The 56,703-nt window shown below is 74.0% G+C and carries 52 protein-coding genes (2 of these 52 only partly in view); 19 read left to right on the top strand and 33 right to left on the bottom strand.

From position 1 onward, the window contains the following. From tmk to HOQ23_RS16025, 6 genes are all read right to left on the bottom strand, one after another. On the bottom strand, positions 1-7 hold the start of the coding sequence (tmk, locus tag HOQ23_RS16050; RefSeq protein WP_367650535.1) for a dTMP kinase. Its footprint begins 644 nt before the window's first position; 7 of the gene's 651 nt are visible here — the first part of the coding sequence; it begins with the start codon at positions 5-7; its stop codon lies off the left edge, out of view. Between the two features lie 76 nt (positions 8-83). Next, on the bottom strand, positions 84-971 hold the full coding sequence (locus HOQ23_RS16045) for a hypothetical protein (protein ID WP_172215588.1): 888 nt from the start codon (positions 969-971) through the stop codon (positions 84-86). Between the two features lie 219 nt (positions 972-1,190). Continuing rightward, the gene (gene topA / locus HOQ23_RS16040; RefSeq protein WP_172215587.1) at positions 1,191-3,935 is read right to left on the bottom strand and encodes a type I DNA topoisomerase; all 2,745 of its coding nucleotides are present in this window, start codon (positions 3,933-3,935) and stop codon (positions 1,191-1,193) included. 120 nt (positions 3,936-4,055) lie between these two features. Further along, a complete protein-coding gene (locus tag HOQ23_RS16035) occupies positions 4,056-5,543 on the bottom strand; it encodes a methyltransferase (RefSeq protein WP_367650534.1) in 1,488 nt (495 codons plus the stop codon). Between the two features lie 55 nt (positions 5,544-5,598). Continuing rightward, entirely contained in the window at positions 5,599-7,941 is a 2,343-nt protein-coding gene (locus tag HOQ23_RS16030; RefSeq protein ID WP_172215585.1) for a sodium-translocating pyrophosphatase, read from the bottom strand. Between the two features lie 164 nt (positions 7,942-8,105). Then, positions 8,106-8,444, bottom strand: coding sequence for an anti-sigma factor antagonist (locus HOQ23_RS16025; protein ID WP_166135748.1), 339 nt, complete (start codon positions 8,442-8,444; stop codon positions 8,106-8,108). A 186-nt stretch (positions 8,445-8,630) separates the two neighbouring features. Here HOQ23_RS16025 and HOQ23_RS16020 point away from each other — a divergent pair, with 186 nt between their 5' ends. After that, positions 8,631-10,991 carry a DEAD/DEAH box helicase gene (locus HOQ23_RS16020; RefSeq protein WP_172215584.1) on the top strand — a complete coding sequence of 787 codons (2,361 nt, stop codon included), beginning with the start codon at positions 8,631-8,633 and terminating at the stop codon, positions 10,989-10,991. 16 nt (positions 10,992-11,007) lie between these two features. Here the strand turns inward: HOQ23_RS16020 and HOQ23_RS16015 are convergent, their stop codons facing one another. The 8 genes from HOQ23_RS16015 to ssd form a co-directional block, all read right to left on the bottom strand. Continuing rightward, on the bottom strand, positions 11,008-12,216 hold the full coding sequence (locus tag HOQ23_RS16015; protein ID WP_172215583.1) for a cysteine desulfurase-like protein: 1,209 nt from the start codon (positions 12,214-12,216) through the stop codon (positions 11,008-11,010). Positions 12,217-12,248: 32 nt separating this feature from the next. After that, positions 12,249-12,590 (bottom strand): Rv3654c family TadE-like protein, encoded by a 342-nt coding sequence (locus tag HOQ23_RS16010; RefSeq protein WP_172215582.1) that lies wholly within the window; start codon positions 12,588-12,590, stop codon positions 12,249-12,251. After that, positions 12,587-12,979, bottom strand: a complete 393-nt coding sequence (locus tag HOQ23_RS16005) for a TadE family protein (protein WP_172215580.1) — start codon at positions 12,977-12,979, stop codon at positions 12,587-12,589. The genes HOQ23_RS16010 and HOQ23_RS16005 overlap by 4 nt, the downstream gene beginning before the upstream one ends. Then, a complete protein-coding gene (locus HOQ23_RS16000) occupies positions 12,976-13,167 on the bottom strand; it encodes a DUF4244 domain-containing protein (protein ID WP_172215578.1) in 192 nt (63 codons plus the stop codon). The genes HOQ23_RS16005 and HOQ23_RS16000 overlap by 4 nt, the downstream gene beginning before the upstream one ends. Before the next feature lie 153 nt (positions 13,168-13,320). Next, a complete protein-coding gene (locus tag HOQ23_RS15995; RefSeq protein WP_172215576.1) occupies positions 13,321-14,073 on the bottom strand; it encodes a type II secretion system F family protein in 753 nt (250 codons plus the stop codon). Between the two features lie 2 nt (positions 14,074-14,075). Further along, the gene (locus tag HOQ23_RS15990) at positions 14,076-14,858 is read right to left on the bottom strand and encodes a type II secretion system F family protein (protein ID WP_172215574.1); all 783 of its coding nucleotides are present in this window, start codon (positions 14,856-14,858) and stop codon (positions 14,076-14,078) included. Further along, positions 14,855-16,033, bottom strand: a complete 1,179-nt coding sequence (locus HOQ23_RS15985; protein ID WP_367650533.1) for a TadA family conjugal transfer-associated ATPase — start codon at positions 16,031-16,033, stop codon at positions 14,855-14,857. Before HOQ23_RS15985 ends, HOQ23_RS15990 begins: the two co-directional genes overlap by 4 nt. Continuing rightward, positions 16,030-17,076, bottom strand: coding sequence for a septum site-determining protein Ssd (gene ssd, locus HOQ23_RS15980; RefSeq protein ID WP_172215573.1), 1,047 nt, complete (start codon positions 17,074-17,076; stop codon positions 16,030-16,032). Before ssd ends, HOQ23_RS15985 begins: the two co-directional genes overlap by 4 nt. Before the next feature lie 131 nt (positions 17,077-17,207). Here ssd and HOQ23_RS15975 point away from each other — a divergent pair, with 131 nt between their 5' ends. The 4 genes from HOQ23_RS15975 (at position 17,208) to HOQ23_RS15960 (ending at position 20,813) form a co-directional block, all read left to right on the top strand. Then, positions 17,208-18,005 carry an HAD family phosphatase gene (locus tag HOQ23_RS15975; RefSeq protein WP_172215572.1) on the top strand — a complete coding sequence of 266 codons (798 nt, stop codon included), beginning with the start codon at positions 17,208-17,210 and terminating at the stop codon, positions 18,003-18,005. Positions 18,006-18,143: 138 nt separating this feature from the next. Continuing rightward, complete coding sequence (locus tag HOQ23_RS15970; RefSeq protein WP_367650532.1) at positions 18,144-19,004, top strand: ABC transporter permease; 861 nt, start codon at positions 18,144-18,146, stop codon at positions 19,002-19,004. Further along, the gene (locus tag HOQ23_RS15965; protein ID WP_172215571.1) at positions 19,001-19,768 is read left to right on the top strand and encodes an ABC transporter ATP-binding protein; all 768 of its coding nucleotides are present in this window, start codon (positions 19,001-19,003) and stop codon (positions 19,766-19,768) included. The genes HOQ23_RS15970 and HOQ23_RS15965 overlap by 4 nt, the downstream gene beginning before the upstream one ends. Before the next feature lie 67 nt (positions 19,769-19,835). Then, the gene (locus HOQ23_RS15960) at positions 19,836-20,813 is read left to right on the top strand and encodes an ABC transporter substrate-binding protein (RefSeq protein ID WP_172215570.1); all 978 of its coding nucleotides are present in this window, start codon (positions 19,836-19,838) and stop codon (positions 20,811-20,813) included. Between the two features lie 273 nt (positions 20,814-21,086). On the opposite strand, the gene HOQ23_RS15955 is transcribed toward HOQ23_RS15960, so the two are convergent. Then, positions 21,087-21,839 (bottom strand): oxidoreductase, encoded by a 753-nt coding sequence (locus HOQ23_RS15955; RefSeq protein WP_367650531.1) that lies wholly within the window; start codon positions 21,837-21,839, stop codon positions 21,087-21,089. A gap of 47 nt (positions 21,840-21,886) precedes the next feature. Between HOQ23_RS15955 and HOQ23_RS15950 the strand changes: the two genes are divergently transcribed. The 6 genes from HOQ23_RS15950 (at position 21,887) to HOQ23_RS15925 (ending at position 27,805) form a co-directional block, all read left to right on the top strand. Further along, a complete protein-coding gene (locus HOQ23_RS15950) occupies positions 21,887-22,765 on the top strand; it encodes a class I SAM-dependent methyltransferase (protein WP_172215569.1) in 879 nt (292 codons plus the stop codon). 69 nt (positions 22,766-22,834) lie between these two features. Then, complete coding sequence (locus tag HOQ23_RS15945; protein ID WP_172215568.1) at positions 22,835-23,962, top strand: sensor histidine kinase; 1,128 nt, start codon at positions 22,835-22,837, stop codon at positions 23,960-23,962. Beyond that, complete coding sequence (locus HOQ23_RS15940; RefSeq protein WP_172215567.1) at positions 23,959-24,705, top strand: LytTR family DNA-binding domain-containing protein; 747 nt, start codon at positions 23,959-23,961, stop codon at positions 24,703-24,705. The genes HOQ23_RS15945 and HOQ23_RS15940 overlap by 4 nt, the downstream gene beginning before the upstream one ends. Next, positions 24,702-25,079: a hypothetical protein gene (locus tag HOQ23_RS15935; protein WP_172215566.1), complete on the top strand. Its 378-nt coding sequence runs from the start codon at positions 24,702-24,704 to the stop codon at positions 25,077-25,079. Before HOQ23_RS15940 ends, HOQ23_RS15935 begins: the two co-directional genes overlap by 4 nt. Beyond that, positions 25,076-26,605 carry a cation acetate symporter gene (locus HOQ23_RS15930; protein WP_172215565.1) on the top strand — a complete coding sequence of 510 codons (1,530 nt, stop codon included), beginning with the start codon at positions 25,076-25,078 and terminating at the stop codon, positions 26,603-26,605. Before HOQ23_RS15935 ends, HOQ23_RS15930 begins: the two co-directional genes overlap by 4 nt. Before the next feature lie 21 nt (positions 26,606-26,626). Then, positions 26,627-27,805: a CdaR family transcriptional regulator gene (locus tag HOQ23_RS15925; protein ID WP_172215564.1), complete on the top strand. Its 1,179-nt coding sequence runs from the start codon at positions 26,627-26,629 to the stop codon at positions 27,803-27,805. Positions 27,806-27,875: 70 nt separating this feature from the next. Here HOQ23_RS15925 and HOQ23_RS15920 read toward each other — a convergent pair whose 3' ends face one another. From HOQ23_RS15920 to HOQ23_RS15885, 8 genes are all read right to left on the bottom strand, one after another. After that, complete coding sequence (locus tag HOQ23_RS15920; RefSeq protein ID WP_172215563.1) at positions 27,876-28,607, bottom strand: sirohydrochlorin chelatase; 732 nt, start codon at positions 28,605-28,607, stop codon at positions 27,876-27,878. Beyond that, entirely contained in the window at positions 28,604-29,722 is a 1,119-nt protein-coding gene (locus HOQ23_RS15915) for a uroporphyrinogen-III synthase (protein ID WP_172215562.1), read from the bottom strand. Before HOQ23_RS15915 ends, HOQ23_RS15920 begins: the two co-directional genes overlap by 4 nt. Then, complete coding sequence (gene nirD, locus HOQ23_RS15910; protein WP_172215561.1) at positions 29,719-30,102, bottom strand: nitrite reductase small subunit NirD; 384 nt, start codon at positions 30,100-30,102, stop codon at positions 29,719-29,721. The genes HOQ23_RS15915 and nirD overlap by 4 nt, the downstream gene beginning before the upstream one ends. Beyond that, positions 30,099-32,633 (bottom strand): nitrite reductase large subunit NirB, encoded by a 2,535-nt coding sequence (gene nirB, locus HOQ23_RS15905; RefSeq protein WP_172215560.1) that lies wholly within the window; start codon positions 32,631-32,633, stop codon positions 30,099-30,101. The genes nirD and nirB overlap by 4 nt, the downstream gene beginning before the upstream one ends. Further along, on the bottom strand, positions 32,630-34,051 hold the full coding sequence (locus HOQ23_RS15900) for an FAD-dependent oxidoreductase (RefSeq protein WP_172215559.1): 1,422 nt from the start codon (positions 34,049-34,051) through the stop codon (positions 32,630-32,632). The genes nirB and HOQ23_RS15900 overlap by 4 nt, the downstream gene beginning before the upstream one ends. Beyond that, entirely contained in the window at positions 34,048-36,093 is a 2,046-nt protein-coding gene (locus HOQ23_RS15895) for a molybdopterin oxidoreductase family protein (RefSeq protein WP_172215558.1), read from the bottom strand. The genes HOQ23_RS15900 and HOQ23_RS15895 overlap by 4 nt, the downstream gene beginning before the upstream one ends. Before the next feature lie 5 nt (positions 36,094-36,098). Further along, a complete protein-coding gene (locus HOQ23_RS15890) occupies positions 36,099-37,619 on the bottom strand; it encodes an MFS transporter (RefSeq protein ID WP_172215557.1) in 1,521 nt (506 codons plus the stop codon). 356 nt (positions 37,620-37,975) lie between these two features. Continuing rightward, a complete protein-coding gene (locus tag HOQ23_RS15885; RefSeq protein WP_172215556.1) occupies positions 37,976-39,286 on the bottom strand; it encodes an HNH endonuclease signature motif containing protein in 1,311 nt (436 codons plus the stop codon). A gap of 511 nt (positions 39,287-39,797) precedes the next feature. Here HOQ23_RS15885 and HOQ23_RS15880 point away from each other — a divergent pair. The 4 genes from HOQ23_RS15880 to HOQ23_RS15865 all read left to right on the top strand — a co-directional run bounded on the left by HOQ23_RS15880 (position 39,798) and on the right by HOQ23_RS15865 (position 45,057). Then, positions 39,798-40,163, top strand: a complete 366-nt coding sequence (locus HOQ23_RS15880; protein WP_172215555.1) for a DUF485 domain-containing protein — start codon at positions 39,798-39,800, stop codon at positions 40,161-40,163. A gap of 1 nt (position 40,164) precedes the next feature. Then, on the top strand, positions 40,165-41,778 hold the full coding sequence (locus HOQ23_RS15875; protein WP_172215554.1) for a cation acetate symporter: 1,614 nt from the start codon (positions 40,165-40,167) through the stop codon (positions 41,776-41,778). 149 nt (positions 41,779-41,927) lie between these two features. Beyond that, positions 41,928-43,934, top strand: coding sequence for an acetate--CoA ligase (gene acs / locus HOQ23_RS15870; protein ID WP_172215553.1), 2,007 nt, complete (start codon positions 41,928-41,930; stop codon positions 43,932-43,934). Positions 43,935-44,427: 493 nt separating this feature from the next. Continuing rightward, positions 44,428-45,057: a hypothetical protein gene (locus HOQ23_RS15865; RefSeq protein ID WP_172215552.1), complete on the top strand. Its 630-nt coding sequence runs from the start codon at positions 44,428-44,430 to the stop codon at positions 45,055-45,057. A 302-nt stretch (positions 45,058-45,359) separates the two neighbouring features. Here the strand turns inward: HOQ23_RS15865 and nhaA are convergent, their stop codons facing one another. Next, the gene (nhaA, locus tag HOQ23_RS15860) at positions 45,360-46,721 is read right to left on the bottom strand and encodes a Na+/H+ antiporter NhaA (RefSeq protein WP_172215551.1); all 1,362 of its coding nucleotides are present in this window, start codon (positions 46,719-46,721) and stop codon (positions 45,360-45,362) included. Positions 46,722-46,897: 176 nt separating this feature from the next. Between nhaA and HOQ23_RS15855 the strand changes: the two genes are divergently transcribed. Beyond that, positions 46,898-47,302 carry a phage holin family protein gene (locus HOQ23_RS15855; RefSeq protein ID WP_172215550.1) on the top strand — a complete coding sequence of 135 codons (405 nt, stop codon included), beginning with the start codon at positions 46,898-46,900 and terminating at the stop codon, positions 47,300-47,302. 113 nt (positions 47,303-47,415) lie between these two features. Here HOQ23_RS15855 and HOQ23_RS15850 read toward each other — a convergent pair whose 3' ends face one another. The 4 genes from HOQ23_RS15850 to nth are packed head-to-tail and all read right to left on the bottom strand — an operon-like array spanning position 47,416 to position 50,649. Then, positions 47,416-48,591: a MarP family serine protease gene (locus HOQ23_RS15850; protein WP_172215549.1), complete on the bottom strand. Its 1,176-nt coding sequence runs from the start codon at positions 48,589-48,591 to the stop codon at positions 47,416-47,418. After that, positions 48,588-49,316, bottom strand: a complete 729-nt coding sequence (locus tag HOQ23_RS15845; protein ID WP_172215548.1) for a CoA pyrophosphatase — start codon at positions 49,314-49,316, stop codon at positions 48,588-48,590. Before HOQ23_RS15845 ends, HOQ23_RS15850 begins: the two co-directional genes overlap by 4 nt. After that, the gene (locus HOQ23_RS15840; RefSeq protein WP_172215547.1) at positions 49,313-49,936 is read right to left on the bottom strand and encodes a TlpA disulfide reductase family protein; all 624 of its coding nucleotides are present in this window, start codon (positions 49,934-49,936) and stop codon (positions 49,313-49,315) included. The genes HOQ23_RS15845 and HOQ23_RS15840 overlap by 4 nt, the downstream gene beginning before the upstream one ends. Further along, on the bottom strand, positions 49,933-50,649 hold the full coding sequence (gene nth / locus HOQ23_RS15835) for an endonuclease III (RefSeq protein ID WP_367650530.1): 717 nt from the start codon (positions 50,647-50,649) through the stop codon (positions 49,933-49,935). The genes HOQ23_RS15840 and nth overlap by 4 nt, the downstream gene beginning before the upstream one ends. Positions 50,650-50,826: 177 nt before the next feature. Between nth and HOQ23_RS15830 the strand changes: the two genes are divergently transcribed. Next, positions 50,827-51,504 (top strand): Crp/Fnr family transcriptional regulator, encoded by a 678-nt coding sequence (locus HOQ23_RS15830; RefSeq protein WP_172215546.1) that lies wholly within the window; start codon positions 50,827-50,829, stop codon positions 51,502-51,504. Between the two features lie 147 nt (positions 51,505-51,651). On the opposite strand, the gene HOQ23_RS15825 is transcribed toward HOQ23_RS15830, so the two are convergent. The 5 genes from HOQ23_RS15825 to HOQ23_RS15805 form a co-directional block, all read right to left on the bottom strand. Then, positions 51,652-52,569 carry a DUF559 domain-containing protein gene (locus HOQ23_RS15825; protein WP_172215545.1) on the bottom strand — a complete coding sequence of 306 codons (918 nt, stop codon included), beginning with the start codon at positions 52,567-52,569 and terminating at the stop codon, positions 51,652-51,654. Positions 52,570-52,736: 167 nt separating this feature from the next. Next, complete coding sequence (locus HOQ23_RS15820) at positions 52,737-53,546, bottom strand: MBL fold metallo-hydrolase (protein WP_367650529.1); 810 nt, start codon at positions 53,544-53,546, stop codon at positions 52,737-52,739. Next, positions 53,543-54,421, bottom strand: a complete 879-nt coding sequence (locus HOQ23_RS15815; protein ID WP_172215544.1) for an NUDIX hydrolase — start codon at positions 54,419-54,421, stop codon at positions 53,543-53,545. The genes HOQ23_RS15820 and HOQ23_RS15815 overlap by 4 nt, the downstream gene beginning before the upstream one ends. Beyond that, complete coding sequence (locus HOQ23_RS15810) at positions 54,421-54,894, bottom strand: RidA family protein (RefSeq protein ID WP_153321727.1); 474 nt, start codon at positions 54,892-54,894, stop codon at positions 54,421-54,423. The genes HOQ23_RS15815 and HOQ23_RS15810 overlap by 1 nt, the downstream gene beginning before the upstream one ends. Positions 54,895-54,896: 2 nt before the next feature. Next, the gene (locus tag HOQ23_RS15805; RefSeq protein WP_153321726.1) at positions 54,897-55,055 is read right to left on the bottom strand and encodes a DUF4177 domain-containing protein; all 159 of its coding nucleotides are present in this window, start codon (positions 55,053-55,055) and stop codon (positions 54,897-54,899) included. Between the two features lie 92 nt (positions 55,056-55,147). Between HOQ23_RS15805 and HOQ23_RS15800 the strand changes: the two genes are divergently transcribed. Both HOQ23_RS15800 and HOQ23_RS15795 read left to right on the top strand, forming a co-directional pair. Then, positions 55,148-56,329, top strand: a complete 1,182-nt coding sequence (locus HOQ23_RS15800; protein WP_172215543.1) for a histidine kinase — start codon at positions 55,148-55,150, stop codon at positions 56,327-56,329. Between the two features lie 32 nt (positions 56,330-56,361). Next, positions 56,362-56,703, top strand: the 5' portion of a protein-coding gene (locus HOQ23_RS15795) for a response regulator (RefSeq protein WP_367650528.1). 336 nt of this gene lie beyond the right edge of the window; 342 of the gene's 678 nt are visible here — the first part of the coding sequence; it begins with the start codon at positions 56,362-56,364; its stop codon lies beyond the right edge, outside the window.

Raw genomic sequence — 56,703 nt, 5'->3', positions numbered from 1 at the left:
CGCTCACGGCCTCCACCCTATGCGGCAGCGCCGACCGTGCCCGGCGTGGGCACGGTCGGCGCCGGCACGGCACACGGGCAGGATCAGGACAGCGCCCCGAAGATGTCCTCGTCGCCGATCGCCGGCAGCGTGTCGACCGAGCAGAGCATGCGCGGCTCGGCGATCACGGTGCGGATCGGGACGCCCACGTCACTTCCCTCCGCGTAACCCTGGGCCTCCACGATCATGGCGACGAAGCGGTCGGTCCCCAGGTCGACGCCCACCCGCTTCGCCGCGCCGATCCCGGTCCGCTGCACCTCCGCGCCCTCGTCGGGCAGCGCCCCCTCGAACCGCGCCGCGCTCGCCACCGCCAGCGACATCGCGGCGTCGCTCGCCAGGAGCGGGCGGTCGGCGTCACGGAACCCGAAGCGCAGCTCCAGGCGCGAGCAGGCGCCACCGGTGGCGAAGGCGTACATCCCGGACCCGGCGGCCTGGAGCGAGGACGCGTAGCGGGTCCCGGCGATGGTCGCAGAGTGGTGGTGGAAGCCGACGCCGACGGCCAGGTGCGGCGACTGGGCCAGGTCGATCCACTTCTGCACGGTGAGCGCCACCGGCTTGCTCGTCCCGGCGGCGCGCGTGGCCGACCGGGGCTTGACCACGCGCAGCGAGGTCGCCCCGGCCCGGGTGAGCGAGATCTTCGCGGTGTACGCCGCCTTGGCGTTGGTCCGCACGGTGGCGGCCTTCTTCCAGCCGCCGGCGGCGTGGCGGACCTGGACGGTGACCGGCGACTTCGCGGCGCCGGGGCCGACGACGCGGCCCTTGAGGGTGATCGTCTTGCCGACGATCGCCTGGCCGGACGCGGCGGCGCTCACCTGGAAGGCCGGGGCCTTGCGCGGGGCCGGCGTGGTGGTCGCGGCGGCGGGGGTGGCGAATGCCGGGACGGCCAGGCCGGCGGCGACGGCGAGCGCGAGGGCGGAGGGGAGGATGCGCATGGTGCTCCTGGATTCGGGGGTTCCGGACGGTCCCCGACATTAAGACACCTGTTTAGAAATGGGAGTCGCGGCGGCGATAGTGGTCCAGACCGGGTCGCCGCGGGTGGGCGCGCGCAGGGGTCGACGGAGCTACGGCGCCGGTGGTCGAGCCTGTCGAAACCGATGGGGTTTCGACAGGCTCGACCCACGGACGTGAGCTCAACCAACCGGCCCGCCGACTCACTCGGGGTCGGCGGCCGCCTTCTTGGTGGTCTTCTTGGCCGCGGTCTTGGTGGCCGTGCCCTTCTTGGCGGCCGCCTTCTTGGCCGGGGCCTTCTTGGCGGCGGCCTTCTTCGCGGGCGCCTTCTTGGCCGTCTTCTTGGCGGCCTTCTTCGCCGGGCCGCGCTCGCGGCGCTCGGCGAGGAGCTCGGCGGCGCGCTCGAGGGTGATCGCCTCGACCGTGTCGTCCTTGCGCAGCGTCGCGTTGTACTCGCCGTCGGTGACGTACTCGCCGAAGCGGCCCGACTTCACCACGACCGGCTGCCCGGAGACCGGGTCGTTGCCCAGCTCCTTGAGCGGCGGCGCCGCCGCGGCCCGGCCGCGCTGCTTGGGCTGGGCGTAGATCTTCAGCGCCTCGTCGAGGGTCACCGAGAAGATCTGGTCCTCGCTGGTCAGCGACCGCGAGTCCGTGCCCTTCTTCAGGTACGGGCCGTAGCGGCCGTTCTGGGCGGTGATCTCCTCGCCGCTCTCCGGGTCCTCGCCGACCACGCGCGGCAGCTCGAGCAGCTTGACCGCGTCGGCGAGGGTCACGGTGTCCAGCGACATCGACTTGAACAGCGAGCCGGTGCGCGGCTTCGCCGACTTCGGCGCGTCCTCGGGGAGCACCTCGGTGACGTAGGGGCCGAAGCGGCCGTTCTTCGCCACGACCTGCAGCCCGGTCTCCGGGTGCGTGCCGAGCGCGATCTCCTCGCCCGCCGGGTTGGCGAACAGCTCGGCGGCCTTCTCGAGGGTCAGCTCGTCGGGCGGCAGGTCGTCGGGCACGTTCGCCCGCTTGCCGGCCGGGGTGCCGTCGTCGCCCGGGCCCTCCAGGTAGGGGCCGTAGCGCCCCACCCGCAGGTTGATCCCGGCCTCGGGATCGCCGATCGGGAACGTCGCGAGCTCGCGCGCGTCGATGTCGCCGAGCCCGTCGACGAGCTTCTTGAGCCCGTCCACGTCGCCGGAGCCGTAGTAGAACTCGCCGAGCTCGGTGTTGCGGTCCTTGCGGCCGGCCGCGATCTCGTCGAGCACGTCCTCCATCTCGGCGGTGAACTCATAGGAGATCTGCCGGGGGAAGTGCTCCACGAGCAGGCGCACCACCGAGAAGGCCAGCCACGCCGGCACCAGCGCGGTGCCCTTCTTGTAGACGTAGCCGCGGTTCAGGATGGTGCCGATGATCGAGGCGTACGTCGAGGGGCGGCCGATCTCGCGGTCCTCGAGCTCCTTGATCAGCGTGGCCTCGGTGTAGCGGGCCGGCGGCTTGGTCTCGTGGCCGTTGGCGCTCACCGACGCGGCCGAGACCGCGTCGCCCTCGACGAGCGCGGGCAGGCGGGTCTCCGCGTCGTCCTTCGCGGCACCCTCCTCGACGCCCTCGACGTAGGCCTTGAGGAAGCCGTGGAAGGTGATCACGCGGCCGCTGGCGGCGAAGACGACGTCCTCGCCGGTGGCCGCGGTGCCGCCCAGCCGGATCGAGACCGACTGGCCGGTGGCGTCCTTCATCTGGGAGGCGACGGTGCGCATCCAGATCAGCTCGTAGAGGCGGAACTGCTCCCCGGTGAGCCCGGTCTGGGCGGGCGTCCGGAAGGACTCGCCGGCGGGCCGGATCGCCTCGTGCGCCTCCTGGGCGTTCTTGACCTTGGAGGCGTAGGTGCGGGGCTTGTCCGGGAGGTACTCCGCGCCGTACAGCTCGCGCACCTGGTTGCGCGCCGCCTCGACCGCCCCGCCCGAGAGGGTGGTGGAGTCGGTACGCATGTAGGTGATGAAGCCGTTCTCGTAGAGGCGCTGGGCGACCGACATGGTCACGCTCGCGCTCATGCCGAGCTTGCGGCTGGCCTCCTGCTGCAGCGTCGTGGTGCGGAACGGCGCGTAGGGGCTGCGGCGGTAGGGCTTGGACTCCACCGAGCGCACGTCGTACGTCGCGTCCTGCAGCGCCGCGGACAGCGCCTCGGCGCGGGTGCGGTCGAGGTGGACGATGCCGTCGGTCTTCTTCAGCAGCCCGTCGGGGCCGAAGTCGGAGCCGCGGGCGACGCGGGCGCCGTCGACGGAGTGCAGCTTGGCGGGGAACATCCGCTGGTCGTGCTTGCTGCCGGCGTCGAAGGTCCCCTCGAGGTCCCAGTACGACGCGACGTGGAAGCGCATCCGCTCACGCTCGCGGTCCACGACCAGGCGGGTCGCGACCGACTGGACCCGGCCGGCGGACAGGCCGGACATGATCTTCTTCCACAGCACCGGGGAGACCTCGTAGCCGTAGAGGCGGTCGAGGATGCGACGCGCCTCCTGGGCCTCGACGAGGTCCATGTCGAGCTCGCGGGGGTTCTCGGCGGCGGCCTGGATGGCCGGCTTGGTGATCTCGTGGAAGACCATCCGCTTGACCGGGACGCCCTTCTTGGGCTTCAGCTCGTCGAGGAGGTGCCAGGCGATCGCCTCTCCCTCGCGGTCCTCATCGGTGGCGAGGTAGAGCTCGTCGGCGTCCTTCAGCAGCGACTTGAGCTTGGCCATGTGGGCCTTCTTGTCGCGCGGGACCACGTAGTAGGGCTCGAACCCGTGCTCCACGTCGACGCCGAGGCGACCCCAGGGCTTGTCCTTGATCTTGGCCGGTGTCTCCGCTGCGCTCTGCGGGAGGTCACGGATGTGGCCGATGGAGGACTCGACGACGTACCCCTGTCCGAGGTACCCGCCGATGGTGCGGGCCTTCGCCGGGGACTCGACGATCACCAACTTGTGTGCCACGTCTGCTCTTTCTCTTCGTGCCGGTCAGCGGCTCACGGTAGCGCGTGCCCGAGGCGCTTTTGCCCACGAGCCGTCGCGGGGGTGGTTTCGGGGCCGCCCGGAGGGGCGGACCCGCAGGTGCTAGACGTCGGCCGGCTCCAAGAAGCCCTCGGCCACCAGCTCGCGCACGACCGGGAGGTAGGTCTCGCGCACCTGGGCGGGATCGCGCTCGAGCAGCTGGGCGAGCGCGTCGAGGATCTGGCCGAGGCTGAGCTCCCCGTCGCAGGCGCCGACGAGCGCGGCCTCGAGGGTGTCCGCGCGGCGGGCGCGGCGCAGGCCGCGGCGCTGGCGCAGGACGACGGCCTCGGGGTCCTCGGCGCCGGGCAGCCCGACGGTCTCCTGCTGGACGTCGTCGCGCACCACCAGGCGACTGGCGGCGTCGACTCCGTCGTCGAGCACCTCGACGGCGTCGCCCCAGGCACCGATCGCGGCGGCGACCGGCTGCTCGACGTCGTAGGGCCACTCCAGCAGCTCGCGCGCCGCGCTCCCGGGCGCGTCGGCGGTGCGCTTGCGCAGGTTGATCCAGCCGAAGCCGACCGCCTCGATGCCCTGCTCGTCGAACCACGACAGCCAGGTGTCGTAGCGGCGCACGTAGTCGGGCGCGCCGTGCTGGCCGGCGTCCTTGAGCCACAGCTCGACGTACGCCGCGGGGTCGAGGACCTCGCGCTGCACCACGAACGCGTCGCAGTCGTCGGCGAGCCACGGCAGCAGCCGCTCGTCCCAGGACCGCTCCCGGCTGATCACCCAGTTGGCGAGCACCTGGCACCAGCCGCCGGGGTTCAGGTGGGCGGGGGCGGTGCGGACGATGTCCTCCACGACGCGGTCGCCGGGCAGGCCGCTGTCGCGGTAGACCAGCCGCTCGCCGGTCGCCGGGGAGATCACGAACGGCGGGTTGGTGGCGATCAGGTCGAAGCGCTCCTCGCGCACCGGCTCGAAGAACGAGCCGTCGCGGACCTCGACGACGTCGGCCACGCCGTTCAGCGCGGCGTTGAAGCGGGTGATGCGCAGGGCGCGCTGGTTGACGTCGGTGGCGACCACGGCGTCGCTGTGGCGCGCGAGGTGCAGCGCCTGGACGCCGCAGCCGGTGCCGAGGTCCAGGGAGCGCCCGACCGGGTCGCGCAGGGTCAGCTGGGCCAGCGAGGTGGAGGCGGAGCTGATGCCGAGCACGTGGTCGGGGCCGACGCGCTGCGGGCCGCCGTCCAGGCCGGGCGTGAGGTCGCTGACCACCCACAGCGGCTCGTCGGCGTCGGTTCCGTAGGGCCGCACGTCGAGGCGGGCGGCGACCTCGCTCACGGACTGCTCGACCAGGCCCTCCACGGCGAGCCGGTCGACGAGGCCGGGCAGCGCGGCGTCGGCCGCGGCGCGGGGGACGGTCTGCTGGAGCAGGAAGAGCCGCACCAGGGTCTCCAGCGGCGACCCGCCGGCGGTACGGCGTACCCCCGGCGTCGTCTCGTTGCGGGCCAGCGCGTCGTGGGCGCGGGGGCCGAGCAGCTCGGCGACGGCGTCGTAGGTGAAGTCGGCGGCCTCGAGGGCCGATCGGAGTCGTGCGGGGAGATCGGTGTCGGGCACGGGCCCCAGCCTAGGGGTCCGTGCCCGACACCTCGGACGGTGCCGTCCGCCGCGATCAGTGGCCGGGCGCGGCCGGCGAGGGGTCGGACGACGGCGCGGGCGGAACCGACGACTGGTCGTCGCCGAGGGAGACGCCGCGGCGCTTGGAGACATAGATCGCGACGGCGATGATCGCCACGGCGACCAGCGCGATGGCGATCCGGGCGACGTCGTTCTGGTCCTCGCCGACGCTCAGCGAGACCACCGCGCCGACGATGAGCAGGGAGACGAGGTTCATCACCTTGATCAGCGGGTTGATGGCCGGGCCGGCGGTGTCCTTGAACGGGTCGCCGACGGTGTCGCCGATGATCGTGGCGGAGTGCGCGTCGGAGCCCTTGCCGCCGTGGTGGCCGTCCTCGACCAGCTTCTTGGCGTTGTCCCAGGCGCCGCCGGAGTTGGCCAGGAAGACCGCCATCAGCGTGCCGGTGCCGATGGCGCCGGCCAGGAAGCCGGCCAGGGCGGAGACGCCGAGGCCGAACCCGACGGCGATCGGCGCGAGCACGGCCAGCAGGCCGGGGGTGATCAGCTCGCGCAGCGAGTCGCGGGTGACGATGTCGACGACCTTGCCGTACTCCGGTCGTCCGGTGCCCTCCATGATCCCGGGGATCTCGCGGAACTGGCGGCGCACCTCGTAGACCACCGCGCCGGCCGCTCGGGCGACCGCGTTGATCGCCAGGCCGGAGAACATGAACACCACGGCGGCGCCGAGCAGGACCCCGACGAGCACCGCCGGGTTGAAGACGAAGAAGTCGGCGAGGTCGAAGTCGACCGCGCCCGCGTCGTCGATGGCCTCGAAGGCCGAGGTGGCGTAGGAGCCGAACAGGGCGGTCGCGGCGAGCACCGCGGTCGCGATCGCGATGCCCTTGGTGATCGCCTTGGTGGTGTTGCCGACGGCGTCGAGCTCGGTGAGGATCTGGGCGCCCTCCGGGCTGACGTCGCCCGACATCTCCGCAACGCCCTGGGCGTTGTCGGAGACGGGGCCGAAGGTGTCCATCGCGACGATGACGCCGACGGTGGTCAGCAGCCCGCAGCCGGCGAGGGCCACGGCGAACAGCGAGATGGTGAGCGAGGCGCCGCCGAGCAGGAACGCCCCGAAGACCGCGGCGCCGATGACCAGGGTGGTGTAGACCGCCGACTCGAAGCCGAGGGCCAGGCCCGAGAGGATCACCGTGGCCGGGCCGGTCAGCGAGGTCTCCCCGACCTCGCGCACCGGGGTGTGCTCGGTCCCGGTGTAGTAGCCGGTCAGCCCGAGGATGCCCGCGGCCATCACGATGCCGATCACGACCGCGACCGCCGCGATCAGCGCCGGGTTGCCCTCGCTGGTGCCGCCGAGGACCTGGTCGATCAGGTTGTCCTCGAGCCCCTCGAGCTCGCCGAAGCTGGTCGGGAGGTAGAGGAAGGACACGATCACCGAGGCCACCGCGGCGATCGCGGAGGAGAGGTAGAAGGACTTGTTGATCGTGGTCAGACCGCTCTCCCCGGACCGGGGCCGGGTCAGGTAGACGCCGGCGACCGCGGTGAGCGCGCCGATGGCGGGGATCAGGAGCGGGTAGACCAGGCCGGCGTCGCCGAAGGCCTGGGAGCCGAGGATCAGCGCCGCCACCAGGGTCACGGCGTAGGACTCGAAGAGGTCGGCGGCCATCCCGGCACAGTCGCCGACGTTGTCGCCCACGTTGTCGGCGATGGTCGCGGCGTTGCGCGGGTCGTCCTCGGGGATGTTCTGCTCGACCTTGCCGACCAGGTCGGCACCGACGTCGGCGGCCTTGGTGAAGATGCCGCCGCCGACCCGCATGAACATCGCCAGCAGCGCGGCGCCGAAGCCGAAGCCCTCGAGCACGTGCGGCGCCTGGTCCTGGAAGAAGATCACCACGACGCTGGCTCCGAGCAGGCCCAGGCCGACGGTGAGCATGCCGACCATCGCCCCGGTGCGCAGCCCGATGTGCATCGCGGTCTCGCGCCCGACGGTGTTGGCGGCGGCCGCGACCCGCAGGTTGGCCCGGACCGCCAGGGACATGCCCAGGTAGCCCACGGCGGCGGAGAACCCCGCTCCGATGAGGAAGAACACCGAGCGGAAGACCCGCACCGCCCAGTCGTCGGCCGGCAGCGCCAGGAGCAGGAAGAACGCGAGCGCCGCGAAGACCGCGAGCGTGCGGAACTGCCGCTGGAGGTAGGCGTCGGCACCCTCCTGCACCGCCTGCGCGATTGCCTTCATGTCGGGAGTGCCTTCGGGCGCGGCAAGGACCTCCTGGCGGAACATCGCCGCCATCGCCAGAGCGCCCAGCGCGATCAGGGCGACGACGATCACCAGGACGAGATTGCCCCCCGAGACCTCCACGACTGCCGGTGAGAACGCCAACATGTGTTTCCTCCTGCTGCCGGTGGGGTGGTGTCCGGCTGGATCCCGCTCGTCCAGCGTCGGAACGAGCCGGAGTCTACGCAGATGAGACCTGGGTCACACCAGGGCGCGCGGGGACGACGCCGAGCCCGGCCCCCGACGGGGACCGGGCTGAGCGGACGCGGAGGTCAGCTGCCGGCGAGTGCGGCGTCGGCGGAGTCGTGGATCACGAACACCTTCGACAGGCCGGTGATGCGGAAGATCTTGAGCAGCCGGTCCTGGGTGCAGACCAGGTGCAGCGAGCCGTCGTGGGCCCGCACCTTCTTGAGGCCGCCGACGAGCACGCCGAGGCCGGTGGAGTCCAGGAACTCCACCGCTTCCATGTCGATCACGAGGTCATAGACGCCCGCAGCGACGAGCTCGGTGATCTTGTCACGGAGCTTCGGGGCGGTGTAGACGTCGATCTCGCCACCGACGGCAACGATGGTCTTCCCATCGACGTCGCGTGTTGCAAGAGTGAGGTCCACGGTTACTCCTCGAGAGGCGGGCTGAGCGAGCCGGCCACCGAGACGTCCCCCGCCCCGACATCCGGCCTGCCATATGAAACCACGGGCCCCGCTCCTGCGCACAGACACCGCCACTCCGACGGTGGACGAGTCCCCCTCCGCACGCTCGATTCCGGGGCTGTCGGAGGCGTTTGCGACACTGCCGGTATGGCCATCTCGCTCCATCTCCCGCCTGCGGCGGGAGCCTCGGGGCCCTCGGCCGTGACCGGACTCGTCGAGCGGCTCGCCGCCGTCCCGGGTCGCGAAGACCGTCTGGTCCACCTCGAGGTCCTCCCCGCACGCGAGGGCCTCACGGCCGACTGGCCGGCGTGGGCGGACCCCGAGGTCGTCGCGGCGTACGCCGGGCGCGGGCTCGTCGCCCCGTGGCGCCACCAGGTGGTCGCGGCGGAGGCGGCCCACGAGGGACAGCACGTCGTCCTGGCCACCGGCACCGCCTCGGGCAAGTCCCTGGCCTACCAGCTCCCGGCGCTCACCGACATCCGCGCCGCGCGCAGCCCGCGGGGGCGCCGGGGCGCGACCGTGCTCTACGTCGCCCCGACCAAGGCGCTGGCCCAGGACCAGCTGCACTCGATGGGCGGGCTCGGGCTCGACGTGCGGATCACCACCCACGACGGCGACAGCGCCCGCGAGCAGCGCGACTGGGCGCGCGACCACGCCGAGTACGTCCTGACCAACCCCGACATGCTGCACCGCTCGCTGCTGCCGGGCCACGAGCGGTGGGCGGCCTTCCTGGGCTCGCTGCGCTACGTCGTGATCGACGAGTGCCACCACTACCGCGGCGTGTTCGGCGCCCATGTCTCCCACGTGCTGCGCCGGCTGCGCCGCATCTGCGCCCACTACGGCGCACACCCCACGTTCGTGCTCGCCTCGGCCACGGTCGCGGAGCCGGAGCGCGCGGCCGAGCGCCTCACCGGCCTGGAGGTCCTCGCCGTCACCGGCGACACCTCGCCACGCGGACGCCTCTCGATGGCGTTGTGGGAGCCGCCCTTCACCGCCGGCGCCGGCGAGAACGGCGCCCCGGTGCGGCGCGCCGCGTCCTCCGAGACCGCCGACCTGCTCGCCGACCTGGTGGTCGCGGGCGTGCGGACCCTGGCCTTCGTGCGCTCGCGCCGCGGCGCCGAGCAGGTCGCGATGAGCGCGGCGGGGCTGCTCGCCGAGGTCGACCCCTCGCTGGCCGGGCGGGTCGCGGCGTACCGCGGCGGCTACCTGCCCGAGGAGCGGCGCGCGATCGAGGACGCCCTGCGCCGCGGCGAGCTGCGCGGGCTGGCGGCCACCAACGCCCTCGAGCTCGGCATCGACATCAGCGGCCTGGACGCCGTGCTGGTGGCCGGGTTCCCCGGCACCCGGGCCGCGTTCTGGCAGCAGGTCGGTCGCGCCGGGCGCGGCGCGCAGGACGCGATCGGCGTGCTCGTGGCCCGCGACGACCCGCTGGACACCTACCTCGTGCACCACCCTGAGACCCTGCTGGGACGCCCGGTCGAGGCGACCGTGTTCGACCCCGGCAACCCCTACGTCCTGGGCCCGCACCTGTGCGCCGCCGCCCAGGAGCGGCCGCTCACCGAGGAGGAGCTGCCCCTCTTCGGCCCCGACGCCCGCACGGTCGTCGACTCGCTGACCGACATCGGGCTGCTGCGCCGGCGCCCCCGGGGCTGGTTCTGGACCGACCGGCGCCGTGCGGCCGACCTCGCCGACATCCGCTCGAGCGGCGGGAGCCCGGTCCAGCTCGTCGAGGAGGGCACCGGCCGGGTGGTCGGCACCGTCGACGCGGCCAGCTCCCACGCCGCCGCCCACCCGGGCGCGGTCTACGTCCACCGCGGCGAGACCTGGCTGGTGACCTCGCTGGACCTCGAGGACCACGTCGCCGAGATCGTGCGCGCCGAGCCCGACTACTCCACCTCGGCGCGCGAGGTCACCGACATCGCGATCGTCGCCGAGCGCCAGCACGAGACCTGGGGACCCTGCCGGCTCTCCTTCGGCGACGTGGAGGTGCGCCACCAGGTGGTGTCGTTCCTCAAGCGCCGTCACCCCAGCGGCGAGGTGGTCGCCGAGGAGCCCCTCGACCTGCCCGAGCGCACGCTGGCGACCTCCGCGGTGTGGTGGACGGTGCCGGCCGACGTGCTCGCCGAGAGCGGGATCCTTCCGGCCGACCTGCCCGGCGCCGCGCACGCCGCCGAGCACTGCTCGATCGGGCTGCTGCCGCTGTTCGCCACCTGCGACCGCTGGGACATCGGCGGCGTCTCGACCGCGCTGCACCCCGACACCGGGCAGCTGACGGTCTTCGTCCACGACGGGCACCCGGGCGGGGCCGGCTTCGCCGAGCGCGGCTACGCCGCCGCGCGGGACTGGCTGACCGCGACCCGCGACACGATCGCCGCGTGCGGCTGCGTGGAGGGCTGCCCCTCCTGCATCCAGTCGCCCAAGTGCGGCAACCAGAACAACCCGCTCGACAAGCCGGGCGCGGTGGCGCTGCTGGACCTGCTGCTCGAGCACGCGCCCCGCGGGGACTGAGTCCCGGCCCGCGCGGTCAGCCTGCGAGCGCGGCGACCCCGGCGAGCAGCCGGTCGACGTCCTCGTCGCTGGTGTAGGGAGCCAGGCCCGCACGCACCGCACCGTCGTCGCCCAGGCCCAGCCAGCGCGAGGCCTCGATCGCGTAGAAGTGGCTGGCCGGCGCGTTGACGCCGAGCGCGGCGAGGTGGGCCTGGACCTCGTGGCCCGGGTGCCCGGCGACCGAGAAGAACACCGTCGGGGTGCGTTGCGCCGGGTCGCCGTGCAGGGTGACCGCCTCGATCCCACGCAGCCCGGTCAGGAGCCGGTCGAGCAGTCGGGCCTCGTGCTCCTCCACCGCCCGCATCGACGCGAGCAGGCGGGCCCGCCGGTCGTCCCGGGGCGCGTCCCCGGGGGCGAGCCCGGCGAGGTGGTCGATCGCCGCGGTGGTGCCGGCGAGCAGCTCGTAGGGCAGCGTGCCGAGCTCGAAGCGCTCGGGCACCGCGTCGGAGGACGGCACCAGCTTGTCGGGGTGGAGCCCGTCCCACAGCTGCGGCGCGGCGACCACCAGGCCGTGGTGCGGCCCGAACAGCTTGTACGGCGAGCAGGCGTAGAAGTCGGCGCCCAGCGCCGCGACGTCCACCGGCGCGTGCGGCGTGAGGTGCACCCCGTCGACGTAGAGCAGGGCGCCCGCGGCGTGCACCGCCGCCGCGATCGCGGGCACGTCGGGACGGGTGCCGAGCACGTTGGACGCGCCGGTGACCGCCACCAGCCGGGTGCGCTCGGACAGCGCCGCGCGGACGTCGTCGACGCCGAGCTCGCCGGTCGAGGGGTCGAACCCGACCCAGCGCACCGTGGCTCCCACCCGCTCGGCGGCCTGCACCCAGGGCCGGATGTTGGAGTCGTGGTCGAGGCGAGTGACCACGACCTCGTCGCCCGGACCCCACTGCTTCGCGAGCGCGCGCGACACGTCGTACGTCGCCTGGGTCGCCGAGCGGGCGAAGACCACCCCGGCCGGGTCGCAGCCGAGCAGGTCGGCCACCGCCGCGCGCGCCCCGAGGGTCACCGCGTCCGCCCGCCGCTGGGCGGCCGTGACCGTGCCCCGGTTGGAGAGCCCGGCGGTCATCGTGGCGGCGACCGCCTCGGCCACCTGCCGCGGTACCTGCGTCCCGCCGGGGCCGTCGAAGAAGGCGACGCCCTGCTGGAGGGCGGGGAAGTCCGCGCGGACGCGGTCGACGTCGAGGCTCATGGCGGACATCCTCGCGCCTCGCCCCCTCCGTCTCACTCCTGCCCCGCCCGGGCCTCGGCGACCGGGTCGACGCCCCACTCGCGCCACGCGGGTCCGGCGACCTGGACCCGCACGAGGACGGTGCGCCCCTGCACCGCGCAGCCCACCAGCCGCGCCCCGTTGGCGGCGGCCACCGCCGATCCGGCCGTGCACGGGTCCCGCCCGTCGACCAGCGCGCCGGCTGCACCCAGCGCCGCGAGATCGGCGGCCGACTGGGCCTGCCGGTGGGCCACGACCACGCCCGCCACGAGCGCGAGCGCCACGCCGAGGAGCAGGAGCAGCCCGGTCAGCGCGACCGCGAGGACGGTGGCCCCTCCTCGCTCCCCGCGGCTCATGGCGGCGCCCCCTCGTCGACGGCGACCGCCTCGGCGTGCACCCGGATGCCGGGCAGTGCCCCGAACAGGCCGCCCGGGCCGTGCACGGTGCCCCGCACCACCGCGCGCACCTCGCCGCCGCCCCGGGCCAAGGTCACCTCGCTCCCCTCGAACGCCACCTCCCGTCCGCGGGCGAGCGCCTCGGCGTCGCTGTCCCCGCGGGCCGCCATCCGCGCGGTCTCGCGCGCCGCGTCCACCGCCCGCACCTGGGCCACCCCGGCCGAGAGCAGCCAGACCAGGCCGATAGTGACGGCCACCAGGATCGGCAGCACCAGCGCCAGCTCCGCGGTGGCCGCGCCGCGGTCGCCACGCCCGGGACGGCGCGGCCACCGGGAGCCGGCCGTCCTCATCCGATGCCCAGCAGCCCGAGCACGTGATCGAACAGGGTCTTCAGCAGCCGGTCGCCGAAGCCACCGGTGAGCAGCTTGTAGAGCAGGCCGGCCAGGCCGGCGCCGGCGGCCGTGCCGACGGCGTACTCGGCGGTGGTGATGCCCCGCTCGTCGCTCGGGGGTGCGGGGTGGTTGCGCAGGTGTCGCATGGGCTCCTCCTTCGGCGGCCACGGGCGTGGCCTCGTGACCCGAGCCTGCGGACGCGAGAGGCCCGACGGAGGGGACCGGGTGGGCCGCTGTGGAGTCCGGTGCGGGCGGGCCGACGGTGGACGACTGGTGGCCCGGCGCGCCGGGCGCGGGCCTCACAGGCCCAGGGTGCCGAGCAGCCCGGCGACGAGCGGCACGATGCCGACCAGCACGAAGGCCGGCAGCAGGCACAGCCCGAGCGGCAGCGCGGCGCGCACCCCGACCGCGCGGGCGCGGTCCTCCACGGCGGCCCGGGCGGAGGCCGCGAGCTCGTCGGCGAGCCGCTCGACCGAGCGCACGACCGGCGCCCCGGTCGACTGGGCCCGCGCCATCGCGCGACCCAGCGGGGCGAGCTCGGGGTCCTCGGCCAGCGACTGCCACACCGCGACCGGTTCGACGCCGAGGGCCAGCCGGGCGGAGACCGGGGCGAGCCGGTCGGCGGCCGCGCCGGGCAGCGCCGCGCAGACCGCCGCGACGGCGGCGTCCGGGGGCGTGCCCGAGCGCAGCGCCGCCCCGAGCAGGCTGACGACGTGCGGCAGGTCCGCGAGCACCGCCTCCCGTGCGCGGCGCCGCGCCGGCGGCTCCGCGCGGGCGATCCCCACCCAGGTCGCCGCGGCACCGGCGGCGCCGGCCACCGGCCCGGCGGAACCCCCGACGAAGACCGCCGCGGCGGCGCCGACCAGCAGGCACCACAGCGGGCGCCAGCGCAGCATCCAGCCGTCGGGCGGCGCCCCTGAGGACCCAGCGGTGACCGGATCCGCGGCCGGGGCGCCCGCGGCCGGGACGGGCAGCCGGACGCCACGCGAGGGCAGCGCCAGGGCGACGGCGCCGGCGGCGGCCAGGGCGGCGAGGAGGACGGCGGCGCCCATGGTCAGCGGGCCCGGTCCACGTCGCGCGCGATCGCCTCGATCCACCACAGGCCGAGGAAGCCGAACCCGAGGCCTCCCGCGAGGCACGCGATGCCGACGGGGTGCGCGAGCAGGAAGCCGACCGGGTCGCCGCCGGCACCCGAGCCCATCGCCAGCGCCAGCACCGGCAGCCCCGCGACCAGGCGGGCGGTGGCCCGCGCCGAGGCCAGCTCGCCGTCGACGACCCGGCGGGTGCCCTGGGCGGCGCGCAGCCCTGCGGCGACCCGGTCGACGGCGTCGGCGAGGCCCTGTCCGGTCCGCTGGGAGACCTGCCAGGCCGCGGCGACCAGGCGCAGCTCACCCGCCCCGGGGGCGCCGGCGGCGACCCGCAGCGCCCGCGGCACGTCGGCGCCCACCCGGAACGCCTCGGCGACCGGGGCCAGCACCGGCCACGACTCCCCCGCCCGCTCCAGGGCGCGCCCGGGCGGCTGCCCGACGCTGAGCTCGGCGGCCAGCTGCTCGCACGACTCCAGCACCCGGCGTGCGGTGCCGGCCGCCGCCAGCCGTTCCCGGCGGCGGCGCCACAGCGCCACGCCACCGCCCGCGCAGCACAGCGCGACCGCGCCGAGCGCCACCCACCGCGCGGACGCGTCGATCACCACGACGGCGGCCACGAAGGCGCCGACCGGCCCGAGCACCCGCAGTCCCCGCCGCCGTGCCGGCGCGCGTGCGCCGGGCCCCGGGCCGAGCAGCAGCGCCGCCGCCAGGGCCGCGCAGCCGCTCGCCACCAGCGCCGCCGCGCTCACGGCGCCCGCTCCAGCAGCACGCCGAGCCGGTCGGCCCCGGGCCCGGTGCGCGACCGGCCGTCGGGGTCGAAACGCACCGCGGTCTCCATCACCACCAGCCCGTCCCGCTCGCGCCGCGGGACCGCCGCCTCCCGCAGCCGGCGTACGCCGTCGCGCCCGCGCACCAGGTGGAGCACCAGGTCGATCCCGGAGGCGAGCTGGCCGTGGGCGGCGGCCCGGTCCAGCCCAGCCGCGAGGGCGAGCGCCTCCACGCGCGCCGGGACGTCGGCGGCGGAGTTGGCGTGCAGGGTGCCGCAGCCGCCCTCGTGGCCGGTGTTGAGCGCGGCGAGCAGGTCGACCACCTCGCCACCGCGCACCTCCCCGACCACCAACCGGTCCGGGCGCATCCGCAGCGCCTGGCGCACCAGCGTGCGCACCTCGATCGCGCCGGCGCCCTCGACGTTGGCCGGCCGGCCCTCGAGCCCGACCACGTGCGGGTGCGCGGGGCGCAGCTCGGAGGAGTCCTCCACCAGCACCAGCCGCTCGTCCGCGGGCACCGCGGAGAGCAGGGCCGCGAGCAGCGTGGTCTTGCCGGTGCCGGTGCCGCCGCTCACCAGGAACGCCAGGCGCGCCGCCACCACGGCCATCAGCAGCCGCCCGCCCTCCGGGCTCAGCGCGCCGCGCGCGACCAGCTCGTCGAGCGAGAAGTGCTCGCGCCGGGGCACCCGCAGCGAGATGACGGTGCCCGGGCGCGAGACGGGGGCCAGCACCGCGTGGAAGCGGGTGCCGTCGGCCAGCCGCACGTCGGCGTACGGCGTGGCGTCGTCGAGGCGGCGACCCGCGGCCGCGGCGAGGCGCTGGGCCAGGCGGCGCACCGCGGCATCGTCGGGGAAGGTGACGGCGGTGCGCTCGAGGCCGTCGCCGCGGTCCAGGTGGACCTCCTCGGGGCCGTTGACCAGCACGTCGGTGACGCCGGGCAGGCGCAGCAGCGGCTCGAGCGGCCCGGCGCCGACGACGTCGCGGCGCAGCGACTCATAGACCGCGAGGACCGTCGCGTCCCCCACCGGGCGCCCGGTCTCGCGCAGCGCCTCGGCCACCCGGTGCGGCGTGAGCTCCCCGGGCCGCGCGGCGAGCCGGTCACGCACCCGGTCGACGTCGGCGTCGCTTCCTCCCGGCCCGGCCGGCAGCGCGCTCACGCGGCCGCCGTGGTGAGCGAGAGCCGGGCCAGCACGTCGGCGGCGGCGCGGCCCAGCGGGCCGCGCCGCGAGCGCACCGGCCCCAGGCCGAGGTCGATGGCCTCGGCGAGGCCGCGCTGCTCCGCCATCGTGGTGAGCACCGGGACCCCCGTCACCCGGGTCACCTGGTGCGGGTCCATGCCGCCGCCGCGCACCACCAGGCGCAGCGCGGAGCGCTCCGGGAACCGCCCGCACAGCCGCGCAGCGGAGGCCAGCCCGACCACGGTCGGCGTGACCACGACGAGCACCAGGTCGCAGCGGGCGCAGACCTCCTCGACCAGCGCGTCGAGCGTCCGCGGCAGATCGACGACGACCGTGGCGTGGCCGCGCTGGGCGGCGGAGACCGCCTCACGTACGGCGAAGGCGGGCAGCGGGCCCTGCGTCCCGGCGTGCCAGGTGAGCACGCCCAGCCCCTCGCGCCGGGGCAGCGCCTCGCGCAGCGACCGGGCGCTGAGCCGCCCGGTGGTCTGGCACAGGGCGTCCCAGCGGATGCCGTCGCGGTCCTCCAGGCCGAGCACCCGGTCCGCTCCGGGACCGAGCGGGTCGGCGTCGACGACCACCACCGGGCCGCGCCGGGCGGCGACCTGGGCCAGGGCGCACGCGAACGTCGTCGCCCCCGCACCCCCGGAGCCGCCGATCACCCCGACCATCGTGCCGCGCGGCCGGCCGGTCTCCCCGAGGTCGGTCAGCGCCTCGGTGACCCAGGTGTCGGACCGCGGCAGCTCGGCGACGTTCTCCGCGCCCACGGCCAGCGCGGTGCGGAACAGCTCGTCGGGCGGTCGCCCCCAGGTCACGACGTGGACGCCGCCGCGCCGCGCCGGCCCGAGGCGGGCCAGCTCCTCGGCGAGGTCGGCGCCCAGGAGCACCAGCGGGGCGGTGGACCAGCGACGCAGCGCGGACGCCGCGTCGCCGGCGTGGTCGGGGCTGATCCCGGCCGCGGCCGCGAGCCGGAACAGCTCCTCGCGCAGCTGCGGGTCGGCGGTGACGAAGAGGGGGACGCTCATGGCTGCGAGGCTCCCCCGGCCGGTCCCCGCGCCCGGCCGGGCGGACGCCGGGCTGTGGACGGGCGGCCCCCGGATCCCGCCTGTGCGCACGACTCGGCCCGTCTCCTCGGCGCAGTCCCTACGATGGGGACATGGCGACCAGCCGGGCCGCGGCCTTCTTCGACCTCGACAAGACGATCATCGCCAAGTCGAGCACGCTCGCGTTCAGCAAGCCGTTCCAGGCGGGTGGGCTGATCTCCCGCGGCGCGGTGCTGCGCTCGGCGTACGCCCAGTTCGTCTACCTCGTGGGCGGCGCCGACCACGACCAGATGGAGAAGATGCGGCAGTTCCTCTCCCAGCTGAGCGCCGGGTGGGACGTCGCGACGGTCAAGGAGATCGTCGCCGAGACGCTGCACACGATCGTGGACCCGCTGGTCTACGACGAGGCGGTCTCGCTGATCGAGGAGCACCACGCCGCCGGGCGCGACGTGGTCATCGTCTCCGCCTCCGGCGCTGAGGTGGTCGAGCCGATCGGCCAGCTGCTGGGCGCCGACACCGTCGTCGCGACCCGCCTGGAGGTCGAGGACGGCAAGTACACCGGCGAGATCGCCTTCTACGCCTACGCCGAGGAGAAGGCGCGGGCGATCCGCGACCTGGCCGCGGAGCACGGCTACGACCTGGCCGAGTGCTTCGCCTACAGCGACTCGGTGACCGACGTCCCGATGCTGGAGGCGGTCGGGCACGCGTACGCCGTGAACCCCGACCGCGAGCTGCGCCGGATCGCCACCGAGCGCGGCTGGCCGGTCCTCACCTTCAACCGGCCGGTGACCCTGCGCAGCCGGGTGCTGCCCCCGGTCAAGCCGGCCCTCGCCGCGCTCGCGGTCAGCGGCGTGGTCGCGGTCGGCGGCGCCCTGTGGGCCAACGCCCGCCGGCGCCGCATCGGCGCCTGACCCGCCGCCGCTCCCTCTCCCGGCGCCGGCCCGACGCCCCGGCCCGACGCCCCCGGCGCCGCCGGCGGTCCCGACACGCCCTGACCAGTCCTCGATACGTACACAGTATCTGTATCAGATTGGTTATATTCATGGCTTGTGACTGCTTTGACTCTCGGACCCGCCCCCGGCGTCGCCGCCACGGGGCCCGGCCAGCCCACGGGGGGCCCGCCGACCGCGAACCGCCGCCGGATCGAGGGCGTCGGCCGCGCCGCCCTGCGCTGGGTCAGCCCGGTGCTGCTGGTGGCGCTGTGGCAGGTGGCCTCCTCCACCGGCCTGTTGGACCCCGACGTGCTGCCCTCCCCGCGGGAGCTGGCCTCCACCACCGCTGAGCTCTACCGCGACGGCGCGCTGATGGAGGCGCTCGGGGTCTCCACGCGCCGGGCCGCGCTCGGCTTCCTGCTCGGGGCGATCGCCGCCGTCGTCCTCGGCCTCGCCGTGGGCCTCTCGCGCCTCGGGGACGCGCTGATCGACCCGCTGATGCAGATGGTGCGGATGCTGCCGCTCTTCGGCCTGATCCCGCTGTTCATCGTCTGGTTCGGGATCAAGGAGGAGCCGAAGATCTACCTCGTCGCCCTCGGCGTGGTGGTCCCGCTCTACCTCAACCTGGTCGCCGCGCTGCGCAACGTGGACCCGGACCTCAAGGAGGCGGCGATCTCGCTGCGCCTGACCCGCTGGGAGCAGGCCCGCCACCTGGTCCTGCCCGCGGTGCTGCCCGGTGCGCTCGTCGGCCTGCGCCAGTCCCTCGGCGTCGCCTGGCTCGCGCTGATCGTCGCCGAGCAGATCAACGCCGGCGCCGGCCTGGGCTACCTGATCAACAACGCCCGCGACTTCCTGCGCACCGACGTGATCGTCGTGGGCCTGCTCTGCTACGCCGTCCTGGGCCTGCTGACCGACCTGGTCGTCAGGGTCCTCGAACGCCGCGCGCTGCGCTGGCGCGACGAAGGGGTCCGCGCATGACCGCCACCAGTCTCACCTCCACCACCACCGGGCCCGCTGCGGCCTCCGCCGGCGCCGACCCGGTCGTCCGGGTCCGCGGCGTACGCCGGTCCTTCGGCGACACCGAGGTCCTCTCCGGCATCGACCTCGACATCGCCCCGGGCGAGTTCGTGGCCCTGCTGGGCCACTCCGGCTCCGGCAAGTCCACGCTGCTGCGGATCCTCGCCGGCCTCGACGACGGGGCCACCGGGGACATCCGCACCGGCTCCGCACCCGCGGTCGTCTTCCAGGACCCGCGCCTGTTCCCGTGGCGCCGGGCGCTGGAGAACGTCGTCCTGGGCCACCGCGGCAAGGACCCCGAGGCCCACGGCCGCGAGATGCTCGCCGAGGTCGGCCTCGCCGGCCGCGAGAACGCCTGGCCCCGCGAGCTCTCCGGTGGCCAGCGCCAGCGCGTCGCCCTGGCCCGCGCGCTGGTCCGCGAGCCCGACCTGCTGCTGCTCGACGAGCCGTTCAGCGCGCTCGACGCGCTGACCCGGATCTCGGCCCAGCAGCTCGTCCAGGCGCTGTGCCAGCGCCACCAGCCGGCCGTCCTGCTGGTCACCCACGACGTCGAGGAGGCGCTGCTGCTCGCCGACCGGGTGCTCGTCCTGGAGCACGGCGACGTGGTCCACGACGCCCGCCTCGACCTGCCGATGCCGCGCCGCCGCGACCACCCCGAGATCGTCGCGCGCCGCGTCGAGCTCCTCTCGCTGCTCGGCGTACGCGACGAGTCCGTCCCGGGCTGACTCCCGCCCGGCAGCACCAGACCGCACCACCGTCGTACGACGACGCCCACCCCACAGGAGAAGACCCATGTCCCGATTCACCCGAGCCCGCCGCACCGCGGTCCTCGCCGCCGCCCTCGGCCTGAGCCTCTCCACGCTCGCCGCATGCGGCGGGGACGCCGAGAGCAGCAGCGGCGACGGCCCGGTGCTGCGGGTCGGCGTGCAGAAGGACGGAATCCGCGCCGTCCTGGAGACGTCCGGTCTGCTCGACGACCTCGACTACGAGATCGAGTGGGCGGAGTTCACCTCCGGCCCGCCGCTCGTCGAGGCCGCGTCCGCCGACCAGATCGACGTCGCCTGGGTCGGCAGCGCCCCGCCGATCATCGGCGCCGCCTCCGGCGCCAACTTCAAGGTGGTCGCGGCCGTGCAGGAGCGCGACTTCCAGGAGAACTCGATCCTGGTGCCCCAGGGCTCCGACATCACCGAGGTCGAGGACCTCGAGGGCAAGCGGGTCGCGGTCGGCCGGGGCACGTCGGCGCACGGCCTGCTGGCCAACGCGCTCGACCGCGTCGGCCTGACCTTCGAGGACATCGACGCCAACTACCTCGCCCCCGCCGACGGCTTCGCCGCCTTCACCTCCGGCGCGGTCGACGCCTGGGTGGTCTGGGACCCGTTCGTGACCCAGGCGATCCAGGAGGAGGACGCGGTCGCGATCACCGGCGGGCGCCCCGACGAGTTCGGCACCCAGTTCGAGATCGCCTCGACCAAGGCGCTCGAGGACCCCGAGACCCGGGAGCTGGTGGCCGACTTCGTGAACCGCCTCGGTCAGGGCTTCGAGTGGGCGGTGGAGAACTCCGACGCGTGGGGCGAGGCGTGGGCCGCCGAGTCCGGCCTGCCGGCCAGCACCACGACGGTGGCCGCCGCGCAGAAGGCCTCCGACCTGATCCCCGTCAGCGACGCGATCATCGCCCGCTCCCAGGCCCTCGCCGACCTGTTCCTCGAGCTCGGCGAGCTGCCCGAGGAGATCGACTTCGCCTCGATCGTGGAGCCCGGTCTGGTCGAGTGACGTCGCCGGCCCGCCGGGTGCACACCCACCGGCGGGCCGCGAAGTCAACCCTTGAACCCGCGCGCGAAGCGGCGTAGACAGGGATTCACAAGTTCACACACGTACACGTGACCCGCGGAACCCACGCGGCGACCTACCCTTCCTCATGGGCGCTGACCGATCCGGGACCCGGACGCAGCAGTTGGAGCGCGCACGCCTGTTAACCGGCGGACTCACGTGTCAGCGGTGGCGCTCGGATCCTTCACGGACCGGGCGCCACCAGCATGTCCGGGCCTACTCCGCGGCGCGGCGCAGCGGGCTGGCCTCGGCCCCCGCGGCGTACGCCTCCGCGGCGTACAGCACCCAGGAGTGCACGCCGGCCCGGCCGCCGTCGACGTAGCCGCGCAGGTTGGACTCGTACGCCGCGCGCAGGGCCAGGTGGCCGGCCTCCGGCACGACCAGCGACTTCTCGTCGACGCCGCGCGCGACGAGGACCAGCCGCTCCGCGGCGCGGGCCACGATGCCGTTGTGGGACGGGAACGGTGCCGCGGTCGCCAGCTCGGCGTGCACCACGGCGGCGACGAGCAGCGCGGGCGCCTCGGTGCGGGCGGTGAGCAGGTCCGCGATCCGGCGCAGCCGCTGGGCCGACTCCGGGTCGCGCGGGCGGCCGAGGCGGTCGTCGGCCAGGGAGGCGCCGGCGGCCACGGCGTGCACGCGCGCGAGCGCCTGGAGCGGGGCCTGGCGCAGCGTCGGCACGACCGAGAGCAGCATCGCCGAGACCCGCACCGCGTCCGCGGCGATCGCGTCGCCCTCACCGGCCCGGACCTCGGCCAGGGTCGAGGTGGAGCCCTCGAGCACGCCGCTGGCGTGCGCGCCGCGCAGCAGCGACTCGGCCGTCGTCTCCGGGGAGGTGCGCCGCAGGCCGCGGTCGCGCAGCATCACGTCGATGCCGTCGCGGGCGGCGGCGTACGCGCTCGGGACGCCCTCGAGCGCGGCCAGCGCCTCCAGTGCGGCGGCGGGCGGGTCTGCGCGGCGATCGGGACTCACGCCGCCACACGCTACTGGTGGCCCGTCGCGGGGTTAGGGTCGAGGGGATGAGTGACCGACCAGCCCGCTCGTTCGGCTCCGTGGCCGACTCCTACGACCGCGGCCGCCCGTCCTACCCGCCGGCCGCCGTGACGTGGTTGACCGGCGAGCGTCCCGCCACCGTCCTCGAGCTCGGCGCGGGCACCGGCCAGCTGACCGCCCGCCTCGTCGAGCTCGGCCACGACGTGCTCGCCACCGACCCGGACGAGGAGATGCTGGCCCGGCTGGCCGCCCGGCTCCCCGACGTACGCACCGCGGTGGCCGCGGCCGAGGACCTCCCGGTCGCCGACCGCTCCGTCGACGTCGTGGTCTGCGCGCAGGCCTTCCACTGGTTCGACCCCGACAAGGCGCTGCCCGAGATCGCGCGGGTGCTGCGTCCCGGCGGACGGCTGGCGCTGGTGTGGAACCGGACCGACCGCAGCATCCCCTGGGTGCGACGCCTGACCCGCCTGATCGGCGAGCAGGAGCACCGCGAGGACCTGGTCGACCCGCTCGTCTTGTCGCCGTACTTCGGGTTCGTCGAGGACGCGACGTTCAAGCACTGGCAGCGCCTCGACCGGGTGAGCGTCGTGGACATGGCGCGCTCGCGCTCGAACATCTCCACGCTGCCCGAGGAGGAGCGCGAGGCCAAGCTCGCCGAGGTGCTCGCCTTCTACGACGAGTACGGCCGCGGGATGGACGGCATGCAGCTGCCGTACACCGCGCGCTGCTACCGCGCCACCGTCACCGAGGGCCCCGGGCGCACGCCGGCCGTCGGCTTCGGCTCGGACCCGGCCCCGCCGCCCGAGGACCCCGACACCCCCCGCTCCCCCCGCCCGCCACTCCGCTCCCCCTCCGGCCCCCTCGACGGCACCGACACCGACCTCCTCCTCATCGACTTCCGCTGACCCACCCCTTGCGCCGACTCGCGGACGTGGTGAGGCATGAGGGGAGCCCGGTGTGGTCAGGATGGGGCCATGAGGGCCCCGACGAGTCGCCCGTGGCGGCGCCAGCACCTGGGCACGGAGGCGGACCGCGCGACGTTCCGCACCCTGCACCAGGCCTCGCTGGCCAGCCCGGCGCTGCGCGCGGGTCTGACCGCGGACAGCGCCCAGCGCTCGATCCGGCACCTGCGCTCCCTGCTCGGCACCCCCGCGCTCGCGATCACCGACCCGGTGGCGGTGCTCGCCTGGGACGGCGCCGGGCAGCACCATGCCGACCGGGTGCCCTCGCTGGTCGCGGCCACCATCGAGGCCGGCGGCACCCGCAGCTTCGACCGCGTCGACCTGCCGTGCACCGAGGCCGGCTGCGCCGTGCGGACGGCGATCGCCAGCCCGCTGCTCGTCGACGAGCGCATCGTGGGGGCGCTGGTGGCCTTTGCGCCGTACCCCACCGCGGGGCTGGCCCGGGCGACCGACGAGGTCGCCGCCTGGGTCTCCGGCCAGCTCGAGCTGGCCGAGCTCGACGCCTCGCGCACCCGCCTGATGGAGGCCGAGGTGCGCGCGCTGCGGGCCCAGATCAGCCCGCACTTCATCTACAACTCCCTCGGCGCGATCGCCAGCTTCGTGCGCACCGACCCCGACCGAGCCCGCGAGCTGCTGCTGGAGTTCGCGGACTTCACCCGCTACTCCTTCCGCCGCCACGGCGAGTACACGACGCTGGCCGAGGAGCTGCGCAGCATCGAGCGCTACCTGCTGCTCGAGCAGGCCCGCTTCGGCGACCGGCTCGAGGTCACCTTGAGCATCGCGCCGGAGGTGCTGCCCGTCGCGGTGCCGTTCCTCTGCATCCAGCCGCTCGTCGAGAACGCCGTGCGTCACGGCCTCGAGGGCTCCGACGGCGGCGGCCGGATCCAGATCACCGCCAGCGACCGCGGCCAGGAGTGCGTCATCGAGGTCGAGGACGACGGCATCGGCGAGGACCCCGACCGGGTACGCCGCGCGCTCGCCGGCGACGGCGACGGCGACGCCGTCGGGCTCGGCAACGTCGATGCCCGGCTGCGCAACGCCTACGGCGACGAGCACGGCCTGGTCGTCGAGACCGCGCCCGGCGCCGGCACCCGCGTGATCGTGCGGGTGCCGAAGTTCGCGCCGGGGGTGCAGGCGTGAGCGGCCTGCGCGTCCTCGTCGTCGACGACGAGCGGCCCGCGCTCGACGAGCTGTCCTGGCTGCTGGCCCGCGACCCGCGGGTGGCCACGGTGCTGACCTGCGACTCCGCCACCGCGACGCTGCGCACCCTGCGCGAGACCGAGGTCGACGCGGTCTTCCTCGACATCCAGATGCCCGGGCTGAGCGGGTTGGAGCTGGCCCAGGTGCTCGCCCGCTTCCGCACCCCGCCGCCGATCGTCTTCGTCACCGCCCACGAGGCGTACGCGGTGGACGCCTTCGAGCTGCACGCGGTCGACTACGTCCTCAAGCCGGTGCGCGCCGAACGCCTCGCCGAGGCCGTACGACGCGTCGCGGACGTCAGCGACGGTGCCGGGGACCGCCCGCCGGCCGGCGACCTCCAGGTGCCCGTCGAGCTCGGCGGCGTCACCCGGTTCGTGCGCCGCGCCGACATCACCCACGTGGAGGCGCAGGGCGACTACGCCCGGCTGCACACGCCCGGGGCCTCGCACCTGGTGCGGATCCCGCTCTCGCAGCTGGAGGAGGAGTGGGGCCCGGCCGGGTTCGTGCGCATCCACCGCTCGCTGCTGGTCTCGCTGGCCCACGTCTCCGAGGTCCGCACCGAGGCCGGACGCTGCACGGTCGTCGTCGGGGGCCCCGGCGGTCCCGCGCTCGGGGTCAGCCGCCGCCACACCCGCGCGCTGCGCGACCTGTTGCTGCGGCGGGCCGCGGAGCCCCGGGCGTGAGCGACACCTCGCGCCCGCCGCGCGTGCGGGTGACCGGCCCGCCCCGGCGGCGTACGGCGTCCACCTCGCGGACCGGCGCGATCGACGCCGGCACCCGGCTCGGCGGGATCTACCTCGGCTCGCTGCTGCGCGAGCAGCTCTGGCTGGCGCTTCGGGTGCTGACGGTGCTGGTGCTGGGCGTCGGCCTGCTGCCGCTGGCCTTCCACCTGGTGCCCTCGCTCGCGGAGGTCGACGTCGCCGGGATGCCGCTGCCGTGGCTGCTGCTCGGGGTGCTCGTCTACCCGTTCCTGGTGGTGCTCGGCTGGTGGTACGTGCGCCGGGCCGAGCGCAACGAGCGCGCCTTCGCCGAGCTGATGAGCGAGGCCGAGGAGTGAGCACCCTCGACGCGGTGCCGGGCATCGTCGCGATCGCGGCGGTGACCGTGGCGACGCTCGCGATCGGCACCTGGGGGCTGCGGATCTCGCGCACCACCAGCGACTTCATGGTCGCCTCGCGCAGCGTCAACCCGCGGCTCAACGCCTCCGCGATCAGCGGGGAGTACCTCTCGGCCGCGTCCTTCCTCGGCGTCGCCGGCCTGGTGCTCGCCTTCGGCGCCGACATGCTCTGGTACCCGATCGGCTGGACCGCCGGCTACCTCGTGCTGCTGGTGCTCGTCGCCGCCCCGCTGCGCCGCAGCGGGGCCTACACGCTGCCGGACTTCGCCGAGGCCCGGCTGGCCTCGCGCGCCGTCCGCGCCGCCTGCTCGGTGCTGGTCGTGGCGATCGGCTGGCTCTACCTGCTGCCGCAGTTCCAGGGCGCCGGCATCACGCTGCGCTCCGCGGTGGGCGCGCCGAGCTGGGTCGGGCCGGTGCTGGTGGGCGTGATCGTGCTGGCCAACGTCACCTCCGGCGGGATGCGCAGCATCACCTTCGTGCAGGCCTTCCAGTACTGGCTCAAGCTCACCGCCCTGCTGGTCCCGCTGGCCGTGCTTCTGGTGGTGTGGCTGGGCGACGGCACCCCGGGGTCCGGAGCAGCGGGCGCCGGCGGGGACGCCGCGTGGTCGATGCCGCTCGCGGGCGACGGCGGCGGGCCCGGGCTGTACACGACGTACTCGCTGATCCTGGCGACGTTCCTCGGCACCATGGGCCTGCCGCACGTGGTGGTGCGCTTCTACACCAACCCCGACGGCCGGGCGGCTCGGCGCACCACGCTCGTCGTGCTGGTGATGCTCGGGGTGTTCTACCTGCTCCCACCGGCGTACGGCGCGCTCGGGCGGGTCTACGCGCCGCAGCACGCCGGGTCCGGCTCCGACGTGATCGTGCTGGAGCTGCCGCGGCTGATGGTCTCCGGGCTGGGCGGGGAGGTGCTGACCGGACTGGTGACCGCGGGCGCCTTCGCCGCGTTCCTGTCCACCGCCTCGGGGCTGGCGATCGCGGTCGCGGGCGTGCTGAGCCAGGACGTCACCAGCCGCGGGCCGCGGGGGCGTCGCATCGGCGGGGTGGCCGCGTTCCGCCTCGGCGCCGTGCTGGCGGTGTCGGTGCCGGTGCTGACCGCGCTGGCAGCGCCGCACGTCGGGGTGGCGCGGGTGGTCGGGCTGGCCTTCGCCGTCGCAGCCTCGACCTTCGGCCCGCTGCTCCTGCTCGGCATCTGGTGGTGGCGCCTCACCGACGTCGGCGCGATCGCCGGGCTGGTGCTGGGCGGGCTCGGCTCCGGGATCGCGGTGGCGCACACGCTGGCCGGCGAGCCGGTCGACGGATGGGGCGGGGTGCTGCTCGCCCAGCCGGCCGCCTGGTCGGTGCCGCTGGCCGCCACGGCGATGGTGGTCGGCAGCCTGCTCACCCCGGGCCGGGTCCCGGGTCACACCCGGCGGCTGATGGTGCGGCTGCACACCCCGGAGGCGCTCGGGCTCGACCGGGCCTGACCCCACCTAGGATCGTGCCCGATGACCGAGATCCCGGCGTACCCCGCCCCGCTGGTCGCGGCGCTGCGCGAGCGGCTGCCCGACGTGGCGGTGCTCGCCGTCCGCACGATCATCGCCGAGGTCCCGAGCTATGCGAACGCCCTCAGCGGACCGATGGGCGCCAAGATCCGCCGCTCGGTGCAGCTGGCGCTGGCCGGGTTCGTGGACCTCCTCGACGAGGAGGTCGAGAACGCCGCGGAGCCCACGGCGCTGGCCAAGGACTACTCCTACCAGCTCGGCCGCGGCGAGGCGCGCAGCGGACGCACGGTCGACGCGCTGCTGGCGGCGTTCCGCATCGGCGCCCGGGTCTGCTGGGAGCACATCTCCGCGACCGCCGTGCGCCTCGACGCCCCGGCCGACCTGGTCGCGGGGCTGGCCGGGGTGGTGTTCGCCTACATCGACGAGCTCTCCGCGGCGAGCGTGGCCGGGCACACCGACGAGCTCACCAGCTCGCGGCTGCTGCGCCAACGGCTGCGCGACCGGATGATCCACCTGCTGCTGAGCGACAGCTCGGTGGAGGCGGTCCGCGAGGCCGCCGCCACCGCCCTGTGGGAGCCCGCGACGACGCTGACCGCGGTGCTGGTGCCGGAGGCGGAGGTACGCCGCGCGCTCACCGCGCTGCCGCCGGGCACGCTGGAGTACTCCGAGGACGTCCCGGGCCTCCCCGGGCGCACCCTGGTGCTGGTCCCCGACGTCCACGGCCACGCCCGCACCTCGCTCGGTCCGGCGCTGCGCGCCACCGGGTCGGTGGCCGGGCCCGCGCAGCCGTGGACCGCCGTGCGCGTGTCGCTGGACCGGGCCCGCCGCGCCCTCGACAGCGGGCTGCTCCCCGACGGCGGCGACACCGAGGACCACCTGCCCGAGCTGGTGCTGACCGCCGACCCCGACGCCCTCGCCGAGCTGCGCGCCCGCGCGCTGGCCCCGCTCGCCGACCTGCGCCCGGCCACCGCCGCCCGGCTCACCGAGACGCTGCGCTCGTGGCTGCTGCACCAGGGCCGCCGCGACGCCGTCGCCGAGGAGCTGTTCGTGCACCCGCAGACGGTCCGCTACCGCGTCGGGCAGCTGCGCGAGCTCTTCGGCGACCGCCTCACCGACCCGCGCGCCGTGCTCGAGCTCGTGGTCGCCCTCGGCGTACCGCCGGAGGCGGAGCGGGGCTCCTGAGTCGCCCCGACGAGATAGTCCGACACACAGGTGTCGTGATTCGCCGCTGGGACGACAGCTGTGTGTCGGACTATCGGCCGAGCCGGGCCTGATCCTCCACCCGCGCCACGACCAGGTCCACGAGCAACGGGTGCGCGCCGAGCACGTCGGCCACCGCTCCGGTGGCACCGGCGGCCACGGACTCCGCGCGGCAGCGGTCGGCGAAGTGCCCCGCGGCCAGCAGGTACGGCGACACCGCGGCGCCGGGGGTCAGCACGTCGGCGGGCCGCGGCCCGGGCCCGGACAGCGTGGCCAGGCGCACCGGCCCGCCCCAGGCGTCGGCCAGCAGGGCCGCGGCGGCGTCGAGGTCGGCGGCGGCCGCGGGGTCCCGCGAGCCGGCGGCCACCATCACCACCGGGGCCCCCGGTCGGGCGCCCGCCCCGCGCAGCCGGTCGGCCTGGGCCGCGGCCAGCAGCGGGTGCGGGCCGAGGGCGGGCGCGAGGGCGGCCGGGCTCCCGGGCGCCGCACCCGCGACGGCCGCGGGCAGGTCGTGGCGCACGTGGTACCCGGTGGACAGCAGCAGCGGCACCACGACGGTGCTTCCCTGCGAGGGCTGCGCCAGCACGTCGGTGAGCAGCGGCTCGCTGAGCTCGACGTACGCACACCGCGTCGGTACGCCGAGGCGCGCGCCGACCTGCGCGGCGAGCGAGCGAGCCACCTGGTTGCCCGGGGCGTGGCGCGTGCCGTGGGCCACCAGCACCACCCGGCCCGGGGCCGTGGCGACCCGGGCCCGTGGACCACCCCGGGTGAGCAGCCCGGTCATGTCCCGGCCACCGCGAGCCGGTAGCCGCGCTTGACGACCGTCTGCACCGAGCGGGTGCCGAGGGCGGCACGCAGCCGGGCGACGGCCATCTCGACGGCGTGCTCGGAGCCGGCGGTGCCGGAGGGCAGCGCCGACAGGAGCGCGCGACGGGAAACGACGTTGCCGGGGTTGGTGACCAGCGCCTGGAGCACCGCGGCCGGTGCCGGGGAGAGCTTGACCTCGACCCCGTCGAGCAGCACGTCGTCGCCGTGGAGCAGCAGCAGCCCGCCGCCGGCGAGCTCGAGGCTGAGCCCCGAGCGGCGCGAGGGCAGCTCGGTCTCGAGCTGCTTGACCATCGCGGCGAGCCGGGAGCGCTCGGGATAGATCGTGGGCACCCCCCACAGCTCGAACGCGGCGGCGGTGACCGGGCCGACGCACGCGGCGACCACGTCGGCCTGGCAGGCGGTCACCACGTCGTCGCGGCGCCCGCTCGCCCCCGCGGCGTCCATGAGCGCGGCGACGGCCGGCGCGGAGGTGAAGGTGACGGCGTCCAGGCGCCGGTCGGCGATCAGGTCGATCAACCCGAACATCGGCTCCGGGTCGTCGGCGCTGACCACCCGGTAGACCGTCACCGACGTGACCTCGGCGCCGCGGCGGCGCAGCGCGTGCGCGGCCATCGACAGCGACTGGCCGTGCTCCTGCACCACGATCCGCATCCCGGTCAGGTCGCGGCCGCGCAGGTGCTCCAGCACGTCCTCGAAGCACTCCGACTCCGGCGCCCAGAGCTCGCGCAGGCCGCGGCGGCGCAGCGCGCCGACGCTCTTCGGGCCGCGTGCCAGGATCTCCGCCGACTCCAGCGCCGCCACCAGCCGGTCTGCCAGGCCCCAGCGCTCGGCGGCCTCGAACCACGCCTTCATGCCGATCCCGGTGGTCGCCAGGAACATGTCGACCGGCCCGGCCAGCACCTCCTCGGTGGCCGCGCGCAGCTGCGCGTCGTCGACCTGGTTGGGCGCCAGCGACAGCGCCGGCGCCCACTCCACCTCCGCACCACGGCGTTCCAGCAGCGCGATCTGCTCCTCGACCTTGCGGGCGGCCGTCACGCCGACGCGGAATCCGGTCAAGGGCAGTTCACTCACGGGCTCTCCCTGCTGCGCCCGACCAGCACCAGGCGGTCGGTGCTGCCGGGGATGTCGGTGACGAGGACGTCGTACGTCGGGATCCGGACGGCCGCGTCGTCGAGGCACTGTCCGGTGCGCAGGTCGAAGGCCTGCTTGTGCATGGGCGACGCCACGAACGGGATGTCGCCCCGAGTCCCGACGATGCCACGGGCCAGCACGGAGGCCCGCGAGAAGGGATCGTAGTTGGACAGCGCCCAGACCTCGTCGTCGTGGGTGCGGAACACCGCGACCGCCTCGCCGTCGACCAGCGCGGTGACGCCGCCCTCGACGTCGATCTGCCCCAGCCGGCAGACGGCGGTGAGGACCGGCTCGGCCTGGTATCCGGTGCGCGCGCTCATCGGGGTGCCCCCACCGGGATCGTCGCGCCGAGGGACACCGGTCCGTCGACGTCGGCGGGCGCGACCTGGTCGCGCTCGGGCCGGAAGCGGATGTGCGGATCGGGGACGTCGGGTGCGTTGACGAAGGAGACGAAGCGGGCCAGCTTGTCCGGGTCCTCCAGGGTCTGCGCCCACTCGTCGGCGTACCCCTCGACGTGGCGTGCCATCGCCGCCTCCAGCTCCGAGCCGAGCCCGAGCGCGTCGTCGACGACCACCTCGCGCACCCGATCCAGCCCGCCCTCGAGGGAGTCGACCCACGGCGCAGTGCGCTGGAGCCGGTCCGCGGTGCGGATGTAGTACATGAGGAACCGATCCAGGTAGCGCACCAGCGTCTCGGTGTCGAGGTCACCGGCGAGCAGTCGGGCGTGCACCGGGGTGGCGCCGCCGTTGCCGCCGACGTAGAGGTTCCAGCCCTTCTCGGTGGCGATCACCCCGAAGTCCTTGCCCCGCGCCTCGGCGCACTCGCGGGCGCAGCCGCTGACCCCGCCCTTGAGCTTGTGCGGGGAGCGCAGGCCGCGGTAGCGCAGCTCCAGGTCGATGGCGAGCTGCACCGAGTCCTGCACCCCGAAGCGGCACCAGGTGGAGCCGACGCACGACTTCACCGCCCGCAGCGACTTGCCGTAGGCGTGGCCGGACTCGAAGCCGGCGTCGACCAGGCGGCGCCAGATCGCGGGCAGCTGCTCGAGCCGGGCACCGAACAGGTCGATGCGCTGGGCGCCGGTGATCTTGGTGTAGAGCCCGTAGTCGCGCGCGACCTCGCCGATCACCACCAGCTTGTCGGGGGTGATCTCGCCGGCGGGGATGCGCGGCACCACCGAGTAGGTGCCGTTGCGCTGGATGTTGGCCAGGTAGGCGTCGTTGGTGTCCTGCAGCACCCGCCGCTCGCCCTCGAGCACGTGCCCGCCCAGCTGGCTGGCCAGGATCGAGGCGATCGTCGGCTTGCACACGTCGCAGCCGCGACCGCGTCCGTGCGCCGCGAGGACGTCGTCGAAGCGGGTGTACCCATGCACGGCGACGACGTCGAAGAGCTCCTGGCGGGTCAGCGCGAAGTGCTCGCACAGGCTGCGGTCCACGACCGCGCCCTGGGACTCGAAGTAGTCCTCGATGATCTTCTTGACCTGCACCTTGCACGAGCCGCAGGTGGTGCCGGCCCGCGTGGACTCCCCCGCCGCCGCGGCCGCGACGACGTCGGCCTTGGTGACGTCGTTGCACGAGCACACCTGCGCCTCGTCGGGCAGCTGGAAGCCGCCGGTCGAGCTTGTCGAGACCGGCAGGATCAGCTCCTCGGGGTTGGCCGGCAGCGCGATGCCGCTGGCGACCATCGGGCGCAGCACGCCGTACGCCGAGGCGTCGCCGACCAGCACCCCGCCGAGCAGCTGGCGCCCGTCCTCGGAGACGACGAGCTTCTTGTAGACCCCCGCGACCGCGTCGGCGTAGACGACCTCGAGGGCGCCCGGGGTGGTGGCGAACGCGTCGCCGAAGCTGGCCACGTCCACCCCCATCAGCTTCAGCTTGGTGGACATGTCGGCGCCGGTGAAGGACCCCGCGCCGCCGCACAGGGCGTCCAAGACGACCTCGGCCATCGCGTAGCCCGGCGCGACCAGGCCGTACATCCGGCCCGCCGGGGCCGCGCACTCCCCGACCGCCCACACGTGCGGCGCCGAGGTGCGGCACTGCTCGTCGACCAGGACACCGCCGCGCTCGGCCAGGTCGAGGCCGGCGGCGCGGGCGAGGGCGTCGCGCGGCCGGATGCCGGCGGAGAAGACGACGACCTCGGCGGCGATCGGGTCCGCGTCCTTGAGCCCGAGTCCGGCGGCGCGGCCGTCGGCCTCCAGGACCGCGGTGGTCATCGCCCCGGTGTGCACCGAGAGCCCCAGCCCCTCGATGTGGCGGCGCAACGTCGCGCCGCCGGCGTCGTCGACCTGCACGGCCATCAGCCGCGGCGCCATCTCGACCACGTGGGTCTCCAGCCCGAGCCCGCTGAGTGCGTGGGCGGCCTCCAGGCCGAGCAGCCCGCCGCCGATCACCGCGCCGACCCGTGCGGTGGCGGCGGCCTCCCGGATCGCCTCGAGGTCCTCGATGGTGCGGTAGACGAAGCAGCCCGGCAGGTCGTGCCCGGGGATCGGCGGCACGAACGGCGCGGCGCCGGTCGCGAGCACCAGCTCGTCGTAGCCCAGCGTGCTCTCCCGGCCCTCCGCGTCGACCAGCCGCACGGTGCGCCCGGCGGGGTCGATGCTCGCGACGGTGGTGGCGAGCAGCACCCGGACCCGCGGGTCGTCGTACTCCCCGGTCGGGAGGAGGGAGAGCGCCTCGGCACCGACCTCGAAGAAGGAGGTGAGCGCGACCCGGTCGTACGCCGGACGCGGCTCCTCGCCGATGACGACCAGGTCGTGGGTCTCGGTGAGGCCACGCTCGACGGCGGCCTGGACGAAGCGGTGGCCGACCATGCCGTGGCCGACGACCACGAGCGTCTTGCGGTGGTGGGGGCTCATCTGGGGGTTCCTTCCAGCAGGGTGGAGCGGGTGTCGAGCAGGCGGCGTACGGCGTCGGAGCAACCGCCGCAGCCGGTGGTGGCCCGGGTGGTGGCCCGGACCTCGTCGAGGGAGGCGCAGGCGCGGACGGCGCCCGCGCTGACGCCGGCGCACGAGCAGACCTCGGCGTCGTCGGGCAGCTGCGGCTCCGCAGCCGCCGTGGCCCGGTCGGGCATGAGCAGCAGGCCCGGCTCGTTCGCGCCGAGGACGGTGCCGCGGTCGAAGTGCTGGGTGATCAGCCCGATGCGGGACAGGTCGCCGACCAGGGTGCCGGCCACGATCCGGCCGCCGTCGACCACCAGCCGTCGGTGCGACCCGACGACGGGGTTGGTCACCTCGACGACCTCGCCCTCGGCGTGCACCGGGTCGCCGAGCACGGCCACGTCCAGGCCGGTGGCCCGCAGCCGGACGACGTGGCGGCCGGGGTCGTAGGACGCCTCCTCGCCGGCGAGGTGGCGGGCCAGCACCGCCGCCTGCTCCCAGGCCGGCGGGACGAAGCCGGTCACCGTGCCGCCGCGCTGGGCGCAGTCGCCGATCGCGTAGATGTGCTCGTCGCTGGTGCGCAGCCGCTCGTCGACGACGACTCCGCGGCGTACCTCGAGCCCGGCCCGGCGGGCGAGGGCGGTGCTCGGGCGGTCGCCCGCGGTGAGCACGACCAGGTCGGTCTCCAGGGTGTAGCCGTTGTCGAGGACCAGGCCGTCCTCGGTGAGCCGGACCGCGCGGGCGCCGGTGTAGACGGTCGCGCCGAGCCTGGTCAGGTCGCGGGCGATGATCCGCCCCGCCCGCTCCTCGACCTGGCTGCGCAGCAGGTGCTCGCCGCCCTCGACGACCTCGACGGCGAGGCCGCGCACGCTCAGCGCGCGGGCCACCTGGAGACCGAGCAGACCGCCCCCGACCACCACCGCGCTCCCCGCGGTGGTCGAGCCTGTCGAGACCCCCACCGCGGCGTCCAGGCGCTCGCAGTCGGCCAACGAGCGGAAGGCGTGCACCTTCTCGTGCAGCCGTCCGTCGGGCCGCACCAGTCCGCGGATCGGCGGCAGGGTGGGGATCGCGCCGGTGGCCAGCACCAGCGCGTCGTACCCGACCCGGCTCCGGTCGGCGAGCTCGACCTCGCGCTCCTCGCGGTGGATGTCGACCACCCGGGTCCCGAGGCGCAGGTCGACGGTGTCGCGCACGCCGAGCTCGAGCGCGGCCGGGTCGTGGGTGCCCTCGAGCACCGCGGAGAGCAGGATCCGGTTGTACGGCGGGTGCGGCTCGTCGCCGAGCAGGGTGACATGCCGGCCCGCGTCGGCGAGCGCGTCCGCGAGCCGGGCCGCCGCCATCCCGGCGCCGACGACCACCACCCGCCGGTCGAGCGACGCCCGCTCGTCCAGACTCATGCGCGCACCGCCGCGGCGCAGACCTTGAACTCCGGCATCTTGCTGGCCGGGTCGAGCGCGTCATGGGTGAGCCGGTTGGCCCCGACCCAGTGGAACGGCACGAAGACCGTGTCCGGGCGGATGGTGCTGACCACCCGCGCCGGCGCCTTCAGCTCCCCGCGGCGGGTGGTGACGACGACCGGCGCGCCGTCGCGGGCGCCGATGCGGTCGGCCAGCATCGGGTGCAGCTCCACGAACGGGCCGGTGTCGGGCAGGTCGCGCACCCGGCGGGTCTGGGCGCCGGACTGGTACTGCGCCAGCACCCGCCCGGTGGTGAGGTGCACCGGGAAGGCCTCGTCGGGTCGCTCCGCGGCGCCGACGTGCTCGACGTCGACGAAGCGCGCCCGCCCATCCGGCGTCGCGAAGGAGTCGGCGAACAACCGCGGCGTGCCGGGGTGCTCCGGCGCCGGGCAGGGCCAGAAGACGCCGTGCTCGGCGCGGATCCGGTCATAGCTGATGCCGCTGTAGTCGGCCCGCCCGCCGGCCGAGGCCCGCCGCAGCTCGGCGAAGACCTCCTCCGGGTCGCTCGGGAACGACGCCTCGGACCCCAGCCGCGCGGCCAGTCCGGCCATCACCTCGAGGTCGGTGCGGACCCCCTCGGGCGGGGCGACGGCGCGCTCGCGCAGCACCACCCGGCCCTCGAGGTTGGTCATGGTGCCGGTCTCCTCCGCCCACTGGGTGACCGGCAGGACGACGTCGGCCATCGCCGCGGTCTCGCTCAGCACGATGTCGGCGACGACGAGCAGGTCGAGCGCGGCGAGCCGCTCGGTGACCCGGGTGGCGTTGGGCGCGGAGACGACGATGTTGCTGCCGAACACCAGCAGCGCGGACGGGCCGTGGTCGCGACCGAGGGAGTCCAGCAGCTCATAGGCCGACACGCCCTTGCCCGGCAGCGTCTCCGGGGCGACGCCCCACACCCGTGCCACGTGCTCGCGCGCGGCCGGGTCGTCGATCATCCGGTAGCCGGGCAGCTGGTCGGACTTCTGGCCGTGCTCGCGGCCGCCCTGGCCGTTGCCCTGGCCGGTGAGGCAGCCGTAGCCGGCGTACGCACGACCCGGCATCCCGAGCGCGAGCGCGACGTTGATCCAGCCCAGCACGGTCGCGGTGCCCTGGCTGTGCTGCTCGGCGCCGCGGGCGGTGAGGACCATGACCCGCGGCGAGCCGGCGAGCAGCTCGGCGGTCGCGCGCAGCTCCGCCACCGGTACGCCGGTGACCCGCTCGACCCGCTCGGGCCACCACGACGCGGCGCGTCGGCGCACGTCCGCGAAGCCGGTGGTGCGCGCGGCGACGTACTCCTCGTCGACGGCGCCGGCCGCGTCGAGCAGGTGCAGCAGCCCCAGGGCGAGGGCGAGGTCGGTGCCGGGGACCGGCTGGAGGAAGAGGTCGGCGCGGTCGGCGGTGGCGGTACGCCGCGGGTCCACGACCACCACCCGACCACCGGCCTCGCGCAGCCGGTCGAGGTGACGGGCCGCGGGCGGCTTCGTCTCGGCGAGGTTGGAGCCGACCAGCACCACCACGTCCGCGTGCTCGAGGTCGGCCAGCGGGAACGGCAGCCCGCGGTCGATGCCGAAGGCCTGGTTGCCCGCGGTCGCGGCCGAGGACATGCACCAGCGGCCGTTGTAGTCGATCCGGCTGGTGCCGAGCGCGACCCGGGCGAGCTTGCCGAGCAGGTAGGCCTTCTCGTTGGTGAGCCCACCGCCGCCGAAGACCGCGACCGCGTCGGGACCGGCGACCTGCGCGGCGCGCAGCCCGGCGGCGACGCGGTCGAGCGCCTCGTCCCAGGACGCCGCGCGCAGCTCCCCGCCCTCCTCGTCGCGCACCAGCGGCGTGGTGAGCCGCTCGCGGTGCCCGCGCAGCCCCGCAGCCGTCCAGCCCTTGCGGCACAGCGCCCCCTCGTTGACGGGGAACTCCGGCCACGCGGCGACCTCGAGCGACCGCCCTTGGCGCTCGAGGGTCATGCCGCACTGCAGGCTGCAGTAGGGGCAGTGGGTGCGGGTGGTCATCGAGCTCAGATCCCCGCCCCGGCGAGGCTGTGCCCGCCGGCCCGTGCCCCGGCCGCCGGTCGGCGCAGGTAGACCCGGTAGGTCACCACCGCGCACAGCAGGTAGAAGCCGGTGAACACCACGAAGGCCTGGCGGGTCGCGGCCATCGGGTCCTCGACCCAGGGGGCGCTGAAGGCCAGCGGGATCAGGAACCCGCCGATCGCGCCCACCGCGCCGATGACCCCGATCGCGGCCGAGGAGAGCCGGGTCGCGGCGAGCAGGGCGTCCGCGCGCTGCGGGGTGCCGGGGGTCGTGGTCCGCTCGGCGCGGGTGCGGAAGATCGCCGGGATCATCTTGTACGTCGAGCCGTTGCCGACCCCGGTGGCGGCGAAGACCACCAGGAAGAACGCCAGGAACCAGGGGAACCAGGACTGGTTGTCCACCGCGATCGCGGGGTCCTGCGCCGGGTTCGGGGTCAGCCGGGTGAGGGTCCACAGCACCCCGAGGGTGGCGACGATCATCACCACGAAGGCGCCCAGGGTGATCCGCGCACCGCCGTACCGGTCGGCGAGCCAGCCGCCGAGCGGCCGGGTCGCGGAGCCGACGAGGGCGCCGAGGAACGCGTAGTAGGCGAAGTAGATGCCGGTGCCGAGCGGCGCCGGGTCGGGCACCCAGAAGTTCAGCTTGATGAGCAGCGGCATCGCGGCGGAGTAGCCGATGAAGGAGCCGAAGGTGCCGATGTAGAGCAGCGCCATCACCCAGGTCTGGCGGTGACGCACCACGCTGAGCTGCTCGCGCGGGCTCGAGGTCGCGGTGCCGAGGTTGTCCATGCACCGGTACGCCGCGAGCGTGGCGACCACGGCCAGCCCGGCGTAGACCCAGGCCGCCCGCTCCAGGTGGATGCCGCCGTCGCTCGCCTGCACCATGCCGAAGATCCCGGCGCCGCCGACGATGACGGGCAGGAAGAGCTGGATCAGCGCGACGCCGAGGTTGCCGCCGGCGGCGTTCAGCCCGAGCGCGGTCCCCTTGCGCGCCGCCGGGTAGAAGAAGTTGATGTTGGCCATCGAGCTGGCGAAGTTGCCGCCGCCGAGGCCGGCCGTCGCGGCGATCAGGCAGAAGGCCCAGTACGGCGTACCGGGGTTGGTGACGGCGTAGGCGAAGCCGAGCGTCGGCACCAGCAGCAGCGCGGCACTGGCCATCGTCCAGTTGCGGCCCCCGAAGCGCGACACCGCGAAGGTGTAGGGCAGGCGCAGCACCGAGCCGACGAGGTTGGGCAGCGCGACCAGCAGGAACAGCTGCTGGGCGCTGAAGTCGAAGCCCATCGAGACCAGGAACGCCGAGCTGACGCTCCAGATCAGCCACACCGAGAAGCCCAGGTGCTCGGCGAAGATCGACCAGGCGAGGTTGCGCCGCGCCACCCGGCGGCCGGTGTGCTCCCAGAACGCGGAGTCCTCGGGCTCCCAGTGGTCGATCCAGCGTCCGGTCCGGCGGACGGGTGCCTGGGGGGCTGCGGCGGCCCGCTCCGGCGGGGCGACGGTCTGCGTCATGGAGGCTCCTGTGCGATCGGGTCCACCGATCGTGCGAGCCCGACGTTTCGCCCCGCCCCCCGCCGCCGCAACGCCGACGTCAACTTGTCCTCACGACCTCACAGCCACAGGCCGTTCACCGTCGGCTGAGCGCGTGCCGTCGGTCGAGCCTGTCGAGACCCCCGGACGAGCGGTCGCCGTTGGTCGAGCCCGCGCCGTTGGTCGAGCCTGTCGAGACCCCCCGGACGAGCGGTCGCCCGTTGGTCGAGCTTGTCGAGACCCCTCGTCTCACCGCGGCCCGCTCGATCGTCCGGTGCCAGCCCAGGCAGCCGTGTGGCCCCGCCGGCAAGGTGCTGGCGGGGTCCGGAGCGGTCGATCTACTCGTCGGGCGGATGCGCGGTGACGAGTCGGGTCTCGCTGTGGTCCTTGACCAGATGCAGCCCGTGTGGGGATTGCCAGAGATACGTCGCGGCGTCGGTCTTGTCGTAGGTCCACGCGGTGTGGGTCTTGGCCCGGTGATGTCGGCGACAGAGCGGGGCGAGGTTGCAGGAGCACGTGGGGCCGCCGTCGCCGTGAGCGGTGACGTGGTCGGTGTCGCAGCGCCGGGCCGGGCGTTCACACCATGGGAAGGCGCACGTCGGCGAGGCGAGCTTGGTCTGCTCGGCCAGTTTGTCGGGGATCGCGTAGGCGTCGGTGTGGTGGTGGGCCTCGAGGTCGATGACCGGCTTGATGACCACCTGGGCGTCGCCGCTGCACCACTGGCTGACCTGCTCGGTCGAGACGATGGAGCGGGTCTGCTCCACGTGTGCGATGCCGGCCTCGTCACGGCTGATCGCGGCGTGCGAGAGGTGGACGTGGATCACGACCTGGCGCGGCTTCACCACCGACGCGGCCCCATCACCGGCCTCGGCGCGCAGGTCGAAGGCGAGCTGGCGTCGGGCGAGCTCGCCGGCTGCCATGGAGCGGCGCACGTCCAGCGACTCGGTCGAGCCGAGGGCGGCGAGCTCTTCGGCGCCCTGGCGGATCGCGGTGTCGAGGTCGATCGCGTCGGCGAGGTCGAGGACGCCTTCGACGTGGACGGTGCCGTCGTGGGTGGCTTCGCGGGTGTGCACGTCGAAGCGGCGGCCGTCGGCCGCCTCGCGGCGCTGCTTCTCCGCACCCTCGGGGTCGAACATCACGCGGGCCTGGTCGACGAGGCGCTCGATCGCGGCCCAGCTGATCTTTCCCACGACACCGGCGAGCTGGCGGTCCACGAAGTCGGCGCCCTCCAGCGGCAGGGTGGTGGTCAGCTGCGCGAGCCGCCGCGCCTTCCACAGCGGGACCTTGCCGGCACGGACCAGCTTCCAGGTCCGCTTGAGCCGGTGCCCCAGCTCCAGGGCGTCACCGACCAACGAACGGGCGGAGTCGGTGGACAGGCCCAGCGCGGCGCCGAACTCCATCGGCGCGAACTCCGCGACCAGCGGGGCACCCTCGCCCGCCAGCGGAACGGCCTGCTCCCCGAACACCAAACCGGTGGTTGAGCTTGTCGATACCCCGCCGGAAACCGACTCCTCCGGATGCATCGCCGCCCACACCAGAGCCGCCTCTAAGACCTCGATCTCCGCCCGCTGGGCTGCGGCCCGACGGCGCTGTGCGAACGCCAGCACGGCGGCTGGGGTGCCGCAGTCGGGGAGCTCGGAGTCGGCCATGCCTCATTCTACTCGAACGCACGTTCGATGACAAGGGTTTTTCCACCTCGGGTCTCGCGATCGTCCAGTGGCAGACGGATGCGCCACGCGGGCGATCCGCGCCCCAGGCCGCATGGCAGGCAACCGCGAAGACCGAGCCGCCCCGCCCGACGCGTGAGCAGATGAGGAGACCGATCGCCCACCACCCGCAGCCGGTAGCTGTGCCAGCCGATCCAGGCGAGGACACCGTGGTCAAGAAGCTGATCAGCGCCGGGGTGTTCATGCTGGACAAGGCCGTCTACAACGTCGGTGCCCGCACGGCTTCCAGCAGGTCCTCGTGATCGCCGAGGGCGAGAACCCCGGCGACAAGATCACCATCACCGACCTAGGAGCGCGACCGCTCGTCGTACCGATCCGACCGCTCACCGACGGCGGGTGCCACTGAGCGCCTAGGCGACGTCGGGTCGTGCCGGGGCGGGGGTGGGCGCTCCTACTGTGACTGCGATCACACGACTTCCCGGAAGGGGCTCCCGTGTCCACCGACCAGCCCGCGCGTCACGATCCCATCTACGACGACCTCCACGAACGCCCCGAGTTCACCGAGCTGCGCAGCCGCTACCGCGGCTTCGTGCTCCCGGCGACCGTCGCGTTCCTCGTCTGGTACCTGCTCTACGTCGTCCTCTCCAACTGGGCGGGCGACTTCATGGCCCACAAGCTCGTCGGCAACATCAACGTCGCGCTCGTCTTCGGGCTGTTGCAGTTCGTGACGACCTTCCTGCTCGCCTGGCTCTACAGCCGCTTCTCCTCCAGCCGCCTCGACCCGCTGGCCCGCCAGCTGGACGAGGAGTACCGCGCGGCGCTCGAGAGCCGCCGCCCCACCGCCGGACGGGAGGGCTGAGATGGACAGTCAGGTCCTCACCACACTGCTCTTCCTCGCGGTCGTCGCACTGACCGTCGCGATCACCTTCTGGGCCAGCCGCCAGTCCTCGGGCACCGCCGACTTCTACGCCGGCGGCCGCAGCTTCTCCGGCTTCCAGAACGGCCTGGCCATCGGCGGCGACTACATGTCGGCGGCGTCGTTCCTCGGCATCTCCGGTGCCATCGCGCTCTACGGCTACGACGGCTTCCTCTACTCCATCGGCTTCCTCGTCGCCTGGCTGGTGGCGCTGCTGCTGGTCGCGGAGATGCTGCGCAACTCCGGGCGCTACACGATGGCCGACCAGTTGGCGTTCCGGATGCGGCAGAAGCCGGTACGGATGGCCGCGGCCACCTCGACGGTCGTGGTCTCGATCTTCTACCTGCTCGCCCAGATGGTCGGCGCCGGCGCGCTCGTCGCGCTGCTCCTCGGTGTCGACAGCCAGGTCACCAAGAACCTCACCATCGCCGTCGTCGGCGCACTGATGGTCTTCTACGTCACCGTCGGCGGGATGAAGGGCACCACCTGGGTGCAGATCGTCAAGGCCGTTCTGCTGATGACCGGCTCGGCGCTGATCGTCATCCTGGTGCTGGCCAAGTTCGACTTCAACCTCTCCGACCTGCTCGGCAGCGCCGCCAGCGAGTCCGGCGCCGGGGCGGCGTTCCTGGAACCGGGGCTGCGCTACGGCGCCGACCTCACCAGCAAGCTGGACTTCCTCAGCCTCGGCATCGCCCTGGTCCTCGGTACGGCGGGCCTGCCGCACATCCTGATCCGCTTCTACACCGTCCCGACCTCCCGCGACGCCCGCAAGTCGGTGCTGTGGGCGATCGGCCTGATCGGCGTGTTCTACCTGTTCACGCTGGTCCTCGGTTTCGGCGCCGCGGCGCTGCTGGACACCAGCAAGCTCGACGCGGCCGGCAACCTGGCCTCGCCGAAGCTGGCCGAGGCGGTCGGTGGCGGTGCCGGGTCGACCGGAGGCGCGGTGCTGCTCGCCCTGATCGCGGCGGTCGCGTTCGCGACGATCCTGGCCGTGGTCGCGGGCCTGGTGCTCACCTCGTCGGCATCCGTGGCCCACGACATCTACAACAACGTGATGCGCAACGGGACCGCGACCGAGAACGAGGAGATCCGGGTGACCCGGATCGCCGCCGGCGTCATCGGCCTGGTGGCGATCCTGCTGGCGATCCCGGCGCAGAACCTCAACATCGCGTTCCTGGTCGCCCTCGCGTTCGCGGTCGCGGCCTCGGCGAACCTGCCGGCGATCGTCTACAACATGTTCTGGCGGCGCTTCAACACCCGCGGGGCGACCTGGAGCATCTACGGCGGCCTGATCTCCGCTGTCGGCCTGGTCTTCTTCTCGCCGGTCACCTCCGGCAAGGTCAGCCCCGAGGGCGAGAACCTCTCGCTGCTGCCCGCCAGCATCGACATCTCCTGGTTCCCGCTGGAGAACCCCGGCCTGGTCTCGATCCCGCTCGGGTTCTTCCTCGGCTGGCTCGGGACCGTGACCTCGCGCGAGCCCACCGCGGAGGACCGCTACACCGAGCTCGAGGTCCGCGCCCTCACCGGAGCGGGTGCCGAGCAGGCGATCCAGCACTGAGCAATCAAGCACTGAGCAATCAAGCACTGGGCGAATCGGGCACTGCACGAGCACCGATCGATCAGGGTGGCCCCCGCCACTAGTGTGGCGGGGGCCACCTTCCCCCGTTCGAACCGACCTGGGACCCGACCCCAGACACAGGAGCTGACGTGAGCGACGAGACCCTCTCCAACCTGCTGAACGAAGAGCGCCGCTTCGAGCCGCCGGCCGACCTCGCGGCCCACGCCAACCTCACCGAGGAGGCCTACGCCCGGGCCGACGCCGACCCCGAGGCCTTCTGGGCGGAGCAGGCCGACCGGCTCACCTGGGACACCCGGTGGGAGCAGGTGCTGGACTGGTCGGACCCGCCGTTCGCCAAGTGGTACGTCGGGGGCCGGCTCAACGCGGCGTACAACTGCGTGGACCGCCACGTGGAGGCCGGGAACGGCGACAAGGTCGCGATCCACTGGGTCGGCGAGCCGGTCGACGACCGCCGCGACATCACCTACGCCCAGCTCAAGGACGAGGTCTCCCGCGCCGCGAACGCGCTGAGCGACCTCGGTGTGGAGACCGGCGACCGCGTCGCGATCTACATGCCGATGATCCCCGAGGCGATCGTGGCGATGCTCGCCTGCGCCCGGATCGGCGCCCCGCACACGGTCGTCTTCGGCGGCTTCTCCTCCGACGCGCTGGCCTCGCGGCTGGAGGACTGCCAGGCGAAGGTCGTCGTCACCGCCGACGGCGGCTACCGCCGCGGCTCCGCCTCCGCCCTGAAGCCCGCGGTCGACGAGGCCCGGGCCAAGTCGGCCGAGCGCGGCCACCGGGTGGACAAGGTGCTGGTGGTGCGCCGTACCGGCCAGGACCTCGGCGCGGACGGCTGGGACGACGCGGTCGACGTGTGGTGGCACGACGTCGTCGACACCGCCTCGCCCGAGCACACCCCCGAGGCGTTCGACGCCGAGCACCCGCTCTACGTCATGTACACCTCCGGCACCACGGGCAAGCCCAAGGGCATCCTGCACACGACCGGCGGCTACCTCGTCGGTACGGCGTACACCCACTGGGCCGTCTTCGACCTCAAGCCCGAGACCGACGTCTACTGGTGCACCGCCGACATCGGCTGGGTCACCGGGCACTCCTACATCGTCTACGGGCCGCTCGCCAACGGCGCCACCCAGGTGCTCTACGAGGGCACCCCGGACAGCCCGGAGAAGGGCCGGTGGTGGCAGATCATCGAGGACCTCGGCGTCACGATCTTCTACACCGCGCCGACCGCGATCCGCTCGTTCATGAAGCAGGGCCGCGAGATCCCCGACCGCGCGGACCTCTCCAGCCTGCGCCTGCTCGGCTCGGTCGGCGAGCCGATCAACCCGGAGGCCTACATCTGGTACCGCCACGTGATCGGCGGCGACCGCACCCCCGTCGTCGACACCTGGTGGCAGACCGAGACCGGCATGATCATGATCAGCCCGCTGCCCGGCGTCACCGCCGGCAAGCCCGGCTCGGCGATGACCGCGATCCCCGGCGTCGCCGCCGACGTCGTCGACGAGGAGGGCACGCCGGTCCCGAACGGCTCGGGCGGCTACCTCGTGCTCACCAAGCCGTGGCCCTCGATGCTGCGCACGATCTGGGGCGACGACCAGCGCTTCGTGGACACCTACTGGTCGCGCTTCCGCAGCCAGGGCTACTACTTCGCCGGCGACGGCGCCAAGAAGGACACCGACGGCGACCTGTGGGTGCTCGGGCGCGTGGACGACGTCATGAACGTCTCCGGGCACCGACTCTCCACCACCGAGATCGAGTCGGCGCTCGTGTCGCACCCGAAGGTCGCGGAGGCCGCCGTGGTCGGCGCCAAGGACGAGGACACCGGTCAGGCGGTCTGCGCGTTCGTGATCCTGCGCGACGAGTTCGTCGTCGACGCCGACGAGGCGGGCGAGGGCAGCGAGATCGTCACCGAGCTGCGCAAGCACGTGCGCAAGGAGATCGGCCCGATCGCCACCCCGCGCCAGATCATGATCGTGCCCGAGCTGCCGAAGACCCGCTCGGGCAAGATCATGCGCCGGCTGCTGCGCGACGTCGCCGAGCACCGCGAGATCGGGGACGTCACCACGCTGGCGGACAGCTCGGTGATGAAGCTGATCTCCTCCGGGCTGTCCGGCTCGGGATCCTCGGAGTGAGGTCCACAGGTCCCAGGTCCGCGCCGTTCGACAGCAGTACCTCCTCGGCCCGCGCGGCAGTCTCTCGGAGAGATCCGCCCCGGAACGGCAGGCCGCGCACGATGTCGAGGCACTCGTCGTAGTCGACCGCGCGGGCGGGCCGCCCGGGACCTAGCGACGCCCACCAGTTCGGGGTATCGCTCGGAGACGTCGCGACGTGCGCGTCCGCCAGGTCCCGAGCGGACACCACACCGACAGGTTGCTCTACGCCCACGACAAGGCCGAGCGCCTCGAGCGTGAGCCGGTAGGACTCCAGTCCACCCCGTCCGGGGGAGTCGCGCGGCGACAGGTACGCGACACCATGACCGTCCCACCGCAAGCCGTACGCCGCTGCGACCCTCGGGAGACGTCGTGCGCTGAGCATGAAACGCAAGCACCCCGGCCGTGAGAGGACATGCGGCATGACCGCCCATATCAACCACCCGACTGTCGGCGGGACCAGGACAATGGGCCCGTGAGCACCCTCGACCCGACCTCTTCGCCGGTATCGGCGGACCCGGTCGAGTTCGCCCTGCACGCATGGGTGGACGAGTCCATCCATGCCCCCGGCGCGGAGCACAGCGGCATGTACGTGCTCGCGTCGGTGGTGGCTGACCCCGAGGGCTGCGACCACCCGCGCGACTCGCTGGTTCGGCTCGTCCCCCGGGGCCGCGGCCGGCTTCACTGGCGCGACGAGGACACGCCCCTGCGCGAGAAGGTCACCGCCGTCATCGCGGAATGTGACTTCGCCAGCGTTGTGGTCGTGGGTGCCCGGTGGGCCAACCCGAAGGCCCAGGAGCGTGCGCGCCGGCACTGCATGCGGCGACTGCTCTTCGAGTTGGAGCAGCTCGGCGTCTCGCAGGTGTGGCTGGAGTCGCGCACGTCCTCGCTCAACAAGCGCGATCTCCAGCTGGTCAACGCACTCCGCAGCGAGAACGCGATCAGCGCGGCACTGCGAGTGGACTTCGGCCTGCCTTCCGTGGAGCCGATGCTGTGGGTTCCCGACGCCATCGCGGGCGCTGTCGCGGGTGCGCGGAAGGGCTCGCGGGCCGGCCACCGCCAGGTCCTCGGCAGCATGGTCCAGGAGATCGAAATCGCGCTCTGAAATGCGCGAAGGTCGGGTCCCGTCGTCCGGCGGGGGTCCCGACCTCACTTCTCACTCCCCAGCGGGGAGGAGCAATGCACACAGCGTACGCCGTCGTACGACGGCCACACAAGGCCGCAACGGGTCGTCAGGCGGTCACACACGAGGGCGCTCAGGGTTGCACAACGGCACACTTCGTCGTACGACGACGCCTGGCGCGCCGAGAGCACCCTCAGGCCCGCGCACCGTCGTCCCGGTGCGGTCACACACCCGGTCCCAGGTCGGTCTGGTCGTCAGGGTGCCCCAGCCGGAACGGCGCTGAGCTAGCCGCGCTGGTCCTCGGGGCGCTGGAAGACGTCGGGGATGCCGTCGCGGTCCTCGTCCACCTGCTCGCGGAGCTCGAGCTCGCGGTAGTGGCGGTTGCGGGGGACGAGGACCAGCGCGGACAGCCCGGCGGCCAGCACCGAGGCACCGAGGATCGCGATCTTGGCGTGGTCGTAGTGCGCGGACCCGGCGTCGAAGCTGAGCTCGGAGATCAGCAGCGACACCGTGAACCCGATGCCGGCCAGCATCGACATGCCGGTCAGGTCGCGCCAGGTGATGTCGCTGTCGAGGTTCGCGCGTCGGGTGCGGGTGACCAGCCAGGTCGCGGCCAGGATGCCGATCGGCTTGCCGACCACCAGGCCGATCACGATCCCCCAGGCGACGCCGTCGGAGAGCAGCGACCCGAGGCCGCCGCCGTCACCGAGCGCGACACCCGCGGAGAAGAACGCGAAGACCGGGACGCAGAACCCGGCCGACAGCGGGCGAACCCGGTGCTCGAGCACCTCGGCCAGGCCCGGGCCCTCGCCGCCCGACTTGCGCATCACCGGGACCAGGAAGCCCAGCACCACGCCGGCGATCGTGGCGTGCACGCCGGACTCGAGGAAGAACGCCCACACCAGCGCGCCGAGCGGCACCAGCACCAGCCAGCTCGCCCAGCCGCGGGTGCCGAAGAAGGCGGGCCAGCGCTGGACCAGCAGGCCGAACAGGGCGAGCGGGACGAGCGCCCAGAGCAGCTGCTCGACGTGCAGCTCGTCGGTGTAGAAGAGCGCGATGATCGAGATGGCGACCAGGTCGTCGACCACGGCGAGGGTGAGGAGGAACAGCCGCAGCGCCGACGGCAGGCGCGAGCCGACGACCGCGAGCACCGCCACGGCGAACGCGATGTCCGTGGCGGTGGGGATCGCCCAGCCGTGGAGCGTCTCGCCCCCGGAGCCGAGGTTGACCAGGACGTAGAGCAGCGCCGGCACGGCGACACCGCCGATGGCCGCGGCGACCGGCACGATGGCGCGGTCGAGGCGGCGCAGGTCGCCGGCGACGAACTCCTTCTTCAGCTCCAGGCCGACGAGGAAGAAGAAGACCGCGAGCAGGCCGTCCGCCGCCCAGTGCGCCAGGCTCAGGTCGAGGTCGAAGCCGAGCACCTGGCCGCCGACGTGCAGGTCGCGCAGCGACGCGTAGGAGTCACCCGGCAGGTTCGCCCACACCACGGCGAGGACCGCGCCGGCGATCAGCAGCATGCCGCCGACCGTCTCCATGCGCAGGATCTCGGTGATCCGCTGGTACTCCGGCCAGCTCGGACGGGTCAGGACACGGCGCTGATCGGACGGTCCCGGGGCAGGTGCGGACGAGCGGGGGTCGGGCATGATGAGGGGCCTCTTCGACGTGGGGGCATGACAACGACGTGCCGACCAGACTTCCCGGCTCTCCCTCGCCGATGCTACCGGCGCCCCCCACGTGGTCGGTTCGGTAGGGTCGGGGGCATCGTCCGACACCGCACCGGTAGCGGACCCGCCGCCACGCACACCGCCAGAGGAGCCACATGGCCACCGAACCGGTCAAGGACGCCGAGCCGACGATCGGCAAGCTCGTCTCCGACGCCAGCCGGGACATCTCGACGCTGGTCTCCAAGGAGATCCAGCTCGCCAAGTCCGAGCTGAAGGTCAGCGTCCGCGCGGGCGGGGTCGGCATCGCCCTGTTCGCCGCGGCGGGCTTCATCGCCGTCCTGGCGATCATCATGCTCTCGATCGCGATCGCCTACCTGATCCACTGGAACGGCTCCGGGCTGTCCCTGCACTGGGCGTTCCTGATCGTCTTCGGGTTCTACGTCCTGCTCGCCGGGCTGCTCGCCTTCGTCGGCGTGAAGAAGGTCAAGCAGGTCGGTCCCCCGTCGAAGGCCATCGAGCAGGGCCGCGAGATCCCGCGGGCGCTCAAGGGCCAGAGCTGAGTCCCAGCCCCCAGCAGCACCAGCCCCCAGCAGCACCCGAGCCCGGCCCCGGACGATCGTCCGGGGCCGGGCTCGTCTGGTGTGCGGGCTCGTCTGGTGTGCGGGCCTCGGGCTCAGCTGGCGCAGTCGCCGGTGGAGACCTCGGCGCTGCGGGCGACGCCCACGCGGGCGACGTCCTGCACCTGGTCTGCGGTGAGGGCATAACCGGTGTCGTCGTCGGTGACCGAGGCCGCGAAGACGACGCCCACGACGTCGCCGTCACGGGCGATCACCGGACCGCCGGAGTTGCCGGGGCGCACGAGCGCGCGCAGCGAGAACACCTCGCGCAGGACCGAGCCGTTGCCGTAGATGTCGGGCGAGCGGAGCCGCTGCTCGTCGCGGATCCGGCCGGACCGGGCGTCGAAGGGGCCGTCGAGGGGGTAGCCGAGGATCGCGACCGAGTCGCGCGGCCCGGCCGCGCCGTCGAAGTCGAGGGCCGGGCGGCCGCGGTCGTCGAGCGCGAGGACCGCCAGGTCGAGGTCCGGGTCGTAGAGGACGACCTCGGCCGGGACGCTCTCCTCGCCGACCACGACCTCGGGGTCGCTGACCCCGGCCACCACGTGGGCGTTGGTCATCAGCCGGTCGTCGGCGTAGAGGAACCCGGTGCCCTCGACGCCGCGACCGCAGCGGTTGGCGCCGCGCACCTTCAGCACGCTCTGTTGGGCGTCCTGGACCCGGGGGCTGCGCAGCAGCCGGTCGTTGCCCGGGGCGACCTCGACGATCCGCTCGGGGGCGAACGGCTCGAGGTAGCGCGGGAAGAACCCGGTGCCGACGACGTCGTTGAAGGTGTTGAGCACCGAGCCCGCCGAGGTCGGCAGTGCCTCGTCGACCTTCGCCAGCACCGTGGACTCGCGCACCATCGAGGTGACCGGGCCGATCCGGGTGCCGGAGACCGCCACGCCGAGCGCCCAGGCCACGAGCAGCACGGCGCCTGCACTGAGCGCCGCGCCGCCGAGCGCGTCGAGGGCGCGCACCGGTTGCCAGGTGATGCGCGAGCGGATCCGCGCCCCGACGTACTGCAGCAGGGCCTGGCCCAGGGAGGCCGAGAGGATCACGATGAACAGCGCGCCCACCGAGACCAACAGCGAGGGCGCGGCGTCGCCCAGCGCCATCGGGGCGAGCCAGATGCCGAGCAGGCCGCCGCAGAGCAGGCCGGCGGTGGCGAAGGCGCCCGTGACGAAGCCCTGCCAGTAGCCGGAGACCGCGTAGAGGACGAGCAGGACGACCAGGATCCAGTCGAGCGGGTTCACCGGGCGCGTCGCTCCTCGTCGGAGATGTCGAGCAGGCCGGCGCGCGCGTTGCGCTGGGTGACGGAGTCGCCGGCGAACATGTAGTCGGGCAGGTCCTGGACCTTGCCCTCGTCCCAGGGCTCGGCCCAACCGAGGTAGTCCAGCAGCCGGGAGATGATCCCGCCGGTGAACCCCCACAAGATGACGTCCTTGTCGGCGCCGATCAGGAAGCCGGGGCTGGTGTAGCCCGACGGGTGGCGCACCGTCACCCGGTGGGTGGGGTCGACGAGCTCGGAGATCGGTGCGTGGTGGATGGCGTGCACCTCCTGGGCGCTGACCACCTCGACCCGGTGCTGCTCGCGCCACCAGCCGAGCACCGGGGTGACCGCGAAGTTGCTGGGCGGCAGGAACAGCTCGGGCAGCAGCCCGAAGACCTCGACCGAGGCCGGGTCCACCCCGACCTCCTCCTCGGCCTCGCGCAGCGCCGCCTCGACCACCGACTCGCCGGGATCCAGCGAGCCGCCCGGGAAGGAGACCTGGCCGGGGTGGGAGCGCATGTCGTGGGCGCGCTCGGTGAGCAGCAGCTCGGCGCCCTGCTCGCCCTCGCTCCACAGCATCAGCACCGCGCCACGTCGCACGTCGGCGGAGTCGGGCGGCAGGAAGCGGGTCAGGTCGCGGCCCTCGATGGTGCGGGCCGCCTCGTGCACGGGCAGCAGCCACGCCGGCAGCCCGGCGGGCGAGCTCACAGGTCCACGCCGAGGTGCTCGTCGACCATCGCGACGAGGTCGTCCGCGCTGTCGATGCCGCCGCCGACCATGGTGACCTCGCCGTCCTCTGCCAGGAAGGCGAAGGTGGGCAGCGCCAGCGGGCGCAGGTCGGTGCCCTGCAGCTCCCCGCCCGGGTCGGCGAGCAGCGGGTAGGTGACACCGGTGCGCTCGACGAGCTCCATCGCGGCCTCCGGCATCACGTCGAGGAAGTCGACCCCGATCACCGGGACCCGGTCGCCGTGGGCCTCGTGGAACTCCTGCAGCGCCGGCATCTCCTTGCGGCACGGGCCGCAGTTGGAGGCCCAGAAGTTGATCACCAGCGGGCCCTCGAGGGTGGAGAGGTCGACCCGCTCGCCGCCGCCGAGGCAGGGCAGACTGACCGCGGGCAGCGCGCCGTCGTCGGCGGTGCCGGGACGGCACGGCTCCACGCCGGCGTCGGCCTTCATGCGGCGCAGCTCGGGGGTGTCGACGGCGACGTTGGACTCCGAGGGCGCGGCCCGCTCACCGCTGGAGGGGCTCGCGTCGGGGGCGCAGCCGGCGAGCACCGCGGAGCTCAGCAGCGCGCCGGTGGCGAGCGCCGCGCGTAGCCGGCGGCTCACGCCGGGCCCTGGGTGCGCACGAGCGCCTCGGCGACGACGGGGTCGGTCGGGCCCTCGCCGTACGACGGGCACCAGCGCGCGATCGGGCAGGCGCCGCAGGCGGGCCGCTTGGCGTGGCAGCGGCGGCGGCCGTGCCAGATGACGTGGTGCGACAGCATCGTCCAGTCGCGCTTGGGGTAGAGCGCGCCGATCGCGTGCTCGACCTTGACCGGGTCGGTCTCGTCGGTGAGGCCGAAGCGGCGCACCAGCCGGCCGAAGTGGGTGTCGACGGTGATGCCCGGGACCCCGAAGGCGTTGCCGAGCACGACGTTGGCGGTCTTGCGGCCCACGCCCGGGAGCTTGACCAGGTCGTCGAGGCTGCCCGGCACCTCGCCGCCGTGGTCGGCGACCAGGGCCGCGGAGAGCTTGAGCAGCGACTCGGTCTTGGCCCGGAAGAACCCGAGCGGGCCGACGATGCGCTCGAGGTCCTCGCGCTCGGCCTGCGCCATCGAGGCGGGGTCGGGGTAGGCGCCGAACAGGACCGGGCGCACCGCGTTGACGCGGCGGTCGGTGGTCTGCGCCGAGAGAACGGTCACCACGAGGAGCTCGAAGGGGTTCTCGAAGTCGAGCTCGCAGTGCGCGTCGGGGTAGGTCTCGGCGAGCACGCGCCCGATCTTGCGGGCGCGTCGGACAAGCGAGGTGTCGGGGCGCGTCAGTGGTACGGCAGCGGGCACGGGCCTAGGGTACGGCGGGGCGATGACACCGCACGCGGCCCCGCCCGGCGGCGCGCGCGAGCCTCTCCCGAGGTCGCTGCGGCGCGCCGGTTATTGCGCCGATATGGCTGTGAGAAACCGCACGCGTAGGATTCGATCGATGCCCGCACGCCAGGCGGGCGCACCGAAGGAGGATCCGTGGACAACGACGTACTTCGTCAAGCCCCGCTTTTCAGTGCGCTGGACGACGAGGCGGCCACGGCGCTGCGCAGCTCGATGACCGAGTCCCGCCTCCGCCGTGGTGACGTGCTCTTCCATGAGGGCGACTCGGGCGACAAGCTCTACGTCGTCCTCGACGGCAAGGTGAAGCTCGGCCGCACCTCCTCCGACGGCCGGGAGAACCTGCTCGCGATCCTCGGCCCCGGCCAGATGTTCGGCGAGCTGTCGCTCTTCGACCCGGGCCCGCGCTCCGCGACGGTGACCGCGGTGACCGACGCGTCGTTCGCCTCCCTCTCCCACGAGGACCTGCTGCGCTGGCTCGAGGGCCGCCCGGTCGTCGCCCGTGGCCTGCTCACCCAGCTGGCCAGCCGGCTGCGCAAGGCCAACGACGTCGTGGCCGACCTGGTCTTCTCCGACGTCCCCGGCCGCGTGGCGAAGGCGCTGCTCGACCTCGCCGACCGCTTCGGCCGCACCGCCGACGACGGCGTCCACGTCCACCACGACCTCACCCAGGAGGAGCTCGCCCAGCTGGTCGGCGCCTCCCGCGAGACGGTCAACAAGGCGCTCGCCGACTTCGCCTCGCGCGGCTGGGTCCGCCTCGAGCCCCGCTCCGTCGTCATCCTCGACATCGAGCGCCTGGGCCGCCGCGCCCGCTGATCCCCCGACATCGAGCTGGGCCCGCCTCACGGTTGAGGTGGGCCCTTCTCCCGTCTGAGGTGGGGTTGAGTCGAGAGTTCTGACGCTCGAGTCGAGAGTTCTGACGCTCGAGTCGAGAGTTCTGACCGGTCGAGTCGAGAGCTCTGGTCACCAGCGGCGGTTGGAGTACGCCGTCGCCAGCGCGCTCCGCAGCTCGGCGAGCCACCGTTGCGACGCGTCGTCGCCGAAGTCGCCCCGCCGGACCACGATGACCGCCCAGCCGTCGTCACGCAGCCACCTGCGGCGTTCCGCGTCGTACTCCTCCCGGCCGCGGTGCGCCTCCTCGCCGTCGTACTCGACGCACACACGGCGCCGGCGGTAGACGAGGTCCAGGCGGTACGTCGGTACGCCGTCGACCTCGACCCAGACCTGCGGCTCGGGCGCCGGGAGGCCCGCGTCCACGATCTCCAGCAGCACCCACGCCTCGCGCTGCGACTCCACGCGGGGATCGACGTGGCTGACGAGCTCGCGCAGCTGCACGACACCACGACGACGTCGATAGCGCGCGAGCCCGCGCACGTAGTCCTCGCGCGTCAGCCCGTGGGTCCGGGCCATCTGCGTGAGGACGGCGAACGCCTCGCGGCGCCGCAGGCAGCAGCCGAGATCGAGGGCAGTCCGCAGCGGGGTCGTCACCAGGACGCCGTGCAGCGTCATCACGTCCTGAGGCGACAGGTCCCGCGTGCGCCCGTCCGCACCGAGCGCCTTCGTCGGGGCGTGCCGGCGCAGGGCGCACATCTCGACGTCCGGCACGCCGTCGTGCTCGCCGTGCACGTGGGCGTCGACGCCGTGGAGCCAGGCCGCCGTACGGTCCGTGACGACCTGGTGGGGCGAGGCCCCCCGCGCGAGGGCGCGCGCTCGCAGCTCGAGGGTGTCCTCGAGGTGCGACGCCGCGTAGACACCGCGCACCACGGGACGCACCTCGCCGTTGCGGATCGCCCGGCGCAGCCGGGACAGCGGTACGGCGCGGGCGGTCAGGTCCGCCCTCGAGAAGGGCTCGTCGGGCCACGGCAGCGCGGGCAGGTCCATCACCCGACGATCGCCCCGCCCGGACGCCCTCAGCCGCGGCGAGGTCATGGACTGTGGAGGACGCGCCCCGGGGGCCTCCGGTGGACGACCCGCGGCTCGCGACTCAACCGGTCAGAAGTCTCGACTCGAGCGTCCCGAGTCTCGACTCAACCGTCAGAGGTCTCGACTCAACGGGCGGCGAGGTACGCCAGCTGGGCGCGGACGGAGAGCTCGGCGGCATCCCAGAGGACGGGGTCGACGTCGGCGTAGACGATCTCCACGACGCGGCGCGGGAGCTCGTCGGCGGCGAGGCCCTCGGGGTGCGGCTGGGCACCGAGCTCCCGCACGGCGTCCTCGACCTGGGCGAGCCGCTCGCGGCGGTGGGCGAGGTAGAAGTCCAGCACCCCCGCGGCGTCCGGGAGCACCGGGCCGTGGGCCGGCCAGACGGTGTCGACCTCGCCGGCCTCGACCAGCGAGCGCATGGTCTCGATGGAGGAGAAGTAGGGACCCAGCTGGCCGTCGGGGTGCGCGACCACGGTGGTGCCGCGGCCGAGGACCATGTCGCCGGTGAGCAGCGCGCGTTGCGCGGGCAGCACGAAGGACATCGAGTCCGCGGTGTGGCCCGGGGTGTGCAGGGCCCGCAGCCGCAGCCCGTCGACGTCGAGCTCCTCGCCGTCGCCGAGCGGGTCCGCCCGGAAGCAGTAGGCCGGGTCGAAGGCCCGCACCGCGCTGCCGGTGCGCCGCGCGAGCTCCTCGGCGACCTCGGCGTGGTCGAAGTGGTGGTGGGTCAGCAGCACCAGCCCCACCTCGCCGACCTCCTCGACCAGCCGCTCGAGGTGGCCGTGGTCGACCGGGCCGGGGTCGATGACGACCGCGCGGTCCGCGCCGGGCTCGCGTAGCACCCAGGTGTTGGTGCCGTCGAGGGTCATGATGCCGGGGTTGGGCGCGAGCAGGCACTCGGCGCGGGGCGGGTAGCTCCCACCGGTCCAGGCGCTCACCGGCGTCGCTCCGCGACCAGCCCGCGCAGCCGATCGGGCATCGACAGGGTCCAGGTGTCGCCGAGCGGCTCCACCGACGGGGTGAACATCTCCACCGCACGGCTCGACGCCACCGCCAGCACCTCCTCGGGGCTGTCGTGGACGCCGACCTCCAGGCTGGTGAGGTACGTCGGGGGCATCAGCGCCAGCTCGCCGGCGTCGGCCTGCGCCGCGGCGACCCGGGCCGGGAGCCAGGTGACCGAGGACGACTCCGAGGAGACGTCGCGGGTCAGCTGCCCGGCCGGCAGCGCGGCGACGAAGAACCAGGTGCGGAACCGCTTCGGCTCGAAGACCGGCGTCAGCCAGGCGTCCCAGACCCCGAGCAGGTCGGTGCGAAGCACCAGCCCGCGCCGGTTGAGGAAGTCGGTCATCGCCAGCTCGCGGGTCTCCAGGGCGACCCGGTCGGCCTCCCAGTCCGCGCCGGTGGTGTCCGCGACCACCTCGTCCGGGGAGGCCCCGGCGAGCAGGACCCCGGACTCCTCGAAGGTCTCCCGCACCGCCGCGCACACCAGCGCCCGGGCGGTGTCGGCGTCGCAGCCCAGGCGCGCGGCCCAGTCCTGCGGCCCCGGGCCGGCCCAGGCCACGTCGGCGTCGAAGTCGCGCGGGTCCACCCCGCCGCCGGGGTAGACCGCCATCCCGGCGGCGAAGTCCATCGAGACCTGGCGGCGCATGTAGTAGACCTCCGGGCCCTGCCCGGACCCCGGAGCGCACGGACGCAGCAGGATCACCGTCGCCGCGTCGCGGGGGGCGACCGGCTCGCGCCCGCCCTCGTCGTACTCCCGGGCGGCCTCGACGACGTGTGCCGGCAGCGGCACCGGCGGCAGCGGGATGCGCATCAGCTCGCCTCGGGGGCGACCTCGACCAGGATCTCGACCTCGACCGGCGCGTCCAGCGGCAGCGAGGGCACGCCCACCGCGGACCGGGCGTGCAGCCCGGCCTCGCCGAAGGCCTGACCGAGCAGTTCCGAGGCGCCGTTGGCGACCTGCGGCTGCCCGGTGAAGTCCGGCGTCGAGGACACGAACGCGACGACCTTGACGATCCGGACGACCTTGTCGAGGTCGCCGATCACGCTCTTCACCGCGGCGATCGCATTGAGCGCGCACTGCTGGGCGCAGGCGTAGGCCTCCTCGGCCGACACCTCGCCGCCCACCTTGCCGGTCACGCTCAGCTCGCCGCCGCTCATCGGCAGCTGGCCGGAGGTGAAGACGTGGTTGCCCGAGCGCACGGCCGGGACGTACGACGCCACCGGCGCGGGGACGTCGGGCACGGTCAGGCCGAGCTCGGCCAGGCGGTCCTCCGCGGCGCTCACGCTCAGCCCTCGATCGGGCGCTTGAAGTAGCCGACGAGGTTCTCCGGGTTCATCCCCGGCGCGATCTGCACCAGCTCCCAGCCGTCGGCCCCGAAGTTGTCGAGGATCTGCTTGGCGGCGTGCGTCAGGATCGGCGCGGTCAGGTACTCCCACTTGGTCATGGCGCGACCCTACTCCGGACCGACCGGCCGCCGAACGAGGTCATCCCGTGGTCGGACGCGGCGGCGCGCCGAGGCCTCTACGGTGGTGTCCCGTGGACCCTCTGCACGCCCCGCGCCAGCCCTGGCGCCTCGACGAGCGGGGGCGACGCTGGTTCGACCGCACGCTGGTCGCGGTCCTGCTGCTCCCGGTCCCGCTGATGGCGCTCAGCGGCCTCAGTGCCCGGTCGGTCACCTTCACGGTGCTCGAGCTGGTGCCGCTGCTGTGGCGCCGCTCCCGCCCGGTCGCGGTGTTCGCGGCCGTGGCCGGGGTCAGTGCGCTCCAGGCCGTGGTCCTCCACGAGCCGACTTGGGGTCAGGTCGCGTTCCCGGTCGCGACCTACGCGGTCGCCCGCTACGCCGACGCCCTCGCCTCCTGGGTCGCGCTCGGCGTCGGCCTGTGTGCCGCCTGGGCCGCGACGTACTCCTGGTTCGCGCCGTACTCCGACAACGACCGCACCGGCGCCGTCTCCTACATCATCACGATGTCGGTGATCGTCATCGCCGCCTGGGCGCTGGGCACCCTGGGCCGCACCCGGCAGGCGTACGTCGCGGCGCTGGTCGAGCGCGGCGAGCGCATCGAGCTCGAGGCCGCGCAGCGCGTCGAGCTGGCCGCCACCGAGGAGCGCACCCGGATCGCCCGGGAGATGCACGACGTGGTCGCGCACGGCCTGTCGGTGATCGTCGTGCAGGCCGACGGGGCCCGCTACGCCGCCGAGCACGACCCGGCGGTCGCCACCCGCACCCTGGAGACGGTGGCGGCGACCGGGCGCGAGGCGCTCACCGAGATGCGCCGGCTGCTCGGGCTGCTGCGCACCGGCGGGGAGACCGGCACCCGTCCCCAGCCGCGCCTCGATGACATCGCGGTGCTGGTGGCCGAGGCCCAGGAGGTCGCCGCGCGGACCGGGGGCGGCGGCCGGGTCGAGGCACGCCTGCCCGAGCCCGGCGTACCGGTCCCGCCCGGCATCGCGCTCACGGCGTACCGCGTCGTGCAGGAGGCGCTCACCAACATCCGCAAGCACGCCGGTCCGGGCGCCGCGGTGCGCGTCGAGGTGTGTGTCGGCACGGACGTCGAGGTGGTCGTCGAGGACGACGGGCGCGGCGCCGCCACACCGGACGACGGCCGCGGCCTGGGGCTGGTCGGCATGCGCGAGCGCGTGCTGGTGCACGACGGCGAGCTGGTCGCGGGACCCCGCCCGGGCGGCGGGTTCCGGGTGTCGGCGAGGCTTCCCCTATGAGTGGCCCTGCGAACGGCCCTGTGAACGGCCCCGTGAGCGATCCGATCCGCGTCTTCCTCGTCGACGACCAGCAGATGGTGCGTGCCGGGTTCACGATGCTGGTCAACAGCCAGCCGGACCTGGAGGTGGTGGGTGAGGCCGGCGACGGCGCCGAGGCGCTCGAGCGGCTCGCCGTGACGCGAGCCGACGTGGTGCTGATGGACGTGCGGATGCCGCGGATGGACGGCGTCGAGGCGACCCGCGCCCTGGCCGCCCGGCCGGACGGGCCGCGGGTGATCGTGCTGACCACCTTCGACCTCGACGAGTACGCCTTCGCCGCCATCAAGGCCGGCGCCGCCGCCTTCCTGCTCAAGGACGCCACCCCGCCGGACCTG

The organism is Nocardioides sp. zg-DK7169, assembly GCF_013155365.1.
GTDB lineage: Bacteria > Actinomycetota > Actinomycetes > Propionibacteriales > Nocardioidaceae > Nocardioides.
Note: the sequence above shows the minus strand (reverse complement) of the source record. Positions and strands in the feature narration are given on the sequence as shown.

Coding starts and splice junctions, on each gene's coding strand:
- HOQ23_RS16045 (WP_172215588.1), bottom strand. CDS start 971: ATGCGCATCCTCCCCTCCGCCCTCGCGCTCGCCGTCGCCGCCGGCCTG.
- HOQ23_RS16030 (WP_172215585.1), bottom strand. CDS start 7,941: ATGTTGGCGTTCTCACCGGCAGTCGTGGAGGTCTCGGGGGGCAATCTC.
- HOQ23_RS16020 (WP_172215584.1), top strand. CDS start 8,631: ATGGCCATCTCGCTCCATCTCCCGCCTGCGGCGGGAGCCTCGGGGCCC.
- HOQ23_RS16015 (WP_172215583.1), bottom strand. CDS start 12,216: ATGAGCCTCGACGTCGACCGCGTCCGCGCGGACTTCCCCGCCCTCCAG.
- HOQ23_RS16010 (WP_172215582.1), bottom strand. CDS start 12,590: ATGAGCCGCGGGGAGCGAGGAGGGGCCACCGTCCTCGCGGTCGCGCTG.
- HOQ23_RS16005 (WP_172215580.1), bottom strand. CDS start 12,979: ATGAGGACGGCCGGCTCCCGGTGGCCGCGCCGTCCCGGGCGTGGCGAC.
- HOQ23_RS16000 (WP_172215578.1), bottom strand. CDS start 13,167: ATGCGACACCTGCGCAACCACCCCGCACCCCCGAGCGACGAGCGGGGC.
- HOQ23_RS15995 (WP_172215576.1), bottom strand. CDS start 14,073: ATGGGCGCCGCCGTCCTCCTCGCCGCCCTGGCCGCCGCCGGCGCCGTC.
- ssd (WP_172215573.1), bottom strand. CDS start 17,076: ATGAGCGTCCCCCTCTTCGTCACCGCCGACCCGCAGCTGCGCGAGGAG.
- HOQ23_RS15975 (WP_172215572.1), top strand. CDS start 17,208: ATGGCGACCAGCCGGGCCGCGGCCTTCTTCGACCTCGACAAGACGATC.
- HOQ23_RS15965 (WP_172215571.1), top strand. CDS start 19,001: ATGACCGCCACCAGTCTCACCTCCACCACCACCGGGCCCGCTGCGGCC.
- HOQ23_RS15960 (WP_172215570.1), top strand. CDS start 19,836: ATGTCCCGATTCACCCGAGCCCGCCGCACCGCGGTCCTCGCCGCCGCC.
- HOQ23_RS15950 (WP_172215569.1), top strand. CDS start 21,887: ATGAGTGACCGACCAGCCCGCTCGTTCGGCTCCGTGGCCGACTCCTAC.
- HOQ23_RS15945 (WP_172215568.1), top strand. CDS start 22,835: ATGAGGGCCCCGACGAGTCGCCCGTGGCGGCGCCAGCACCTGGGCACG.
- HOQ23_RS15925 (WP_172215564.1), top strand. CDS start 26,627: ATGACCGAGATCCCGGCGTACCCCGCCCCGCTGGTCGCGGCGCTGCGC.
- HOQ23_RS15920 (WP_172215563.1), bottom strand. CDS start 28,607: ATGACCGGGCTGCTCACCCGGGGTGGTCCACGGGCCCGGGTCGCCACG.
- nirD (WP_172215561.1), bottom strand. CDS start 30,102: ATGAGCGCGCGCACCGGATACCAGGCCGAGCCGGTCCTCACCGCCGTC.
- nirB (WP_172215560.1), bottom strand. CDS start 32,633: ATGAGCCCCCACCACCGCAAGACGCTCGTGGTCGTCGGCCACGGCATG.
- HOQ23_RS15900 (WP_172215559.1), bottom strand. CDS start 34,051: ATGAGTCTGGACGAGCGGGCGTCGCTCGACCGGCGGGTGGTGGTCGTC.
- HOQ23_RS15895 (WP_172215558.1), bottom strand. CDS start 36,093: ATGACCACCCGCACCCACTGCCCCTACTGCAGCCTGCAGTGCGGCATG.
- HOQ23_RS15890 (WP_172215557.1), bottom strand. CDS start 37,619: ATGACGCAGACCGTCGCCCCGCCGGAGCGGGCCGCCGCAGCCCCCCAG.
- HOQ23_RS15885 (WP_172215556.1), bottom strand. CDS start 39,286: ATGGCCGACTCCGAGCTCCCCGACTGCGGCACCCCAGCCGCCGTGCTG.
- HOQ23_RS15875 (WP_172215554.1), top strand. CDS start 40,165: ATGGACAGTCAGGTCCTCACCACACTGCTCTTCCTCGCGGTCGTCGCA.
- nhaA (WP_172215551.1), bottom strand. CDS start 46,721: ATGCCCGACCCCCGCTCGTCCGCACCTGCCCCGGGACCGTCCGATCAG.
- HOQ23_RS15855 (WP_172215550.1), top strand. CDS start 46,898: ATGGCCACCGAACCGGTCAAGGACGCCGAGCCGACGATCGGCAAGCTC.
- HOQ23_RS15825 (WP_172215545.1), bottom strand. CDS start 52,569: ATGGACCTGCCCGCGCTGCCGTGGCCCGACGAGCCCTTCTCGAGGGCG.
- HOQ23_RS15815 (WP_172215544.1), bottom strand. CDS start 54,421: ATGCGCATCCCGCTGCCGCCGGTGCCGCTGCCGGCACACGTCGTCGAG.
- HOQ23_RS15805 (WP_153321726.1), bottom strand. CDS start 55,055: ATGACCAAGTGGGAGTACCTGACCGCGCCGATCCTGACGCACGCCGCC.